At 33.7% G+C, this 57,671-nt stretch carries 52 protein-coding genes and 1 tRNA gene; 38 read left to right on the top strand and 15 right to left on the bottom strand.

Annotated elements, in window-relative coordinates:
• Positions 1-182: 182 nt before the first annotated feature.
• The 3 genes from AB8B52_RS02705 to AB8B52_RS02695 form a co-directional block, all read right to left on the bottom strand.
• Positions 183-253 (bottom strand) — tRNA-Cys (locus AB8B52_RS02705).
• A 95-nt stretch (positions 254-348) separates the two neighbouring features.
• Complete coding sequence (gene folB, locus AB8B52_RS02700; RefSeq protein ID WP_406024985.1) at positions 349-711, bottom strand: dihydroneopterin aldolase; 363 nt, start codon at positions 709-711, stop codon at positions 349-351.
• A 148-nt stretch (positions 712-859) separates the two neighbouring features.
• Positions 860-1,060, bottom strand: coding sequence for a zinc ribbon domain-containing protein (locus tag AB8B52_RS02695; RefSeq protein WP_406024983.1), 201 nt, complete (start codon positions 1,058-1,060; stop codon positions 860-862).
• Positions 1,061-1,224: 164 nt separating this feature from the next.
• Between AB8B52_RS02695 and AB8B52_RS02690 the strand changes: the two genes are divergently transcribed.
• The 3 genes from AB8B52_RS02690 (at position 1,225) to AB8B52_RS02680 (ending at position 5,382) form a co-directional block, all read left to right on the top strand.
• The gene (locus AB8B52_RS02690) at positions 1,225-3,237 is read left to right on the top strand and encodes a glutamine--tRNA ligase/YqeY domain fusion protein (RefSeq protein ID WP_406024981.1); all 2,013 of its coding nucleotides are present in this window, start codon (positions 1,225-1,227) and stop codon (positions 3,235-3,237) included.
• A gap of 80 nt (positions 3,238-3,317) precedes the next feature.
• Complete coding sequence (locus AB8B52_RS02685) at positions 3,318-4,778, top strand: carboxypeptidase-like regulatory domain-containing protein (protein ID WP_406024979.1); 1,461 nt, start codon at positions 3,318-3,320, stop codon at positions 4,776-4,778.
• Positions 4,779-4,893: 115 nt separating this feature from the next.
• Positions 4,894-5,382 carry a DUF1761 domain-containing protein gene (locus AB8B52_RS02680; protein ID WP_406024978.1) on the top strand — a complete coding sequence of 163 codons (489 nt, stop codon included), beginning with the start codon at positions 4,894-4,896 and terminating at the stop codon, positions 5,380-5,382.
• A 141-nt stretch (positions 5,383-5,523) separates the two neighbouring features.
• Here AB8B52_RS02680 and AB8B52_RS02675 read toward each other — a convergent pair whose 3' ends face one another.
• The 5 genes from AB8B52_RS02675 to AB8B52_RS02655 all read right to left on the bottom strand — a co-directional run bounded on the left by AB8B52_RS02675 (position 5,524) and on the right by AB8B52_RS02655 (position 10,160).
• A complete protein-coding gene (locus AB8B52_RS02675; RefSeq protein ID WP_406024976.1) occupies positions 5,524-6,045 on the bottom strand; it encodes a hypothetical protein in 522 nt (173 codons plus the stop codon).
• On the bottom strand, positions 6,038-6,970 hold the full coding sequence (locus tag AB8B52_RS02670; protein WP_406024974.1) for an SPFH domain-containing protein: 933 nt from the start codon (positions 6,968-6,970) through the stop codon (positions 6,038-6,040). The genes AB8B52_RS02675 and AB8B52_RS02670 overlap by 8 nt, the downstream gene beginning before the upstream one ends.
• Before the next feature lie 343 nt (positions 6,971-7,313).
• Complete coding sequence (gltX, locus tag AB8B52_RS02665; RefSeq protein ID WP_406024972.1) at positions 7,314-8,849, bottom strand: glutamate--tRNA ligase; 1,536 nt, start codon at positions 8,847-8,849, stop codon at positions 7,314-7,316.
• A 277-nt stretch (positions 8,850-9,126) separates the two neighbouring features.
• Positions 9,127-10,023, bottom strand: a complete 897-nt coding sequence (locus AB8B52_RS02660; protein ID WP_406024970.1) for an alkane 1-monooxygenase — start codon at positions 10,021-10,023, stop codon at positions 9,127-9,129.
• Positions 10,024-10,037: 14 nt separating this feature from the next.
• A complete protein-coding gene (locus AB8B52_RS02655) occupies positions 10,038-10,160 on the bottom strand; it encodes a hypothetical protein (RefSeq protein WP_406024968.1) in 123 nt (40 codons plus the stop codon).
• A gap of 250 nt (positions 10,161-10,410) precedes the next feature.
• Here AB8B52_RS02655 and AB8B52_RS02650 point away from each other — a divergent pair, with 250 nt between their 5' ends.
• The 8 genes from AB8B52_RS02650 (at position 10,411) to AB8B52_RS02615 (ending at position 20,611) form a co-directional block, all read left to right on the top strand.
• Positions 10,411-10,611, top strand: coding sequence for a DUF4177 domain-containing protein (locus tag AB8B52_RS02650; protein ID WP_406024966.1), 201 nt, complete (start codon positions 10,411-10,413; stop codon positions 10,609-10,611).
• A gap of 6 nt (positions 10,612-10,617) precedes the next feature.
• The gene (locus AB8B52_RS02645) at positions 10,618-14,259 is read left to right on the top strand and encodes a hypothetical protein (RefSeq protein ID WP_406024965.1); all 3,642 of its coding nucleotides are present in this window, start codon (positions 10,618-10,620) and stop codon (positions 14,257-14,259) included.
• Positions 14,252-14,662, top strand: coding sequence for an rRNA maturation RNase YbeY (gene ybeY, locus AB8B52_RS02640; protein WP_406024963.1), 411 nt, complete (start codon positions 14,252-14,254; stop codon positions 14,660-14,662). Before AB8B52_RS02645 ends, ybeY begins: the two co-directional genes overlap by 8 nt.
• 82 nt (positions 14,663-14,744) lie before the next feature.
• Positions 14,745-16,616 (top strand): tRNA uridine-5-carboxymethylaminomethyl(34) synthesis enzyme MnmG, encoded by a 1,872-nt coding sequence (mnmG, locus tag AB8B52_RS02635; protein ID WP_406025201.1) that lies wholly within the window; start codon positions 14,745-14,747, stop codon positions 16,614-16,616.
• A gap of 469 nt (positions 16,617-17,085) precedes the next feature.
• Positions 17,086-17,607, top strand: coding sequence for a 3'-5' exoribonuclease domain-containing protein (locus tag AB8B52_RS02630; protein ID WP_406024961.1), 522 nt, complete (start codon positions 17,086-17,088; stop codon positions 17,605-17,607).
• Positions 17,608-17,609: 2 nt separating this feature from the next.
• Positions 17,610-18,470, top strand: a complete 861-nt coding sequence (locus AB8B52_RS02625; RefSeq protein WP_406024959.1) for a class I SAM-dependent methyltransferase — start codon at positions 17,610-17,612, stop codon at positions 18,468-18,470.
• A gap of 212 nt (positions 18,471-18,682) precedes the next feature.
• Entirely contained in the window at positions 18,683-19,255 is a 573-nt protein-coding gene (locus tag AB8B52_RS02620; protein ID WP_406024957.1) for an OmpH family outer membrane protein, read from the top strand.
• Positions 19,256-19,468: 213 nt separating this feature from the next.
• Positions 19,469-20,611 (top strand): MFS transporter, encoded by a 1,143-nt coding sequence (locus AB8B52_RS02615; RefSeq protein WP_406024955.1) that lies wholly within the window; start codon positions 19,469-19,471, stop codon positions 20,609-20,611.
• A gap of 1 nt (position 20,612) precedes the next feature.
• Here the strand turns inward: AB8B52_RS02615 and AB8B52_RS02610 are convergent, their stop codons facing one another.
• Complete coding sequence (locus tag AB8B52_RS02610; protein WP_406024953.1) at positions 20,613-21,767, bottom strand: ATP-binding protein; 1,155 nt, start codon at positions 21,765-21,767, stop codon at positions 20,613-20,615.
• A gap of 87 nt (positions 21,768-21,854) precedes the next feature.
• Here AB8B52_RS02610 and AB8B52_RS02605 point away from each other — a divergent pair, with 87 nt between their 5' ends.
• From AB8B52_RS02605 to AB8B52_RS02595, 3 genes are all read left to right on the top strand, one after another.
• The gene (locus AB8B52_RS02605; protein ID WP_406024951.1) at positions 21,855-23,042 is read left to right on the top strand and encodes a phosphoglycerate kinase; all 1,188 of its coding nucleotides are present in this window, start codon (positions 21,855-21,857) and stop codon (positions 23,040-23,042) included.
• Between the two features lie 235 nt (positions 23,043-23,277).
• Positions 23,278-24,837, top strand: a complete 1,560-nt coding sequence (locus tag AB8B52_RS02600; RefSeq protein ID WP_406024949.1) for a LysM peptidoglycan-binding domain-containing protein — start codon at positions 23,278-23,280, stop codon at positions 24,835-24,837.
• A 22-nt stretch (positions 24,838-24,859) separates the two neighbouring features.
• Positions 24,860-25,840 (top strand): DUF4837 family protein, encoded by a 981-nt coding sequence (locus tag AB8B52_RS02595; RefSeq protein ID WP_406024948.1) that lies wholly within the window; start codon positions 24,860-24,862, stop codon positions 25,838-25,840.
• 105 nt (positions 25,841-25,945) lie between these two features.
• Here the strand turns inward: AB8B52_RS02595 and tatA are convergent, their stop codons facing one another.
• Complete coding sequence (gene tatA, locus AB8B52_RS02590) at positions 25,946-26,128, bottom strand: twin-arginine translocase TatA/TatE family subunit (RefSeq protein ID WP_406024946.1); 183 nt, start codon at positions 26,126-26,128, stop codon at positions 25,946-25,948.
• 113 nt (positions 26,129-26,241) lie between these two features.
• Between tatA and AB8B52_RS02585 the strand changes: the two genes are divergently transcribed.
• The 20 genes from AB8B52_RS02585 (at position 26,242) to AB8B52_RS02490 (ending at position 49,419) form a co-directional block, all read left to right on the top strand.
• Positions 26,242-27,111 (top strand): M23 family metallopeptidase, encoded by an 870-nt coding sequence (locus AB8B52_RS02585; RefSeq protein ID WP_406024944.1) that lies wholly within the window; start codon positions 26,242-26,244, stop codon positions 27,109-27,111.
• Positions 27,111-28,613, top strand: a complete 1,503-nt coding sequence (locus tag AB8B52_RS02580; protein WP_406024942.1) for a GH3 auxin-responsive promoter family protein — start codon at positions 27,111-27,113, stop codon at positions 28,611-28,613. The genes AB8B52_RS02585 and AB8B52_RS02580 overlap by 1 nt, the downstream gene beginning before the upstream one ends.
• Positions 28,614-28,640: 27 nt before the next feature.
• On the top strand, positions 28,641-30,332 hold the full coding sequence (locus AB8B52_RS02575; protein ID WP_406024940.1) for a DUF6909 family protein: 1,692 nt from the start codon (positions 28,641-28,643) through the stop codon (positions 30,330-30,332).
• A 3-nt stretch (positions 30,333-30,335) separates the two neighbouring features.
• The gene (locus AB8B52_RS02570) at positions 30,336-31,385 is read left to right on the top strand and encodes a hypothetical protein (protein WP_406024938.1); all 1,050 of its coding nucleotides are present in this window, start codon (positions 30,336-30,338) and stop codon (positions 31,383-31,385) included.
• Positions 31,386-31,449: 64 nt separating this feature from the next.
• Positions 31,450-31,995, top strand: coding sequence for a dTDP-4-dehydrorhamnose 3,5-epimerase (gene rfbC / locus AB8B52_RS02565; RefSeq protein WP_406024936.1), 546 nt, complete (start codon positions 31,450-31,452; stop codon positions 31,993-31,995).
• Entirely contained in the window at positions 31,992-32,840 is an 849-nt protein-coding gene (gene rfbD, locus AB8B52_RS02560; RefSeq protein WP_406024934.1) for a dTDP-4-dehydrorhamnose reductase, read from the top strand. The genes rfbC and rfbD overlap by 4 nt, the downstream gene beginning before the upstream one ends.
• Positions 32,841-32,938: 98 nt before the next feature.
• Entirely contained in the window at positions 32,939-34,054 is a 1,116-nt protein-coding gene (gene gmd, locus AB8B52_RS02555) for a GDP-mannose 4,6-dehydratase (protein WP_406024932.1), read from the top strand.
• A 3-nt stretch (positions 34,055-34,057) separates the two neighbouring features.
• Positions 34,058-35,113 (top strand): GDP-L-fucose synthase family protein, encoded by a 1,056-nt coding sequence (locus AB8B52_RS02550; protein ID WP_406024930.1) that lies wholly within the window; start codon positions 34,058-34,060, stop codon positions 35,111-35,113.
• Positions 35,114-35,279: 166 nt separating this feature from the next.
• The gene (aepX, locus tag AB8B52_RS02545) at positions 35,280-36,578 is read left to right on the top strand and encodes a phosphoenolpyruvate mutase (protein ID WP_406024928.1); all 1,299 of its coding nucleotides are present in this window, start codon (positions 35,280-35,282) and stop codon (positions 36,576-36,578) included.
• An 8-nt stretch (positions 36,579-36,586) separates the two neighbouring features.
• Positions 36,587-37,711, top strand: coding sequence for a phosphonopyruvate decarboxylase (gene aepY, locus AB8B52_RS02540; protein WP_406024926.1), 1,125 nt, complete (start codon positions 36,587-36,589; stop codon positions 37,709-37,711).
• A complete protein-coding gene (locus AB8B52_RS02535) occupies positions 37,708-38,850 on the top strand; it encodes a phosphonoacetaldehyde reductase (RefSeq protein ID WP_406024924.1) in 1,143 nt (380 codons plus the stop codon). The genes aepY and AB8B52_RS02535 overlap by 4 nt, the downstream gene beginning before the upstream one ends.
• Before the next feature lie 37 nt (positions 38,851-38,887).
• The gene (locus AB8B52_RS02530) at positions 38,888-40,057 is read left to right on the top strand and encodes a CDP-glycerol glycerophosphotransferase family protein (RefSeq protein WP_406024922.1); all 1,170 of its coding nucleotides are present in this window, start codon (positions 38,888-38,890) and stop codon (positions 40,055-40,057) included.
• Entirely contained in the window at positions 40,054-41,310 is a 1,257-nt protein-coding gene (locus tag AB8B52_RS02525) for an oligosaccharide flippase family protein (RefSeq protein ID WP_406024920.1), read from the top strand. The genes AB8B52_RS02530 and AB8B52_RS02525 overlap by 4 nt, the downstream gene beginning before the upstream one ends.
• Positions 41,310-42,740, top strand: coding sequence for a hypothetical protein (locus AB8B52_RS02520; RefSeq protein ID WP_406024918.1), 1,431 nt, complete (start codon positions 41,310-41,312; stop codon positions 42,738-42,740). Before AB8B52_RS02525 ends, AB8B52_RS02520 begins: the two co-directional genes overlap by 1 nt.
• A 322-nt stretch (positions 42,741-43,062) precedes the next feature.
• Entirely contained in the window at positions 43,063-43,968 is a 906-nt protein-coding gene (locus AB8B52_RS02515; RefSeq protein WP_406024916.1) for an O-antigen ligase family protein, read from the top strand.
• A 26-nt stretch (positions 43,969-43,994) separates the two neighbouring features.
• Entirely contained in the window at positions 43,995-45,077 is a 1,083-nt protein-coding gene (locus tag AB8B52_RS02510; protein WP_406024914.1) for a glycosyltransferase, read from the top strand.
• 98 nt (positions 45,078-45,175) lie between these two features.
• Positions 45,176-46,138, top strand: a complete 963-nt coding sequence (locus tag AB8B52_RS02505) for an NAD-dependent epimerase/dehydratase family protein (protein WP_406024912.1) — start codon at positions 45,176-45,178, stop codon at positions 46,136-46,138.
• Positions 46,138-46,689 carry a WcaF family extracellular polysaccharide biosynthesis acetyltransferase gene (locus AB8B52_RS02500; protein ID WP_406024910.1) on the top strand — a complete coding sequence of 184 codons (552 nt, stop codon included), beginning with the start codon at positions 46,138-46,140 and terminating at the stop codon, positions 46,687-46,689. The genes AB8B52_RS02505 and AB8B52_RS02500 overlap by 1 nt, the downstream gene beginning before the upstream one ends.
• Positions 46,679-47,881, top strand: coding sequence for a WcaI family glycosyltransferase (locus tag AB8B52_RS02495; protein WP_406024908.1), 1,203 nt, complete (start codon positions 46,679-46,681; stop codon positions 47,879-47,881). Before AB8B52_RS02500 ends, AB8B52_RS02495 begins: the two co-directional genes overlap by 11 nt.
• Positions 47,882-48,063: 182 nt before the next feature.
• A complete protein-coding gene (locus tag AB8B52_RS02490) occupies positions 48,064-49,419 on the top strand; it encodes an exopolysaccharide biosynthesis polyprenyl glycosylphosphotransferase (RefSeq protein ID WP_406024906.1) in 1,356 nt (451 codons plus the stop codon).
• Here AB8B52_RS02490 and AB8B52_RS02485 read toward each other — a convergent pair.
• A complete protein-coding gene (locus tag AB8B52_RS02485; RefSeq protein ID WP_406024904.1) occupies positions 49,416-50,576 on the bottom strand; it encodes a glycosyltransferase family 4 protein in 1,161 nt (386 codons plus the stop codon). The two genes, AB8B52_RS02490 and AB8B52_RS02485, sit on opposite strands and share 4 nt — an antisense overlap.
• A 7-nt stretch (positions 50,577-50,583) precedes the next feature.
• Positions 50,584-51,894: a phenylacetate--CoA ligase family protein gene (locus tag AB8B52_RS02480; RefSeq protein ID WP_406024902.1), complete on the bottom strand. Its 1,311-nt coding sequence runs from the start codon at positions 51,892-51,894 to the stop codon at positions 50,584-50,586.
• Positions 51,895-51,977: 83 nt separating this feature from the next.
• Here AB8B52_RS02480 and purD point away from each other — a divergent pair, with 83 nt between their 5' ends.
• Positions 51,978-53,249, top strand: coding sequence for a phosphoribosylamine--glycine ligase (gene purD / locus AB8B52_RS02475; protein WP_406024900.1), 1,272 nt, complete (start codon positions 51,978-51,980; stop codon positions 53,247-53,249).
• A gap of 13 nt (positions 53,250-53,262) precedes the next feature.
• Here the strand turns inward: purD and AB8B52_RS02470 are convergent, their stop codons facing one another.
• Positions 53,263-53,490 (bottom strand): DUF6341 family protein, encoded by a 228-nt coding sequence (locus tag AB8B52_RS02470; RefSeq protein ID WP_406024898.1) that lies wholly within the window; start codon positions 53,488-53,490, stop codon positions 53,263-53,265.
• Between the two features lie 124 nt (positions 53,491-53,614).
• On the opposite strand from AB8B52_RS02470, the gene AB8B52_RS02465 reads away from it, so the two are divergent.
• A complete protein-coding gene (locus tag AB8B52_RS02465) occupies positions 53,615-54,532 on the top strand; it encodes a DUF6427 family protein (protein WP_406024896.1) in 918 nt (305 codons plus the stop codon).
• Here AB8B52_RS02465 and upp read toward each other — a convergent pair.
• Positions 54,521-55,180 (bottom strand): uracil phosphoribosyltransferase, encoded by a 660-nt coding sequence (gene upp / locus AB8B52_RS02460; RefSeq protein ID WP_406024894.1) that lies wholly within the window; start codon positions 55,178-55,180, stop codon positions 54,521-54,523. The two genes, AB8B52_RS02465 and upp, sit on opposite strands and share 12 nt — an antisense overlap.
• A 72-nt stretch (positions 55,181-55,252) precedes the next feature.
• On the opposite strand from upp, the gene AB8B52_RS02455 reads away from it, so the two are divergent.
• Together AB8B52_RS02455 and AB8B52_RS02450 are read left to right on the top strand one after the other, a co-directional pair.
• Positions 55,253-55,861 (top strand): DUF4254 domain-containing protein, encoded by a 609-nt coding sequence (locus AB8B52_RS02455; protein WP_406024892.1) that lies wholly within the window; start codon positions 55,253-55,255, stop codon positions 55,859-55,861.
• Between the two features lie 88 nt (positions 55,862-55,949).
• Entirely contained in the window at positions 55,950-56,984 is a 1,035-nt protein-coding gene (locus AB8B52_RS02450) for a glycosyltransferase family 9 protein (protein WP_406024890.1), read from the top strand.
• Positions 56,985-57,239: 255 nt separating this feature from the next.
• On the opposite strand, the gene AB8B52_RS02445 is transcribed toward AB8B52_RS02450, so the two are convergent.
• Positions 57,240-57,671, bottom strand: a 432-nt coding sequence (locus AB8B52_RS02445) for a flavin reductase family protein (protein WP_406024888.1), incomplete at its 5' end; no start/stop codon positions are given.

The following is a 57,671-nucleotide window of genomic DNA, read 5'->3' as shown; positions in this document are numbered from 1 at the left end:
AAACGCTCTAGATGTTGCTGGTTAGCCTTAATCAATTTCTCATTTTTTTTTAAATAAAAAACCCTCAACATAAGTTGAAGGTTTCTTGAGGTTTCGAGCGGATTCGAATGGCGTATACTTTAATCTAAATTTTTCTAAAATTTAAAATAAAAAAAGCGCTACTAAAAAGTAACGCTTTATTGAGGTGTCGAGCGGATTCGAACCGCTGTAGCAGCTTTTGCAGAGCTGAGCCTAGCCACTCGGCCACGACACCCTAACTTCCTGCGAACGCAGAAATCTTATAAATTTAAACATAAATTAACAAGAGCGCAAATATAAAAATTATATGCGTTCTATGCTTAAATAGCCTTACTTTTTTCTCTTTTGGGTGATTTTTATAGTTACCATCTCCACATCACCACCAATAGGTGGATTTATCTTACTAACCGCAATAGTCGCTTTTTGTACCAAGTCATCTTCACTAAAAATACGATCTAAAATCCGTTTAGCCACTGTTTCTAAGAGCTTAGAAGGCATTGCCATTTCTTCTCTTACCACTTTATTTAAAAAAACATAGTCGACAGTATCAGCTAATTCATCAGATATGGATGAGGTTTTTAAATTAACTTTAACTTCTAAATCTACTCTGTAATCGCTACCAATGGCAGTTTCCTCTTTTAAACAGCCGTGATGAGCGAATACTCTAATATTTTCAACTTTTATTATTCCCATATCACAAAAATAAATATTTATGTCTGGTCGAGCGCAGTTGAGACCTATTGATTATTAAATAAGTTGAGTAGAGATAATAGATAAAACCAGATTTAATAATACCAGTGTTAGCATCTGTAAAGGCACAAGCGGTCTTTAATCTTTTTTATTAATTCGTAAACAAATCAAAAACATTACTAAGTGCGCTCGTTTTGGCTTTATAGAATTCTGTGTAGGTACATTTTTTACAAGTTACTGAAGTAAATTTTTTATTCTGAATGTCAAATATTTTAGAGAATGTACCTCCTGTAGCTCGCATTTCATCGACTTGATAAGTCGTATTATTACATTTTGGACATTTATAGTTCATTTCATTTTACATTTTTGGTTCACTCTATACGTAGCGAATGGTTCATAAATGTTACAATTTGTGTAATTTTGTCCTTATCCTATGACGCTTTAGCTAAGTAGGCCTATTTTCATTTCAATAAAACAACCTAATACCTATTTCCTAATACCACATACCTAAATAGAATGTCAGAAGAAACAAAAGCACTCAATTTTATTGAGCATATTATAGAAGAGGATTTAGCAAATGGCTTACCTAAAGAGAAGTTGCGATTTCGTTTTCCACCAGAGCCTAATGGGTATTTACACATAGGTCATACCAAAGCTATTGGTATTAGTTTTGGGTTGGGTGAAACCTATAACGCTCCTGTAAATTTAAGATTCGATGATACCAATCCTTCAAAAGAAGAGCAAGAATATGTAGATGCTATTAAAAAAGACATCGCTTGGTTAGGTTACACGTGGGCTAACGAATTGTATTCTTCAGACTATTTTCAAATCTTGTACGATTGGGCCATTTTGATGATAAAAGACGGCAAAGCTTATGTAGATAGCCAAACGTCAGAAGAAATTGCCAAACAAAAAGGGACTCCAACACAAGTAGGAACAAACAGTCCGTATAGAGATCGTAGTGTAAAAGAAAATTTAGAGTTATTCGAAGGTATGAAAGCTGGAAAATTTCCTGCTGGCACACATATTTTGCGTGCAAAAATAGATATGGAAGATTCAAACATGCTGATGCGAGATCCTATGATGTATCGCATCATGTATTCTAAACATCACAGAACTGGTGATGATTGGTGCATTTATCCTATGTACGATTGGACGCATGGTGAAAGCGATTATATAGAACAAATTTCACATTCTTTATGTTCGTTAGAATTTAAACCACATAGAAAACTTTACGATTGGTTTAAAGATCATGTATATGAATACGCAAAGGATAAATTGCCTTTACCACCAAAACAACGCGAATTTGCACGTTTAAATCTTAGTTACACCATAATGAGCAAACGTAAATTATTGCGTTTGGTAGAAGATGGAGTGGTTTCTGGTTGGGACGATCCACGTATGCCAACTATTTCTGGTTTGCGTCGTCGTGGTTACACACCAAATTCAATTCGAAAGTTTATTGAAAAAGTAGGAGTGGCTAAGCGCGAAAACGTCATTGATGTATCACTTTTAGAGTTTTGTATTCGCGAAGATTTAAATAAAACGGCAAATCGTGTGATGGCGGTTTTGGATCCTGTAAAAGTGGTTATCACCAATTATCCTGAAGCTAAAGAGGAATGGTTAGAAGCTGAAAATAATCAAGAAGATGACACTGCTGGTTTTAGAAAAGTGCCTTTTTCTAGAGAAATCTATATCGAAAAAGACGATTTTAAGGAAGAAGCGAGTAATAAATATTTCCGATTAAAATTGGGTGGTGAAGTCCGCTTGAAAAATGCTTACATCATAAAAGCAAATGCTGTTGTTAAGGATGAGAATGGAAATGTAACAGAAATTCATTGCACTTACGATACGGATACCTCTAAAAAAGTAAAAGGCACCTTACATTGGGTATCCATAAAACATGCCATTACAGCAGAAATTAGGGAATACGATCGCTTGTTTAGTGATGAATCTCCAGATAGTGACAAGGATAAAGATTTTATGGAATTTCTAAACCCGAATTCGTTAACTATAAAAACAGGCTATTTAGAACCGAGTTTAGCAGAGGTTAAAGCTGGAGATCAGTTTCAATTTCAAAGGCTAGGGTATTTTAATGTTGATGATGACACCACTTCAGAAAAGCTGGTGTTTAATAAAACGGTCGGACTGAGAGATAGTTGGGCAAAGCAAGCTCCAAAACCGCAAAATAATGTAGTCACTGAGCCTAATCGACGTGCAGAACAGAAGCGTCCTGCCATAAACGTTATTCAGCAGTTTGGTAAAAAGTACACTAATTTACCAGAAGAAAAACAACAAAAAGCTAAAGCTGAAATTCAAACACTGGCTAAGGAGGTGACTTATGATGAATTAGAGCCTTTATTTGGCACTGCAATAAAAAAAGCAGGCACACGTGCTGTAACTTTAATTGCGTTGAAAGTATTGCTTAAAAATGGTTTAGAACGAAACGAAGCGATAAACGATTTTATAGAAAAAGCAAAAGACGATAAAAACGACGTATTAGCTGCAGAAGCTTCAGAGATCTTATAGATGATTATTTAAAGTGAAATGGTAATGTGTTACATTATTTATAGTATTTTTAATAACTCTAACTTTTTTAGCTTTAATGTATGAAATATCTCCTTTTTATTGCCACGCTGGTAATTAGCCACTGTCTTTTCTCTCAAACCATTACAGGAAAAATAGTAGATTCAGAAAATAATCCAATTCCTTACGTTACGCTTCAAATCGGAGCTAATTATGGTGTTATTACCAATGATGAAGGCGTGTTTAATCTCGAAGTTGATAATTTTTCAGAGACAGATATCGTTTCCATTTCATGTTTAGGGTATAAATCTGTAGACTATAAGTTATCCGATTTTAATAAAGAAATTTATAGACTAGAAGCCTCTATAAGTGAGCTTTCAGAAGTTTTCGTCACCAACAAACAACTTTCTGTTGCAGAAATTCTAGAAAAGGTAAGAGCTAATAGTTCTGAAAATTATGCTAAAGAAGGAGCACAACGCGTTTTTTCGCGGAGTACAAGTAATTTTGAACTTCGTGATTTTGATTTCGATCTTGTAAAGTCTTCAAACTTAAAGAAGTCTAAAATTAAAACGTTTAATAAAGAATTTGAAGACTTAAAGGGAAATGTGGTGAGCAAGAAGTCAAGATATTATGAAGATGTGTTAGTCGATTTACTAAAAACGTCAGATAGTTTACAAATGGCTGTAATTAAAGCGACCAAATTAATAAATGAAGACAAGGATTTATCTACAAATTCAATGAATTCTAAAGCTATTGAGAATGCTTTTGCACTGTTAGATTCTTCAGCGACTTATAAATTAAAGTCAGGGTTTTTTAAACTCGAAGATTCTTTAAAAATAGGAGATATGATTCAAGATAGTACCAAATCTAACAAAGGCGATACTAAAGGATTAAAATCTCAAATAGCCAGGATTATTAGAAATAATACAGTAAGCGAAGATTCAAAACTCGAGTTCATTTTTGAAGAAGATGATTATGAGCACACCATTGAAGGTATTACCAATATCGATGACGAGACAGCCTATATTATCAGTTTTAAACCCGATAAATTTTCCGCTACCTACTCAGGTAAAATGTACGTAAATACATCTGATTTTGCCGTTGTAAAATTAGAGTATCAATATGCTGAAAATAAAATAGGACAAAGAGTGAGTCTAAAATTTTTAATGGGCATTAAATATGAAGAAAACGCCTATCGTGCCACTGTGATTTTTAAGAAAAATAACAACGAAAAGTACAGCCCTTATTTTATAAGTCAAGAAAGTGGTAATTATGTGTTTTTAGACAGATCGCTTAAGTTTACTCGGAACAACACTTCAGAACAAAGAGGTAAGCAAGTCTTAAAGTTAAAACTTATGGTAGAACAAGATTTTAATTCTAAAACGGAGCTCTATTTTATTAATAATCTAGATTCAGAAAACTTGGTTTTAGAGTATAAAAAAGAATATCCAATAGTCTCTTTAAAACAATACGATGCTTCAATCTGGAAGGATTATAATGTATTAACTCCGGTTCAAGCTATTATAGATTACGATAAAGAGTAAATTACTAAATCGAGAATGTAACGATGTAAAAATCGATTAATAAAAACCTCATAACCAATGGTTGTGAGGTTTTTTTGTACATTTAAAATATCTAACTAAAAAATCAAAAGAGATTATGGAATTACCAATTAACCCAATTGCCATACCAATTGCAGCAGTAGCTGCATTATTTGTAGGAGCCTTATGGTACCATCCTAAATTAGGATTCGGAATTGCTTGGATGCGAGCTGCAGAAATGACAGAGGAGCGTCTTAAAAGCGGCAACATTGCCATTATATTCGGTTTTGCATTACTCTTTGCAGCTTTATTAGGCGTATTGTTAATGCAATTTACCAACCATCAATGGGGAGCTATGGGCATGATTGGTGCCAAACCAGAACTCGCAGAACCATCTTTTGAAGCCTTTATGGCAGATTACGGAACTGCTTACAGAACTTTTAAACACGGAGCCTTACATGGAGCTATGTTTGGTGTTTTAGGTGCGCTACCAATACTAGGCATCAACGCCCTTTTTGAACGCAAAAGTGTAAAATATATACTGATACATGCTGGCTATTGGATGTTGACTTTAACCATCATGGGAAGTTTGCTTTGTGGTTTGTAACAGCCTTTTGTACAAGATTTATGGAGATTAAAAACAGGCATGTTCCTAATGGTTTATTTTAAGTAGCTACTGACAAAAAGAATTAAAAAACCCTCGACATATTTTCTCGAGGGTTTTCAATATAAAATAATAGGATACTATCTAATCTTTAATCGCTTCGGCAGTGACTTCATCTTCCGGAATGTCTAGTGCAGTTTCAAAGTCTGGTAGAATTTTATTGACTAGGGTTTCATTCTTTAATTGCTTCGTTTCTACAAACCACCAAAACTTTTCGGTTTCGTTATAAATCCCTAAGAGATAGCTTTTAGATGAAATGCGTTGTTCAGACATTTTCATTTGGTTAAAACCTTCAACGATACAACGGAATTGCCCTTGTTCTTTTACAATTTCAGACACCCCTTTAATATCTGCTTTTTCAAACACAAAACCTTGCAGTTTCATGCCCTCTAGAGTGGTTTTTAAAAGAGTGAGTGCTGCATCTTTTCCTCCCATCATGTCTATAACTGAAGGAAGCGTGTGTTTTAAAAGCGTATCAAAATCCATATCTAATGTGGCTTTAGATGTGGCTTTGGCGTCTCTTAAAGCATCGGTTTTGTTTTGTGCAAAAACGTTGAAACTAGTTACGATGAGCACCAACACGAGTATTTTATGTAATTTATTCATCTGTTTTCTTTTTGTTTTTAGAATTTTTCATGGCTTCACCAATTTGGTTACTTGCTGTAAAACTTGCTACCATGTCGTTAAGCATTTGGCTTCCGGCTTGTGGCGAGTTTGGTAATAATATTAAGTTACTATTGGTTTCTTGACCTATAGCTTGTAAAGTGTCATAATGTTGCGTAACTACAATAAGGGCTGAAGCTTCTTGAGAGTTGATACCAACGCGATTTAATACATCAACAGATTCTTCTAATCCACGAGCAATTTCACGACGTTGGTCTGCAATACCTTGGCCTTGTAAACGTTTGCTTTCTGCTTCTGCTTTTGCTTTTTCAACAATAAGAATACGAGCAGCATCACCTTCAAACTGAGCGGCTGTTTTTTCTCTATCTGCAGCATTAATTCGGTTCATCGCTGCTTTTACTTGGGCATCTGGATCAATATCAGTAACTAAGGTTTTAATAATATCAAAACCATAGTCTAACATCGCATCATTTAATTCTGCTTTTACTGCTAAGGCAATATCATCTTTTTTTACAAAAACATCATCTAATTTCATTTTAGGAACTTCGGCACGCACCACGTCAAATACATACGAGGTAATTTGTTCGTGCGGATAATCTAATTGGTAAAAAGCGTCATAAACCTTTTCTCTAATAACACGGTATTGCACAGATACTTTTAAGCGTACAAAGACATCATCGAGTGTTTTGGTTTCAATAATAACATCTAATTGTTGAATTTTTAAACTCAACTTACCAGCAATTTTATCTACAAAAGGAATTTTCATTTGAAAACCAGATTGTCTAATTTTATGAAACTTACCAAACCGCTCTATAATGGCAGCTGTTTTTTGCTTCACTATAAAAATTGAAGCAAATAAAATGAGAACGGTTAAAAATAAAATCGGAACTAAAATAAATTGACCCATAATATGTTTTTTAAAGGTTAGTTAATACGAAAGACTAAAAGTAAGTTATTTTAATTATTTTACTTAGGGTTGTCTTATTGAGCTTTTAAAAATAGCACGAAAAACACACAATCTTCTTTATTAGTAGGCATTTGTATTCTGTTTGTTACATTTAGTTATGCACAGCGGAAAAATTATAAAATCAAAAATGGTATTGGGCTTCAAGGTGGCGTCACGCAGTTTGATATACAAACCAACATTTTAGGTGCCTTAAATGACCAAGATCTCGACATAGGAAATAGTGGAAAGTTTAAAGGCAATCAGTCGCTGATAGCATTAACAGCGATGATTACCTTTTAAAAAATTAAATGGTTTTTATTAGTGCTTCAATACGTTTTACGGTTTCTGCTTTACCAATCATATAAACAATATCAAAAACGTCAGGGCCTTGCAAAGCACCAACTAATGCTAATCGTAAAGGCATCATCACTTTTCCAAAACCAATATCGTTAGTTGTAATCCAACCTTTTATTTTAGTTTGAAGGTTTTCAACTGTAAAATCATCAGTTGTATTTATTAAATCAATAACTGTAGTCATTACAGAAGCGGTATCGTCCTTTATCGCTTTTTTAGAAGCTTTTTCATCGTAACTTGTTGGAGCCGTAAAAAAGAAATGACTCAAATCCCAAAAATCACCAACAAAAGTCGCACGCTCTTTAACTAAGCCAATAACTAAAGCAATATAATTAGTATCAATAGCACTTAATTCTGGTTGCATTGTTTTAAACTGCTCAGCCAAATCTAAATCTAATTGCTGTTGCATGTATTGGTGATTAAACCATTTTGTTTTATCAGGATCGAAACGTGCACCAGCTTTATTAACTCTAGCTAAATCAAAATCATTAATGAGTTGTTCTAAACTAAAAATTTCTTGTTCTGTACCAGGATTCCAACCTAAAAACGCCAAGAAATTAACGACGGCTTCTGGGAAATAACCTTCTTCTTTATAACCTTTAGAGGTTTCATTCGTTTTCCGGTCTGTATAAGCCAAAGGAAACACCGGAAAGCCTAATTTATCACCATCACGCTTGCTTAATTTCCCTTTTCCAGTGGGTTTTAGTATTAACGGTAAATGTGCAAATTCGGGTTTTTCCCATCCAAAAGCATCATATAATTGATAATGTAAAGCAAGGGAGGGCAACCATTCTTCACCGCGAATCACATGCGAAATTTCCATTAAATGGTCATCTACAATATTTGCTAAATGGTAAGTTGGCATACCGTCACTTTTAAACAAAATTTTATCGTCTAAAACATTGGTGTCAATCGTTATTTTACCTCTAATAATATCGGTAAGATGTAAGGTTTCATCCTGAGGCGATTTAAAACGAATCACATAGTCGTCACCAGCTTCAATTTTTGCTTTAGTTTCAGCTTCAGTCAACACTAAAGAATTTACCAAACGTCCTTTTTCTCTGTTGTGCCAGTTGTAAATAAAGGTTTTGCCTTCGGCTTCATGTCCTTTTCTATGTGCATCTAATTGTTCAGACGTGTCAAAAGCGTAGTAGGCATTTCCATCTGCAATTAACTGATCTGCATATTGCTTGTATAAATGCTTTCGCTCGCTTTGTCTGTAAGGACCAAAACCACCATCTTTTGAGTCATTGAGCGAAGGCGAAATGCCTTCATCAAAAGGAATACCACACCAATTTAAAGCATCAACTATATAATCTTCAGCGCCTTCTACATAACGGTTTTGATCGGTATCTTCAATTCTGAGTACAAACGCACCACCATGTTTTTTAGCAAATAAATAGTTGAATAAAGCGGTTCTTACACCACCAATATGTAAAGGTCCTGTTGGACTTGGTGCAAAGCGCACACGTACGTTTTTAGACATAACTTGAGTTAAATTTATACTGAATGTCACGCTGAGCGCAGTCGAAGTGCTTTCGAAGCGATAAAGTTATTTCAGAATCTAGCGCAAAGATAAAATTATAGGTGTGAAGTTAGAAGAACGAAGCGTGAAGTTTTTCAAGTGGACTGAAAATGATACTCAAATGATAAAAGTTTGACACGAATTTCACAAATAACTATTGTCAGTATTCCCATTCGTTATAACTAGTGAAATTAGTGTATTAAAAACTTTATTGCACAACTAGCCTATTATCTGCATTCTAATCAATAATCATACTTTTCGGCACACGCGCATTCATAATCCCAAACCAAAGCGGAGGAATCATAGCCAAAACCATAGAAGTCGGATAGCCATAAGGCATTTGCGGACTCTCATCATGGCAGTCTAAAACCTGATATTTTTTAGACGATTTAAAATGATGATCGCTATGTCTAGTGAGTTCATACAATACAATTCTACCAATAACATGATTAGAATTCCAAGAGTGCATTTCTTTAACACGTTCGTAACGTCCAGATTTAGTTTTAGAACGCAATAGACCATAATGTTCAATATAATTTACTGTTTCAAGAAGAATAAAGCCAACAATTCCAGCAAAAATGGCAAACACCAAAGCCGAAGTTCCAAAAAGCAAGAAAACACCAATTAAATAACAAATTTGAAAGATTACATACCAAAACATGTCATTTTTTAACGAAAAGAATGATTTTTTGCTATTTTTCAACAACTTCGTTTGAATCTTCCAAGCACCAATATATTGCCGAATCGTTGAGGTGAACCAAAACGAATACACACTTTGGTTGTATCTCGCTGTGGCGGGATCTTCTGGTGTGGCAGCGTGTAAATGGTGTCCAAAATTATGTTCAATATAAAAATGCATGTAGAAAGAAGGCAAGAGCAAAGCTTTACCAAGAAAACGCTCGTTAGTGGTTTGTCTGTGGCCAAGCTCATGCGCCACATTAACACCTAACACAATACCAACGGAAATAATAATTCCCACAAATTCGTAAGTTTCTAAAGGACTATTCGAAACTATAAATAAGCCATAAATTACCAAACCGTAAACAATAGGTACATTTAAATAAAGCAGCCAATCAAAAAGTGTGCGTTTCAATTTACTATCTGCTTCGTCAGGCTTTAAATTTTCAGTATCCACAGGAAAAATAAGTTCTAAAATGGGAATAAAAAAAAAGCAAAAACAGGAGTAGCCCAAACCCAATACCCTTTTAAGGACAAGCTTAAAAAAGCAAATATCGGAATAGAAAACGCAGCTAAGTATTTAAGGTCTTTCATATTTTTGTCATTCCTGCAAAGGCAGTAATCTGCTTTTAAGTTAGTAATTGTTCAATTTGAACCCAATTTTATACCCTAAACCTCTAAATTAACAGAATCTTATCAAATTTAACCAAATTACAATTAAAATAAAATTGTAGTTTAGTCAGTTAAAGGTGAAAGCCTTTTTAGCTTTGCGTTTTGTGTGACAAAAGTATAGTTAGTAGTATTTCAATTTAGTGACAAGGTTAATCGTAAAAAGCATAAACAAATGAAAGAATACAAAGTAGAAACATTAATCTATTACAGTAAAGTGACTTTAGATTCTAAACACATCACAAAAAGTTCAAAAAAAGACATACAAGCAAAGTTAGACGAATATGCTAAAAAGGGCTACAGACTTGCTTCAACCGACGCATCAAATTTTGGTTTAGCAATGTACATTTATCTTTACTTTGAAAAAGACCTATAAATAACAGTGAGTAATTTTCAAAATATAAAACAAAAGTTAGAAGAGTTCATTAAACGGTATTATACCAACGAACTCTTAAAAGGCGTCATTTTATTTTTCGCCATAGGCTTGCTATATCTTATAGTGACCTTGTTTGTAGAATATGTGCTATGGCTAAACCCTACAGCAAGAAGGCTACTGTTTTGGACATTCATTATCGTAGAATTCGCACTTTTTGTTAAGTTTATTGCCATTCCTTTATCGCATTTATTCAAACTAAGAAAAGGCATCAATTTCGAAACCGCTTCAAAGTTAATCGGCAACCATTTTCCAGAAGTTAATGATAAGTTGCTCAACGTGCTACAATTGAATCAAAGCACACAACAATCCGATTTATTAATTGCCAGTATTGAGCAGAAGTCGCAAGAGTTACAACCCATTCCGTTTCAATTGGCTATTAATTTTAAGTCGAACACTAAATATTTAAAATATGCTGCCATTCCTGTCGCCATTCTATTATTATCCTTTTTAACAGGAAAAATAAATTGGTTTAGCGATAGCTACGAGCGTGTGGTCAACTATAAAACTGCTTACGAGCCACCAGCGCCATTTCAATTTTTTGTGTTGAATGAATCCTTACAAGCCATTGAAAACAAAGATTTTAAGCTGAATATTTCCACCGTAGGTAATGTCATTCCTGAAAACGCACAAATCAAATTTAATGGCCAGTCTTACTTTTTACAACAGTTGGGTGCTGGCGAATTTCAATACACTTTCAGCTTACCAAAGGAAGCTGTAGAATTTACACTATCGGCTAATGACGTCACTTCAAAACCATATAAATTGGAAGTGGTGAATACACCAAACTTGGTCAATTTCGAAATGGTTTTAGATTATCCATCACACACCAAAAAGCAAGATGAGGTTTTAAAAAGCACAGGTTCTGCAGTAGTGCCAGAAGGTACTAACGTTACGTGGAAAGCAAAGACCAAAGCGACCACAGGTGTGCAAATTTATGCAGAAGATACCTTGCGTTTTCAATCTAATGCTAGTAATAATTTTGAAGTCTCTAAACGACTCTATAAAAATTACAATTACAGCATCACAACCAGTAACGAAAGTTTAAAGGATTATGAGAATTTAGCCTACAATATCAATGTGGTTAAAGATATTTATCCGGAGTTGAATATTAAGGTTCAAAAAGACTCGATCGATGAACAAAGCCTTTATTTTTATGGTCAGGCAAGTGATGACTATGGTCTAACCAAACTTCAACTGGTGTATTATCCAACGGAAGATGAGTCTAAAAAGCAGGTAGAACCGATTAGCATTTCAAACTCTAATTTTTCTGAATTTGTTAGCGCATTTCCAAATCAATTTAATTTAGAAGAAGGGGTCAGTTACCAACTTTATTTCGAGGTGTTCGATAATGATGCTCTGCATAATTATAAGCGTACAAAAAGTTCAATATTCGGTTATAGAAAATTAACAAAAGACGAAGAAGAGCAAAAGCAGCTCAATGCCCAAAACGAGACGATTAAAGACATCAGTAAAACTTTTGATAAGCTTAAAGAACAAGACAAAAAGCTTGAAGAACTCTCTAAAACTCAAAAGGAAAAAGAAAGCTTGAATTTTAATGATAAAAAGAAATTTGAAGACTTTTTAAAACGTCAGAAAAACCAAGAACAGTTGATGAAAAATTTCAACAAAAAACTTCAAGAGAATATCGAGGAATTTCAAAAAGATGAAAAGAAAGAAAACGATCCTTTTAAAGAAGATTTAAAACAGCGTTTAAAGGAAAATGAAGAACAGCTTAAAAAGGATGAAAAATTGCTTGAAGAGCTCGAAGAATTAAAGGATAAAATCAACAAGGAAGAATTTACACAAAAACTTGAAGAATTAGCCAAGCAAAATAAGAACAAAAAACGCAGTATGAAACAGCTGTTGGAATTAACCAAGCGTTTCTATGTGATGAAAAAGGCTGAAAAGTTATCAAAGCAATTGGAAGACATTTCTGAAAAGCAGGAAAAACTGTCGGAAAAGAAAGAAGAAAATACCAAGGAAGCACAAGAAAAGTTAAACGAAGAATTCGAGGAGCTTCAAAAAGAACTAGAAGATTTAAAGCGCGATGATAGACAACTTCAAAAACCAACCAAAGTTCCACAGGATAAGTTTTTAGAAGACGAGATAAAATTCGACCAGAAAGAAGCCAAAGAAGCCTTAGAAAAGAAGGAAGAAAATGAGGCTAAGGAAAAGCCCGAAGAAGCAAAAGAACAACTAGAAAAAGCGAAAGAAAGGCAAAAGAAAGCTGCCAAGAAGATGAAGGAAATGAGCGATATGCTGAAAATGTCTGGAGGTGGCGGAGGCGGAGGTGGCGACCAAGCTGCTGAGGATATTGATGCGCTGCGACAAATTCTAGAAAACTTATTGAAATATTCGTTCGATCAAGAAGCCCTTATGGAAACGTTTGAGAGTATTGGCATCAATAACAACAAGTATGGTAAATACGTTATTGAGCAGAGCAATTTAAGAGCGCATTTTGAGCATATTGACGACAGTTTATTCGCCTTGTCGTTAAGACAGCCAAAGATTTCAGAAAAAGTAAATGCACAGATTACAGATGTTTATTTTAATATCGACAAAGCCTTAGATCATCTCACTGAAAATAGATTATATCAAGGTGTGGGTGCGCAGCAATATGCGGTAACCGCAACGAATGAGTTAGCTAGTTTTTTAAGTGACGTTCTAGATAATATGGAAGAACAAATGAATCCATCACCTGGGCCTGGTGAAGGGGATTCGCAGCTAGAGGATATTATTATGAGCCAAGAAGAGCTCAATAAGAAAATGGAGGAGGAAGTCAAGAAGGGTGAGGAAGTTAAAGAAGGCGAGGAAGGTAAGGAAGGCGATAAAGGAGAAGAAGGAAAGGAAGGTGAGGGTAAAAAGCCAGGTGAAAAAGGAAAGGAAGGCAAAGAAGGGGAAGGACAGAAACCTGATGAAGATGGAAAAGCTGGTAAAGAAGGTAAAAGTGGTGAAGGTGGTAAAAGTGGTGAGCAACAGGGCAAAGAAGGAAAAGGCGGAAAGTCGGGTGAAAATGGTGAAGAGAAGGGTGAAGGCAACCAAAATGGAAAAGAAGGTGAAAATGGAAAAGATGGAAAAGGCGGCAAAAATGGTAAGAACGGAAAAAACGGTAGTGACGGCATTGGTGAAGGTGAAGGCGAAAAGAATGATGGCTATGGTGAAGGTGGAAGCGAAGAGCAAAACGGTGAGTTATATAAAATTTACCAGCAGCAACAACAATTGCGTCAGGCATTAGAAGATCGTTTAAGTAAAGAAGGAAAAATAGAGTCGGCAGGACAACTCATTAGACAAATGGAGGATATTGAACTCGATTTATTGAATTCTGGTTTTACCAATCAAACGCTTCAAAAAATGATGGATTTACAGCACAATTTATTGAAACTTGAAAATGCAACCTTTATGCAAGGACAAGATTCTAAGCGTAAATCTGAAACTAACAAAGAAGAATTCAATCAAAATAATCCAAGTCAAATCCCAACGGCCAAACAATATTTCAACACGACCGAAATTTTAAACAGGCAAGCACTACCTTTGCAAAATCATTTTAAGAAGAAGATTCAAGAGTATTTTAAAAATTCAAATGATTAGTTTTAATTACGAAACCAAGTTTAGTTTAAATAACGAACTAGAAGTAGCAGATTGGATTGCTGAGACAATTGCACAGGAAGAAAGGAAGGAAGGAGAGATTAACTTTGTGTTTTGCTCAGACGACTATTTGCATAAATTGAATGTTGAATTTTTAAATCACGACACTTTAACGGACATCATAAGTTTCGATTACTCAGTAGGAAAAGAACTACATGGTGATATTTATATTTCCGTAGATCGGGTTAATGAAAACGCGTTAGAATTTGGTGTGTCGTTTGAAGATGAATTAGCTAGAGTTATGATTCATGGTGTCCTTCATTATTGTGGTTATAAAGATAAGACGGAAGATGAGAAAGCCTTGATGCGTTCTAAAGAAAATGACTACTTAGGCAGGCGTTCGTAATTGTCAGGATATCAATTTATATTTGCACTCTTAAAAATTACAAGTTTTGAATGTTCCACGTGGAACAAATAAGAAAGAAGATATGTTTAACGAAGTATATGATGTTATTGTAGTTGGTGCAGGTCACGCAGGAAGTGAAGCTGCAGCAGCGGCTGCAAACATGGGAAGTAAAACATTATTGATTACCATGAACCTTCAAAATATTGCACAGATGTCTTGTAATCCTGCAATGGGAGGCATAGCGAAAGGGCAAATTGTTAGAGAGATTGATGCGCTTGGTGGTTATAGTGGTATTGTATCAGACACATCTGCTATTCAATTCAAAATGTTGAATAAATCTAAAGGACCTGCCATGTGGAGTCCAAGAGTGCAAAGTGACCGAATGCGTTTTGCTGAAGATTGGAGATTGCTATTAGAAGGCACTCCAAATTTGGATTTCTATCAGGAAATGGTATCTGGTCTTATAGTAGAAAACCATAAAGTGGTTGGCGTAAAAACATCGTTAGGGATTGAAGTAAAAGCAAGAACAGTTGTCTTAACAAATGGTACATTTTTAAATGGACTCATTCATATTGGTGACAAAAACTTCGGTGGTGGACGTGCTGGCGAAAGAGCTGCAACAGGAATTACAGAACAGTTAAGAGAGTTTGGGTTTGAGTCTGGTAGGATGAAAACAGGAACACCTCCAAGAGTCGACGGACGGTCTTTGGACTATTCTAAAATGACCGAACAGCCAGGTGACGATATACCTCAAAAATTTTCATATTTAGACACAACGAAGGTTTTAGAACATCAGCGTTCTTGTCATATGACGCATACGAGTGAATTGGTTCACGATTTATTGCGTGAAGGTTTCGAACGTTCGCCAATGTTTAATGGTAGAATACAAAGTGTCGGACCTCGCTACTGCCCATCGATTGAAGATAAAATAAATCGGTTTGCAGATAAAAATAGTCATCAGTTGTTTGTAGAACCAGAAGGTTGGAATACTTGTGAGGTTTATGTAAACGGATTTTCCACGTCGTTGCCAGAAGATGTGCAGTTTAAAGCTTTACGTTCTGTGGTAGGTTTTGAGAATGTAAAATTCTTTAGACCTGGTTATGCTATTGAATATGATTATTTTCCACCAACACAATTGAAACATACTTTAGAAACGAAGTTGGTAGAAGGCTTATTTTTCGCAGGACAAATAAATGGAACAACGGGTTATGAAGAAGCGGCTTCTCAAGGGTTAATGGCTGGAATGAATGCCAGTTTAAAGGTGCAAGAGAAAGACGCCTTTACATTGCAACGTGATGAAGCGTATATAGGTGTTTTAATTGACGATTTAATTACAAAAGGAACGGAAGAACCGTATCGTATGTTTACGTCTCGAGCAGAATATAGAACATTGTTGAGACAAGATAATGCTGATTTTAGATTAACACCAAAAGGATATGAATTAGGTTTAGCATCGAAGAAGCGTTTAGAGCGTATGCAAGAAAAGCAATCTAAATCAGATGCATTTGTACAATTTTTTAAAGACACAAGTGTAACTCCAGACGAGGCAAATCCTGTATTAGAATCTAAGAATTCGGCTGCGGTTAAACAACAAGATAAGATGTTTAAGTTATACGCAAGGCCGAATATTACCATTGATGATGTGAGACAATTTGAGTCGGTTGAGAATTACATTCAATCTAATAGTTTAGATACAGAAGTGATTGAGCAAACCGAAATTCAAGTAAAGTATGCTGGCTATATTGAGAAAGAAAAGAACAATGCAGATAAGCTAAATAGACTCGAGAATTTGAAAATTCCGGTAGGTTTTGATTACTCAAAATTGAAATCTATGAGTATTGAGGCGAGGCAAAAGTTAAGTAAAATTGAACCTGTAACCATCTCTCAGGCATCAAGAATTAGTGGTGTTAATCCTAATGATATTTCGGTATTATTAGTTTATTTAGGGCGCTAAATTACTGCGAAAGCAGGAATCTCATGAATCAGTGTTCTAATGTTCCACGTGAAACATTGTTTGTTTTGTGAAGAGCCAACATCCTTAAAAGCCCGCTCAAGGGGACAATACGACAGCGTAACTTTAGCGTTTACTGGGATAATTCAGGTTTTATAATTAAAAAATATTTTCAAATTTATTGAAATGTTGAATCTATAGATTGTCCCCTTAAGGGGACTTTAGGGGTGTTAGAAAAAGGGTTTCAATAATACGATTTTAAAAAGAGGTTTCTAGAAGACAATTAGAGACAATAAATGTATCGTTTAGTGTTATAGTTAAGGTGTCAGAATTATAAAACAGCTTCAAGTCCAATGTAATAGTGAATCTATAAATGATTCCTTTTTAGTCGACTGTAGAGGTGTCATAACACTGTTCCACGTGAAACAATTTCACAATAGCTTTTTCTAAAACGTTTTAAAACAAAGCAATCATGAGTTATATAATGGTAGATATTGAATCTGATGGACCAATTCCGGGTGATTATTCTATGATTTGTTTTGGTGCTGTATTAGTAGATGAAAAATTAGACAGAACGTTTTATGGCAGAATCAAACCCGTCTCTGATAAGTTCAATCCTGAAGCATTGGCTATATCAGGTTTTTCTAGAGAAGAAACAGAAACCTTTGATAACCCAGTGACCGTGATGACCAACTTCAAAAATTGGATAATTGAAAACTCGAAAGGACGACCAATTTTTATAAGCGATAATAATGGTTTTGATTGGATGTTTATTTGCTGGTATTTCCATCACTTTATTAATGAAAACCCTTTCGGATATAGTTCAAGGAGACTATCGGATTTGTACTGCGGTATTGAAAAAGATACCTTTGCGAAATGGAAGCATTTACGTAAAACGAGTCACACGCACAACCCTGTTGATGACGCCATGGGAAATGCTGAAGTATTAAAGTTGATGAAAGCTGAAATGGGTTTAAAAATTAGTTTGAAATAAAAGTGGCAAAACAAAATTCAACATACCTCACTCTAAAAGACCATTCTGTTTCTGGCGACCAGTTCCAATTGTTACACAACAAAGAACTCGACATGCTAGAAACATTTCCAATACCAGAAGGAGAAGAATTAGCAGCGTATTACAAAAGTGAAGATTATATTTCGCACACAGATACCAGACGGAATCTGCTGGAATATGTTTATCACAAAGTGAGAGAAATTTCTTTAAAAAGAAAACTCAAATTGATTAATTCTTTTCAATCAGATTCTAAATTACTTTTAGATATTGGATGCGGTACAGGAGACTTTTTGCAAACCGCCTTAAAAGATAACTGGCAAATTACCGGAATAGAGCCAGACCAAAATGCCAGACAGATTTCAAATACAAAAACGAATAATGCTGTTTTTGAAACAGAGCATTTAGAACACTTAGAGTCTAATAGTTTTGACGTCATTACGCTTTGGCATGTCTTAGAACATTTACCAAATTTAGAAATGCACACGGCATTATTTAAACGCCTTTTAAAACCGAACGGTACTTTAGTGATTGCGGTGCCAAATTATAAAAGTTACGACGCTGCGTATTATAAAAATTTCTGGGCAGCTTTCGATGTACCGAGACACCTTTGGCATTTTTCAAAAAGCTCCATTTCAGAATTGTTTAAAAAAGAAAACATGACACTGGTAAAAACGCTACCTATGAAATTTGATGCGTATTATGTCTGCTTACTTTCAGAAAAATACAAATCGGGTTTTATGAATCCTGTGAAAGCATTTTGGATGGGATGGCAATCTAATCGTAAAGCGAAACGTTCAGAAGAGTATTCGTCTCACATTTATGTCTTGAAGCATGGCAATAATTAAAATAAGAGCAACTGTTTAATGAAGTGCGCAAGAATTAACCAACTACAACCGCAAAAACAGAAGGTGCCTTAAAACGGCTTTATTTCAATTCATTTTCAATAGGTATAACAAATGAATAACATAAATTTTAATAGAAATAATCAATACTAAAAAAATTTAAGAAATCACAGGTTAACTTTTATACATTTGCAAAAATCTAATTAAGAAACAAAATGAAGAAAATAATTTTAAGTGTTATGGCATTGGTGGTTTTAGCATCTTGTCAAGAACAACAAAAAATAGGATTTATTGATAACGGTAAAGTTATTAATGATTATCAAATGAAAATTGATATTGAAGAAGATTTCAAACTAAAAGATGAAGCTTTTAAAGCAAGAATGGATAGTATTGGAAAAGCGTTTCAATCAGAAGCACAAGGTTTTCAAGCTAAAGAAAAAACCATGTCTCCACAGGCACGTCAAGAAATGTACCAAGCCTTAACGCAAAAACAACAAGGTTTGCAACAGCAGTTTCAATATGAGCAACAACAAATGCAGCAACTATTTACGGTTGAAATGGACTCTGTAATTTCTAAAGTGAATACCTTTGTTACTGATTACGGTAAAAAGAACGGTTACACATTTATTTTAGGTAAAAATGAAGCTGGTAGCGTAATGTTTGGAAAAGAAGAAAACGATATTTCTGAAGCGGTGACCAAAGCACTTAACGATGCGTTTAGCGGGAAGGATGCGGAAGCAACTAAAGATGAAGCTACCGAAGCAACTGAAGAGACGACAGAAAAGTAAATTCTAATAGTATTAAATAATTCAAAAGTCGAGCTTATGCTTGGCTTTTGTTTTTTGTGGATATTCTGCAAGGTTTTATTTAACCTTGTAGGTATAGAATTTAGACTTTAACGATCCACAAGGTGTTTAAAACCTCGTAGGTCAAAAAGATGCCATTTAAAAGCAAATTTAGTAATAGTCTAACTCAGGTTAATAGCAATCTACAGGAGTTGTATGGAAATTCACAAACAAAATCGCATAGCACTAAGCACTTATTTCTTTTTGTCTGGACTATGTTTCGCAACTTGGGCATCTCGGATTCCAACCCTAAAATTCTTTTTTAACTTGAATGATGCGCAATTAGGAAGCGTGTTGTTAATAATGCCAATTGCAGCACTGATAGGCACTTTGGCTTCTGGCTGGCTAGTTTCAAAATTTAATACAAGAACCCCTTTATTTTATTCATTTTTAGTATTCGCCTTAGCTTTAGTAAGCATGAGCTTTGTAAAAACCATCTTTTTATTACTAGTCGTTTTAGCGGTTTTTTCTATGGCACTTCGTATTTTAAATATCGCTATGAATGCCCAATCTTTAACCTTGCAAAGCTCTTTTAAAAACAAAATAATTGGTGGTTTGCATGGTATTTGGAGTTTAGGAGGAGTTTGTGGTGTTTTGTTTTCTACGCTTATGATTAAGAATGCCGTAAACATGCAAAATCATTTTATAAGTATCGCACTAGTCACCATAATAGCATCGGTATGTGCTTATAGATATTCATTAAAAACAGATAAGTCTACAACGGGAAACAAGCTTATCCTTGGAAAACCCGATCCATTTATTTTATACTTAGGCTTACTGATTTTCTTCGCTTCCATTTGCGAAGGAGGTATGTACGATTGGAGTGGTGTTTATTTTAGAGATGTTGTAAAAGAAGAGGTCTTTACTTATGGTTATTTACTGTTTATGATGTGTATGGCTATGTCGCGGTTTTTTTTAGACCACATAGTAGATAAAATAGGCATGCCTAGAATGTATATGATGAGTAGTATTTTGATGTCGTCAGGTATTTTAACGGCAATTTTATTCCCTACATTTTGGACAGCTTTAATAGGCTTTTGTTTAGTAGGTATGGGTGTTTCTGCCATTTTCCCTATGACGTATATTTTAGCAGGTCAATCTAAAAAATATTCGCCAGGCATGGCGATTTCAATTATTGGTACGTATGCAATTGTTGGGACGTTTATAGGACCACCTTTAATTGGTTATTTGTCGCATGCGTTTGGTTTACAAAACGCCTTTTTTATTCTCGTATTTTGTGGATTAATGTTTATTCCGCTATCTCAATTATTGTTTAGAAACATGGAAAAAAGGGTGTAATCTAAGCAGATTTCTTATGAAGCAAGCGCGTCAACTTTATAGATAAATCCGTAAGAATAATCTTAGAATTACCATTGCGCTCAATATGATACATGGCAGTTTGAAGCTCTTCTGAAATTTCCATAATATTAGAATCATGAACAAAAGGCGCAAATTTTTCAAGTTTAAAATCGTCAGATTTTGGTTCTAGATAAACCAATTCATTTGCTTTATAATTTAGTAGAAGTGCTTGTCTAAAATAATTCAAACAAAAGCTGAGGAATTTCTTTTGTGTTTCACGTCCTGTTTTAGCAATTTCTTCAGACCATGAAATTAAATCGTGAATAGCCGCTTTGTTGCCTTTGGCTTTAAAGGCGGAACGTATCCAGATGACAAACCATTTTTCAAACTGAATATCCTCACTGTCTTGATATATTAAATCGCAAGCCTTATTGTAATTTCCATTAGCTTGATGTGCAATTTTAGTAGCAATAGACGCTTCAATATGATAGTTTTTTACCAAAGCTTCAGCAATGGCTTCTTCAGCCAAAGGTGGAAAATGTAAGATTTGACAACGCGACCGAATCGTGTTAATGATTTGCTCTTCGTCTTCTGCTATTAAGATAAAAACCGTTTTTTCTGGTGGTTCTTCAATGAGTTTTAAAAGCTTATTAGCACTGGCTGTGTTTAGTTTTTCAGCCATCCAAATTAGCATCACTTTATGGCCACCTTCATAAGATTTCAGTGCTAGAGATTTTACAATTTGTAAGGCTTCATCTACACCAATTTGACCTTGTTTGTTATCCACACCTAAAAGTTTATACCAATCAAACAGGTTGCCATAAGGTTGCTGGTCTAAAAGTTGTCGCCATTCTTCCAAATAAAAACTAGAAACAGGTTTACTTTTTACCTTATCGCTAGTGGTCACCGGAAAAGCAAAATGTAAATCTGGATGCGAAACATTTTTAAATTTCAGATTACAAGAATCGTTACCACCTGTATTTTCGCCATTGGTATTACCACACAAAATATATTGTGCATACGCCAAAGCCATTGGTAAAGTACCAGAACCTTCCGGACCTACAAATAATTGTGCATGTGCAATTCTACCTGCATCAACACTTGTGGTGAGGTGATTTTTGATATGTTTTTGACCTAAAACGTCTGAAAATTGCATAAAGCAAAACTATATAAAATAATTCTGTTTCTAATCTTTATATTTGTTGACAATAACAAAAAATAGGTTTCACCAGATATTAAACACATGAAGACACTAAACGATTTCAATTTCGAAAATAAAAAAGCACTAATAAGAGTAGATTTTAATGTGCCGTTAAACGATAATTTTCAGGTTACTGACGCAACACGTATTGTATCTGCAAAACCAACGATTATCAAAATTTTAGAAGATGGAGGAAGTTGTGTATTAATGTCGCATTTAGGGCGTCCAAAAGGAGCACAAGATGAATTTTCGTTAAAACATATCATTCCTAAAATTGAAGACGTATTAGGAGTAGAAGTGAAATTCGCGTCGAATTGCGTTGGTGCAGAAGCAGAAGAAAAAGCAAACGCATTACAACCAGGTGAAATTTTATTACTCGAAAATTTACGTTTCCATGAGGAGGAAACAAAAGGTGATAGAACTTTTGCAGAGCAATTATCTAAGCTAGGCGATATTTATGTAAATGATGCTTTTGGTACAGCACACAGAGCACATGCATCGACGACTATTGTTGCTGAATTTTTTCCAGATTCGAAATGTTTTGGAAACTTATTAGCACAAGAAATTGAGAGCATTAAAAAGGTTATGGAAGATGGTGAAAAACCAGTTTTAGCTGTTCTTGGTGGTGCAAAAGTCTCTTCAAAAATTACAGTGATCGAAAATATTTTAGATAAGGTTGACCATTTAATTATTGGAGGCGGAATGACATTTACCTTCATAAAAGCGCAAGGTGGAAGCATTGGAGATTCCATTTGTGAAGATGATAAAATGGAAATGGCTTTAGATATTTTAAAGCAAGCCGAAGCAAAAGGCGTTAAAATTCATATTCCGGTTGATGTGGTTGCAGCAGATGCATTTAGTAATGATGCGAATACACAGGTGGTAGACGTGAAACATATTCCTGACGGTTGGCAAGGTTTAGATGCTGGTCCAAAATCCATCGCAATTTTTGATGCGGTTGTAAACCAATGTAAAACTATTCTTTGGAACGGTCCTTTAGGTGTTTTTGAATTGGAAAGCTTTTCTAATGGTACGATTGAGCTTGGAAATTCCATCGCAAACGCGACTAAAAACGGAGCTTTTTCTTTAGTTGGTGGAGGTGATTCTGTTGCTGCAGTAAAACAATTTGGTTTTGAAGATAAAGTCAGTTATGTCAGTACAGGTGGAGGAGCGATGCTCGAAAGTTTAGAGGGTAAAACCTTACCAGGAATTGCAGCGATATTAGCATAGTAACCATCTTTATTTTGTAATTGTAATAAAATAAAACGATGATTTTTTTCTTTATGTGATATAGAAAAATAAAGCATAGCCTTAGTTACGGTTTCTTTTTATATTGAAACAGAAAGGAAAAAAGGGCGATTTATTATTATTTCAAAGTAAAGATGGTATAATAAAAAAATACTATTTTTAGCGGTTTCAGCGTTTATAAAATGCGGAAACTTACAAATCAATCCCTCTGTAAATCATGACATTAAAATCATTTTTATTGGCTGTTCTGTGCGTGTCTTTTTATAATGGATATTCACAAACTAAAACCGATAGTATTCCTAAAAAACCAGCACAGGTCGTTTCTACTAAAGATTCGGTTATTGATGGGAAGCTTTTTAAAACGGAAAAAAATATTCAGGCCGAAGTCGATACTACAGCTATTAAACATCTCAAAGATTTACCAGAAGCTGCAGAACTCGATAAAAAATGGTTAGACGAACTCTACAGCAATTCACTTTTTGATACTATTTATAAATCTGTTACAGAGTTAGATTATGAGCCTGTAGATTATCCAGAACTTTCCACAGATACTATAAAAGCACGATTAGAGCGTCTTAATGCCAGAACACCTTTCAATATCGAGTATAATTCCTCATTAGAAAGTGTGATTAAAAGTTACCTTAAACACAGACGAGGTTCTTTAGAACGCTTAATGGGTTTGAGTCACTTTTACTTTCCTATGTTCGAGCAAGAATTTGATCAACATGATATTCCATTAGAAATGAAGTATCTCGCGATTGTAGAGTCGGCCTTAAAACCAAGAGCACGCTCGAGAGTTGGAGCCACTGGAATTTGGCAGTTTATGTATGGTACAGGAAAAGAGCACGATTTACAAGTCAGCAGTTATGTGGACGATCGTAGTGACCCAATAAAATCTACAAAAGCCGCAGCAGAATATTTAGGGAGAATGTATCGTATTTTTAAAGATTGGGATTTGGCACTCGCGGCTTATAATTCTGGTCCAGGAAATGTAAATAAAGCGATTAGACGCTCAGGTGGTTCTAAAAACTATTGGAATATTCGTACCAATTTACCAAGAGAAACTGCAGGATATGTGCCAGCTTTTCAGGCGACGATGTATATTTTTGAATACGCAAAAGAGCATGGTTTTAAGCCAGAACGACCACCTTTTCAACTCGTTCAAACGGATACTGTTCATGTAAAACAAATGATTTCTTTGGGTCATGTGTCGAAAGTAACAGGTATCGAGATTGAAGCATTACAGTTTCTGAATCCGGCTTATAAATTAGATGTTATTCCTAAGGTTGAAGGTAAAACGTACACTTTAAGACTACCTCGTGAAGCTGTTGGTAAATTTGTAACGAATGAAGATCAGATTTATGCCTTTGCAAATGCCGAATTTAATAATCGTGAAAAGCCACTACCTCAAGTGGTTAATAACGACACCAAAGTCAGGTATCGTGTAAGAAATGGAGACTATCTTGGTAAAATTGCACGGAAATATGGAGTCAGAGTTAGTCAATTAAAACAATGGAATGGACTTAGAGGCAATAACCTTAAAATAGGACAACGCTTAACCATTTATCCTAGAGAGCGTGTTGCTTCGTCTCAACCAAAAACACCTAAGAAGGTTATAAATACAGCAGGAAAACAAACCTATAAGGTAAGGTCTGGAGATTCACTTTGGACGATTGCTCAAAAATTTTCTGGAGTTTCTGTTCAGAATATCAAAGATTGGAACGATATTAGTGGTAATAAACTCAAAATAGGAATGACACTAGTGGTGTCTCAATAGAACCAACAAAAAATTAAAACTTATGAGAGCTTTCTACACGGTATTATTTTGTGCACTGCTATTGGCGTGCGGAGAAAAAAAGAAAGGTGATAACCAAATATATTTACCTGCATCTAACGGTAATTTAAACAATATTTCTGTTGTAGTTGATAACATACTATGGGAAGATAATGTTGGCGAATCTATTAGAAACATTTTTGCAGCTCCTTTAAATGGCTTACCAACAAACGAACCTATGTTTGGGATGCGACAAATTCCAACTCAGGTTTTTGATGGTTTTGCAACACGAAGCCGATTGGTTTTAAAAATTGAAAAAGGCAATATTGAAGCCACTACAAAAATTGTAAATAACGCGTTTGCAAAGCCTCAAACTGTTGCGGTTATTGGCGGAAAAACAAATAGCCAGATTGTTGCTCAATTAAAAGAAAATAAAGATAAAATCATTGACGCTTTCATTAAAGAAGAAGTGAAAGAGAAGCAACGACGTATTAAATTATCGTTGTTAGATGTAAAAGCTATAGAAACCAATCTCGGTTTTTCAATCGAAATTCCATCTGCATATAGAATAAGTAAGGCTGAGGACGATTTTTTCTGGGTTCGTAAAAACCTGAGTAATTCTAAAACTATGGAAATTATGTTTTACGAATTACCAATGGAAAGTATTTCTAAAGGCGATAGTACAATTGTAGATATTGTAAAGCTACGTAACCAAATTACCAAAACTAAGATACCAGGAGAGGATGATATTTATATGGCTGTTGAAGATGCGTACGCACCATCTATGTTCAAAACTATTATAGATAACAAACCAACCTACGAAGTAAGAGGCATGTGGGAAATGAAAGGTTTTACTATGGCAGGTCCTTTTATTACGTATGCTATTGAAGATAAAATTAATAACCGTTATTTGGTCGCAGATGGTTATGTATATGCACCATCTTTAGAAAAGCGCGATTATATTTTTGAGTTAGAAGCTATTATAAAGTCGATTATTATAAAATAAAGCGAATCAAAAATTAGAAGTCTTTTAACCAAAAAGAGGTCATCTAAAACATAATGTTCAGATAACCTCTTTTTATTTTAATGGAATTTAATCCATTACGTAGACTTATTCTTTTTCTTCAATCTCTTTGGATTCGTCTTTACTAGCGTTTTTAAATTCTTTAATTCCGCTACCTAATCCTTTCATTAATTCAGGGATTTTTTTACCACCAAACAATAAAAGAATACCGAGTCCAATGATAACCCATTGCCATGGACCAATCATTAATGGGACGATGTATAAACTCATAACTTCTTATTTAGGTTGCAAAGTTAGTAATTATAGTTTAATAATAGCTTTGTTATAGCAACTTTAAGACTTTATGGTAGTGCCATTTCAGTATTTTAACTAATTTTGTTTCAATGGCAAAAAAGAAAAAAAAAGAAAAGAAATTTACTAAAAAGTTACTTCATAAGTACCGTTTGGTTATTCTGAATGAAGATACTTTTGAAGAGCGTTTTGCTATAAAACTCACTAGGCTAAACGTTTTTATTCTTACGTCACTTTCTGCTATTTCACTCGTATTCTTTACCGTTTTGCTTATCGCATTTACACCCTTAAGAGAATACATTCCAGGTTATTCGTCTGCAAAGTTGAAAAAAAGAGCCACGATCTTAAATTACAAAACAGATTCATTGGTTCAAGAATTAGAACTGAATAAACGTTACTACGCCTCAATTAGAAAGGTACTAACAGGTGATGTCGCTACTTTAAATTTTAATAGAGATTCTATATTAGCAGCTTCTAAAGATGATCTCGACATTTTGCAGGTACCAACAAACAAGCAAGATTCCTTGTTAAGAGAAAAAGTAGCTAAGGAAGATAAATACAATTTGTTTGAAGCCGCTGGAGATCAATCTAATTATGTGTTATTCCCACCAGTAAATGGCACTATTTCTGAAGGTTATAATTTAGAAGAAAAACATTTTGCCGTAGATGTGGTTGTCCCAGAAAACACACCAGTAAAAGCCACAGCAGATGGTACTGTAATATTTGCAGAATGGACGGTAGAAACAGGTTATGTGGTAATTATAGAACACAATCAAGAATTAATTTCAGTTTATAAGCATAATTCGGCAATTACAAAAGCACAAGGCGATTTAGTAAAAGCTGGAGAAGTTATCGCTATGTCTGGTAATGCAGGCGAATTAACCACAGGACCACACCTTCATTTCGAACTTTGGAGCAAAGGGTATTCTGTAGATCCAACTAATTTTATAGACTTTCAATAATGCCTTCATTTAAAGCTGCACTGTCAAAACCTTTTGCCAAATACGTGGCAAAGCGCATTCAAAAATGGGCATCTCAACCTGCCAAAACACAACAAGACGTTTTCGATAGTTTAATTTCAGAAGCTAAGCATACTGCCTTTGGTAAAGACCATAATTTTAGTGAGATTTCTTCGTATCAAGAGTTTCAAAAGCAGGTGCCTATAAGAGATTACGAAGAATTAAAGCCCTATGTAGAACGTGTTGTGGCTGGCGAAGAAGATGTACTTTGGAAGGGAAAGCCCGTTTATTTTGCAAAAACCTCTGGAACCACTTCAGGAGCTAAATATATTCCGATTACAAAAGAAAGTATGCCAACACATGTTGAAGCGGCTAGAAATGCCATTCTAATGTATATCCACGAAACAGGCCATTCAAAATTTGTGGATGGTAAAATGATTTTTCTTCAAGGTAGTCCTATTTTAGAAGAAAAGCATGGTATAAAATTAGGACGACTTTCAGGAATCGTGGCACATTATGTCCCTAAATACCTTCAAAAAAACAGATTACCAAGTTTAGAAACCAATTGTATTGATGATTGGGAAACGAAAGTGGAAGCCATTGTAGATGAAACTATAAATGAAGATATGAGCATCATTTCTGGGATTCCTTCTTGGGTGCAGATGTATTTTGAAAAACTCATTGAAAAGTCAGGTAAACCTGTTGGTGATTTGTTTAAAAACTTCAATCTTTTCATTTTTGGAGGAGTCAATTACGAACCGTATCGCGCTAAATTCGAAAATTTAATAGGACGAAAAGTAGATAGCATAGAACTCTATCCTGCAAGTGAAGGTTTTTTCGCTTTTCAAGATAAACAGAATGAAAAAGGCATGTTGCTGCAATTAAATTCGGGAATTTTCTACGAGTTTGTAGAAGCAGATCAGTTTTTTGAAGACAACCCAAAACGGATCACTATTACAGATGTAAAATTAGGAGTCAATTATGTAATGATTATTTCGACGACTGCAGGCCTTTGGGCTTATAATATTGGAGATACTGTGGAGTTTACGTCATTGCAACCTTACAGAGTGATTGTTAGTGGCCGAATAAAACATTTTATTTCTGCTTTTGGCGAACATGTCATTGGAAAAGAAGTAGAGCAAGCGCTAAAAGAAGCAACTGAAAAGACCGCTATTTCTGTTAATGAATTTACAGTGGCACCACAAATAAATCCCGAAGAAGGCTTACCTTATCACGAATGGCTAATTGAGTTTGAAAACGAACCAGAAAACGAAGCTGCTTTTATAGACGCTTTAGAGCAATCTTTAAAACAACAAAACAGCTATTATTTAGACCTTATTGTTGGCAAGGTTTTGCAACCTTTAAAAATTACAAAAATTACAACTAATGGTTTTCAGACTTACATGAAATCCATTGGAAAACTAGGCGGACAAAATAAAATTCCGAGACTCTCTAACGATAGAAAAATAGCAGATGCCTTACACCAACTTCAGTTAACGAAATAAACTTATATTTGTGGGTTAAATTAGTGTATGAGTACAATGAAGAAAAAACACGAAAGAACCAGAGCGCAAGAAAGTTCTAGCGCTATAGAACGCATGTACATAACCATGCGTCACCTTTTTAATCGCGGATTTTATAAACCCATGGGAGTTTCGGGAGAAACACTGCGTGAGGCACTTTTACTTTTGCGTCCAGAAATCTATGGGTCCATTGGAGATGAAAAAGCTGAGCTCGAAGGTTTACTTTATGTTATAGACCGATTACCACTAGGTATTGAAGAGTGTACATTTATAAATCTTACAAGTGATGAAGGTTATGCCAATTCGCATTTTAAAGCCATAATTCCACCCAAAAGACGACGTAATTGCTATCGTATAGACGATGAGCAAATGAATATTGAAATTACCAGAGGCCGTTCTGAAATTTATGATATTCTAACACACTTAACGTTTCTATTTGTAGAATCTCACAAAATAAGCAAACGTGTTATTATTGATGAAGAAGGCACAACGGTTAGAGATTGGCAGAAGTTAGAAAACGCAGTTACTTCTAAAAAGAAATTAACGCAGAAAGAGCGTGAAATAGCCATTACACATACGGCCAATATTTTAGGCAGAACGTTTAATGAGCTTACAGAAGCCTATCCAAAATTTGCAACTGAAAGTCATCCAGAACGTTTATTACATATTGTTTACTGGCTAGGTAAATTAGCGATTGAAGAAACCATTAATAACAACAAGCGTACTATAACGTTTAGTCCTGTTTTAAGAGAACGTTTAGGGCATCATATTCACGGAGAAATTTGGGCAGATACAATTAAATCTACCTTACACAAAAACGGATTGTTAGAACGACCAATTCATATCATTAGTGCCAATATGCATAGTGTTATGAATTCGTTATTTGCAAAAGGAACACTTAAAGGAGCTGATGCAAAAAAAGATATTTTTGAAACTTATGAAGCGCTGAGTGATTCAAAAAATTCGGCCTTACGCAATAAGGTAGAAAAATCTGCGTTGCAAAATGGAATGATTTATATTCCTGATACATCTGGGACGAATATTGATGTTCAAATTTTTGATACCGATAAAATTGATTTTTCTAAATCAGGATTTAAGTATTTAGAAGACGTCAAAGACAATAAAGCCGTGATATTTGTAATGGATTATGCTTTTGGTGAGCAAGCCTATGAAACTTTAGACGAGTTTTTAAAACCGATTAAAGTAGACGGAAAGGATGTGCATTTAGATGTGAAATCTATTTCCATAATGGGAAAAGCTGGCATTTTAGAAGGAGGCAAAGGTGATGTAATGATACCGAATGCGCATATTTTTGAAGGTACAGCAGATAATTATCCATTTCATAACGAGTTGAGTAAAGATGATTTATTGGATTGTGGAGTATCCGTTTTTGAAGGCACTATGGTTACGGTTTTAGGAACCTCACTTCAGAATAAGGAAATTTTAAAGTTCTTTAAAAAATCAACATGGAATGTTATTGGTTTAGAGATGGAAGGAGCACATTACCAAAAAGCAATACAAGCAGCATCTCGCGTAAGAGGCAGTATTAACGAAGATGTAAAAGTGAGATATGCGTATTATGCAAGTGATAATCCTCTTGAAACAGGAAGTACTTTAGCATCAGGAGGCTTAGGAACGTCGGGTGTAAAACCAACATACGTCATTACAAAAAAGATATTAGAACAAATATTTAATTCATAACCAATGAGTGAAAAATTACCAGAACCATCTCAAAATGAAGAAGTTGATTTAGGGCAGTTGTTTAATGCAATAGGAAATTTATTTCAAAGGCTTTTCAATTTCATTGGAAGTATTTTTAAAGGTATTTTCTCGGCAATTATCTATGCCATAAAACCACTTGTAGATTATTTTAAATGGGTTGGGCCAATTGTCGTCATAGCTGCTGTGTTAGGTTATATTTATGACAATTCCAAGGAGCCCATTTACTATTCAGATATGGTAGTGAAGCCATATTTTGATTCTAAATACCAACTCTCTAACAATGTTGATTATTTTAATACACTTATAAGTGCTAAGAACGTTACAGAATTAGCATCTATATTCGAATTAGACACTGTACAAGCAAAAAACTTAGTGAGTTTTGAATTGGAGGCTGGCCCTGAAACTCAAAATGACTTATTTGTTGAATATGATCTTTATATAGAAGCTATAGATACTTCAATAGTGGATGAATTGACGTATCCAGAATATGTAAAAAATAGAGATTTCTTTTCAGGAACTATATTTACAATTAATGCCAAGGCAAAAAAGAATGATATTTTTACTAAACTTCAAGAAGGTTTTAGAAAAACCTTTGAGAATGATTTATCAAGGTACAAAAAACACATAAGAGATACTGTTGCGCACATAGAACGTTTATCTTTAACCAATGAGTTGCTGCGTTTAGATACCATACAGAATACGTATTTGCAAGTTCTTAAAAACCAATCTCAAAAGGGAGAGCTATCATTGGCCTTAGGTAATTTACCACTTCAAGAAGAAAAAGCCGTAACTAGAGAATTTGAGTTATTTATAAGAGGGCAAGAAATAATGAAGAATCTAAATGAGCTCAATCAAACAGTTGCTGAAAAAAACACATACTTCGAAGTTTTGGCACCTTTTGATAGATTAGGGAGCGAAGATAGAAGTATTCTGCAGCGCTCTCTTATTGTATTTCCTATTTTAATTATAATTCTTTTTATGTCATTTTTCGTAGTAATTAAAGTCTTTAAATTTATAAAGAACTATAAGTAAATGAAATTTGCAACTATTTTAATATAAATAACTAAAATAGTCACTCCATTTTTATTAAAATACAATGACCGTAAAAGAAACAAAATTAAAAGGCTGTTTTATAATAGAACCGCAAGTGTTTAAAGACAAGCGAGGTTATTTTGTAGAAAGTTATAATCAAGTCGCTTTTAATAAGGCCTTAGGCTTGGATATTAATTTTGTACAAGACAATGAGTCGCAATCTTCAAAAGGAGTGCTTAGAGGCTTACACTATCAGTTAGGCGAGCATGCTCAGGCCAAGTTAGTAAGGGTTCTAAAAGGCAAGGTTTTAGATGTGGTTGTAGATGTTAGACCAAAGTCTGTAACATTTGGAGAACACTTTTGCGTAGAACTTTCTGAGGCCAATAAAAAACAACTTTTTGTACCAAAAGGTTTTGCCCATGGCTTTCTAGTGCTTCAGGACCATACCATTTTTAGTTATAAATGTGATAATTTTTATAACAAAGCGTCTGAAGCTGGTATTATTTATAATGATAAAGATTTAGATATCGATTGGCAGTTTGCAAAAGAACAACTCATAATTTCGGATAAGGATTTACTGCTTCCTAGTTTTAAGAATGCTGAGTTATGAAAAAAGTTATCGTAATTGGTGCTAATGGACAGTTAGGTAGGAGCGTCAGAGATGTTTTTGATGATGGTATTACCTTTTCTTTTTATTCTAGAGAAGAACTTGATATAATTGACAAAGAGAATCTAAAACAAATTTTTAAAAGCGAAACATTTGATTATTGCGTTAATTGTGCAGCTTACACGAATGTAGAAGGTGCTGAAACAAATTTAGAACAGGCTTTTTTAATTAATGCAGAAGGAGCTAAAAATATTGCTGAGGTCTGTCAGTTGAATGCTGTAAAGCTTATTCATATATCTACAGATTATGTGTTTAATGGCGAAAACAGAGTGCCTTATGATGCCAATGATAGTACAAACCCTATTAATGTCTATGGAGAATCTAAGTTACAAGGCGAACGTTATATACAAGATCAGCTAAATGAGCATTATATTATAAGAACGTCATGGCTATATTCATTACATGGTAAAAACTTCTTAAAAACGATTATTAGTAAACTTGAAGATAATATTTCATTAAATATTACTACCGAAGAAGAGGGTACACCAACGAGTTGTACGGACTTGGCTGCGTTTATTGTACACATTATTAAAACTGACAAGACACCTTTTGGCACCTATCATTTTTCAGCAAATGGCAGTACCACTTGGTATGGTTTTGCTCAAGAAATTGCGAAACATTTAAATTTAGAAACCACCGCTAAAATTAAACCGACTGATGGTTTTAAAACCTTGGCTAAACGCCCAAAATACAGTGTTTTAGATTTAAAGAAAACAGAAGATGTTTATAAAAAACTTAGTTCGTGGGAAACAAGTGTTAGGTTTATGGTGGAGGCCTATAAAGGCTGAGCAAGTTAAACGTCAATATTAGAAAAAAAGCTTTTAAAAGAATTATCTTTATGTTCTATAATTGCATTAGAAAAGTATTGTATTTACAAGATTAAAGAATGAAAAAAACAGCTATAATCACAGGCGTTACAGGGCAAGACGGAGCCTATTTAAGTGAATTTTTGCTTAAAAAAGGTTATATAGTACATGGCCTTAAGCGTAGATCCTCACTTTTTAATACGGCCAGAATAGATCATTTATATCAAGATCCACACGAGGAAGATGTTAATTTTATTTTACACTATTGTGATTTAACAGATAGTACAAATCTCATAAGAATAATTCAAGAAGTTCAGCCAGATGAAATTTATAATTTGGCTGCCATGAGCCATGTTCATGTTTCTTTTGAAATTCCTGAATATACAGCAAATGCGGATGGAATAGGCACGTTAAGAATTCTTGAGGCAGTTAGAATTTTAGGGCTCGAGAAGAAAACAAAAATATACCAAGCGTCTACTTCAGAGTTATATGGAAAAGTACAAGAAGTTCCACAGACCGAAACGACACCATTTTACCCTAGAAGTCCTTATGCAGTGGCTAAAATGTACGCCTATTGGATTACAGTAAATTACCGAGAAGCTTATGGAATATATGCGTGTAATGGTATTTTATTTAACCACGAGTCACCAATAAGAGGTGAAACTTTTGTGACAAGAAAAATAACAAGAGCAACCTCTAAAATTGCTCTTGGTCTACAGGATAAAATTTACTTAGGAAACTTAGATGCTCGGCGAGATTGGGGACACGCCAAAGATTATATAAGAATGATGTGGATGATTCTTCAAGCGGATGAGCCAGAAGATTGGGTTATTGCAACAGGAAAAACAACAACTGTAAGAGATTTTGTAAAAATGTCTTTTGCACATGTTGGAATTGAATTAGAATTTGAAGGTGAAGGCTCTAGCGAAAAAGGTTTCGTAAAAGCATGCAATAATCCTGAATTTGAAATTGAAATAGGCAAAGAAGTGGTTGCCGTAGATGAAAAGTATTTTAGACCAACAGAAGTTGACCTTTTAATTGGAGATGCTACAAAAGCCAGAGAGAAATTAGGATGGATACCAGAATACGATTTACCAGCTTTAGTAGAAGATATGATGACTAGTGATATAGAATTGATGCAAAAGCAACAGTATTTAAAGGATGGCGGTTATAGAATTAAGAATTATTTTGAGTAAGAGATGAATAAAAACTCTAAGATATATATTGCAGGACATAGAGGTTTGGTTGGTAGTGCTATATTAGAGAATCTTGAACTTAAAGGTTACTCTAATATTATTACAAGAACACATAAACAATTAGATTTAAGCAATCAGATTGAAGTTGCAAGTTTCTTTAATCTAGAAAAACCCGAATTTGTCATATTAGCTGCAGCAAAAGTGGGAGGCATTATAGCCAATAATATTTATAGAGCAGATTTTATTTATGAAAATATGATGATTCAGAATAACGTGATTCATCAGAGTTATTTAAGTGGAGTTAAAAAACTTCTGTTTTTAGGAAGCACCTGTATTTATCCAAAAAATTGTCCGCAACCTATGAAAGAGGATTATTTGCTAACCGATACTTTAGAATATACTAATGAGCCTTATGCTATTGCTAAAATTGCGGGAATAAAAATGTGCGAGAGCTATAATCTACAATATGGCACCAACTTTATTTCAGTGATGCCAACTAATTTGTATGGTCCAAACGATAATTTCGATTTAGAGAAATCACACGTTTTACCTGCACTAATTAGAAAAATTCATTTAGCTCAGCTTCTTAATGAAGAAAATTATGAAGCAGTTCTAAAAGATACTGGTTTTAATACCATTGAAGAGGCTAAAACTTATTTGTTGTCTTTTGGAGTATCCTATAAAAGTGTAGAAATTTGGGGAACAGGGAAACCGAAACGCGAATTTTTATGGTCTAAAGACATGGCAGATGCCTGCGTGTTTTTAATGGAAAACAGAGATTTTAAAGACACCTTTACAAAAGACCAAAAAGAAGTAAGAAATACACATATTAACATAGGAACAGGAAAGGATATTTCCATAGCAGAACTTGCTGAAACTATAAAAACCATTATTGGTTTTAAAGGAGACCTCGTTTTTAATAGTGACAAACCAGACGGTACCATGCGAAAACTGACCGATGTATCTAAATTGACTGGTTTAGGTTGGAAGTATAAAGTAGAGCTAGAGGAAGGGATAAGTAAAATATATGATTGGTATTTAACAACCAATAAAGTTTAAAACACCTTTTGTAAAGGTGGCTAAATAAACCCAATTTCTACAAAGTTTAATCAACCACAAAGTATAGTTTGTAATATTGTGCCTATTTTTGTCAAAATTTTGAATAAAAAGTCTATCAGGCTAAATATAAAATTTAGAATAAGACAAATAATTTAAAGAATAGATAATGAGTAAAGTTTATGTAGGAATGAGTGCGGATTTAATACATCCTGGACATTTAAATATTCTAAATGAAGCTGCTAAATTAGGAGAGGTTACTGTTGGCCTTTTAACAGATAAAGCAATAGCAAGTTATAAGAGACTTCCTTATTTAGAATATGATCAAAGAAAGATTGTATTAGAAAACTTAAAGGCCGTTCATAAAGTTATTCCTCAAGAAACCTTGGACTATCGTCCTAATCTTAATCAAGAAAAACCGGATTTCGTTGTTCATGGCGATGATTGGAAAGAAGGAGTACAAAAACAAACAAGACAACAAGTTATAGATACTTTAGAAACTTGGGGAGGAAAATTAGTAGAAGTTCCGTACACAAAAGGAATATCTAGTACACAACTTAATAATGCCTTAAAAGAGATTGGAACAACTCCAGATATTAGAAGAGCAAGATTAAGACGTTTAATAGAGTCTAAAGAAATCGTTAGAATCATTGAAGCACATAATGGTTTAACAGGATTAATTGCTGAGCAGATTACTGTAGATATAAATGGTCAAAAAAGAGAATTCGATGGCATGTGGGCAAGTAGCTTAACAGATTCAACTTCTATGGGGAAACCAGATATTGAAGCTGTTGACATTACTTCTAGAACTAATAATATTAATAATTTAGTTGAGGTCACCACAAAACCCATCATTTTTGATGGTGATACAGGAGGAAAAATAGAACATTTTGTGTTCACGGTAAGAACATTGGAAAGACTAGGTGTATCTGCCGTTATTATTGAAGATAAAATAGGATTAAAGAAGAACTCGCTTTTTGGCACAGACGTACAACAATATCAAGATACCATAGAAAATTTCTCAAAGAAAATTCAGGCAGGGAGAAATGCAAGAGTAACCAAAGATTTTATGGTTATTGCACGTGTGGAAAGTCTTATTCTCAAAGCAGGAATGGAAGATGCTTTAGCTAGGGCAAAGGCTTATATTGAAGCTGGTGCAGATGGTATTATGATTCATTCTAAAGAAACATCTCCTGATGAAATATTAGAGTTTTGTTCAAAATATAATGAATTTTCTAAAAAAGCACCTTTAATTGCGGTGCCTTCAAGTTACAATACCATAACAGAGGATGAGTTGGCTACAGCAGGAGTAAACGTTGTTATTTATGCAAATCAGCTATTAAGAAGCGCATATCCAGCGATGGTAGAAACAGCGAAGTCTATTCTTACACATAAACGGTCTTATGAATCTAGAGATAATTGTATTTCTATTAAAGAAATACTTGAATTAATTCCTGGAACTAAATAAGAAACATAATGATTAATACAGCATCATTTTATAACGCTCTTACTTCTAGAGGAATCGATTTTTTTACAGGCGTTCCAGATTCCTTATTAAAAGATATTTGTGCTTATATTTCTGATAATGCTCCAGAAGACAGACACATTATTGCGGCAAATGAAGGAGCTTCTGTAGGCTTGGCTGTAGGTAATTATTTAGCAAGTGGAAGACCTGCTTTGGTTTACATGCAAAACTCAGGATTTGGCAATACGGTTAATCCACTTTTGTCCATAGCTGATGATGATGTATATAGCGTTCCAATGTTATTGTTAATTGGCTGGAGAGGTGAACCAGGGAAAAAAGACGAACCGCAGCACGTTAAGCAAGGAAGGGTTAGTGAAGATTTATTAAAAACTATGGAAATTCCATATTTGGTTTTAGATGAAAGTACTAATATCGAAGCGACTCTAGATGAAGCATTAAAAGTAGCCATTTCAGAGAAAAAGCCGTTTGCATTATTAGTTAGAAAAAATGCATTCGAAAAATATAAACTTTTAAAAGATACCACATCATCTTTCGCATTAGATAGAGAAGGAGCCGTTAAGTTAATTATAGATCAATTACAAGATGACGATATTGTTGTTTCTACAACAGGAAAAACATCTCGAGAAGTTTTTGAATACCGTGAAGAACTTGGTCAAACCCATGAAAAAGATTTTTTAACTGTAGGTGCCATGGGACACACCTCATCAATCGCTTTAGGAATTGCTATTGAAAAAAAAGACAGGAATGTGTTTTGTTTTGATGGTGACGGATCTGTTATTATGCATATGGGAAGTCTAGCGATTAATGGAATGATGAAAGATGTTAATAATTTTAAACATATCATTATTAACAATGGTGCTCATGACTCTGTGGGAGGACAGCCAACAGTAGGTTTTGATATTGATTTTTCAAAAATAGCAGAAGGCTGTGGTTACACTTTAGTGGCTTCTGCATCCGAAATTGATGATATTAAAGAAAAGATAGCTAGTATGGCTGCTCATAAAGGTAGAGCCTTATTAGAAATTAAAGTCAATAAAGGAGCTAGAGAAAACCTAGGAAGGCCAACAACAACGCCTAAAGAAAATAAAACAGCTTTTAAAACATTTCTAAAATGAGTCAGAAGGTTTTAGAACAAATATCTAGTGATGATTTAAAAAATCTTTTTAGTGAACATTCAACTAAAAAGATTTTTCTAGTTACAGGAAAAGGGTCTTATGTGAAATCAGGAGCTCAAAATTATATCGAATCTTCTTTAGAAGGATATGAATATGTTAGATTTTCGGATTTTGAACAAAACCCAAAACTCGAAGATGCATTAAGGGGTTTAGAGCTAATTAAAGCATCTCAATGCGATATGGTTTTGGCTATTGGTGGAGGAAGTGTCATCGATATGGCTAAGCTTATTAATATTTTTTTAGCAAACGAACATATTGACGGTTTAGAGATTGTACAGAACTCAAAGCTCATAACAAAAAAAGGATATTATTTTATTGCTATACCAACTACTGCAGGCACTGGAAGTGAAGCCACACATTTTGCTGTAGTTTACCATAATAATAAAAAATATTCTGTTGCCCACCCATTTGTGTTACCAGATGTTGTAGGTTTAAATTCTGAATTTACGTTTTCACAATCACCATATTTAACGGCATGTTCGGGTTTAGATGCTTTATCTCAAGCCATAGAGTCTTATTGGAGTACAGGAGCTAACGAAGAATCGAAGGGTTACGCCAAGCAAGCAATAACATTACTATTAGAACATTTAGAACCATGTGTTTTATCTCCTTCTTCAGCTCATAGAACTGCCGTAATGCAAGGAGCTTATTTGGCAGGAAAAGCAATTAATATATCAAAAACAACAGTAGCCCACGCGATGTCATATGCTTTTACAACCTATTTTTCTATTCCACATGGACATGCTGTGTTTTTAACTTTACCACAATTTTTAATTGAAAATTATAAGGTTTCAGATGCGAAGATTAATGACATCAGAGGTAACATGTATGTAAAAAACACCATGCTTGAACTCTATAAAATACTAAATGTTAATTCGCCTTTAGAAGCTTTTCATTTATTATTAAATTTAACACATACTATCCGTATAGAAACATCGTTTAAAACATTAGGTATAGGGATTTCAGACTTAGATATCATTTTAGATAGTGTAAATTTGGAACGATTAAAAAACAACCCTATAGATTTTAGTAAAGCCGAACTTAAGAGTATACTTCTTAACTGTTTTAATCAAGAATAGTTTTAAAAAGTGAACCTCAAGTTTTGCTTGTAAATAGATGAAAACTTATATTATAAATCTACTCATTAAATTCATACATTTCTGCTGTCCTAAAAAAGGCACTAGAATTGTATATTCTAGTTTTCCTGATGTTGCAGATAACAGTTTTGCTTTATTTGTTTATGTTTTAAATCAACACCCTAAGTATGAAAATATATGGCTAGTAAGCAGTCTGAAAGATGAATTAAAATTACGCGCTTTAATCAACACATACAGCAATTCAACTAACTATAAGTTAGTTAAAAAAATGTCTATTACAGGTTTTTATTATTACTTCACTTCTAAATTTGTTTTTTACACACACGGACTTTTTAATGCGTTTCCATTGTCGTCTAAACAAACAGTGGTTAATCTTTGGCATGGCATGCCATTAAAAGTGATAGGATTGTTAGACGGAAAAAGCACGTTTCTAAAATCAGATTATGTGATTGCTACTTCAACGTTATTTCAAAATATTATGTCGAGAGCGTGCGGTGTAAAAACAGAAAATGTGCTTGTTACTGGCCAGCCAAGAAATGAGTTTCTTTTAAATCCAAAAACAACTTTAAATACATTATTTGCACATAAAGATGCGCAAAATAGGCAAACCGTTTTATGGATGCCAACCTATAGGAAATCTGATTTTGGTGAGGTTAGGGAGGATGGAGATTCTTTTAATGATGACTTAATGTCTGAGCAGCGTTTAGATCTGTTAAATACCTTCTTAGTGAAAGCTGAAGCTAATTGCTTTATAAAGCTTCATCCTATGGATATTAATAAGAAAGACAGCTTTAAAATTTACTCAAATTTAGTTTTTTTAGATAATGATTCATTTAATGAGTCTAATATTAACATGTATTCTTGTTTTGCTTGTGTTGATGTGCTGCTAACGGACTATTCTTCTATTTATATGGATTTATTAATTTTGAATAAACCTGTAGGTTTTGTGATTTCAGATTTTAAATCTTACCAAGAAACACGCGGTTTTACCTTAGAAAATCCTTTAGATTATATGCCAGGAGAGATTATTTATACACACAAGGATTTATTAAGTTTTCTGAATAAATCTTTAGTGCTTAAAAAGGACGATTTTTCAGAGGCGCGTTTAAAAACGAATAAAGAATTTAACGAAGTTTATAAAAATTCTTCCGAACGTATTTTTAATAAGGTTATTTTTGGTGATACATGAATTTCTTAAAAAATAAAGATTACCGAATAATCGCAGAGAACTTTTCTTACTTAAGTGTATTAAAAGTTTTTAATATCGGTTTTAAATTTATTCTGGTGGCTTACTTGGTTAGAGTTTTGGGTACAGAGCTTTATGGTCTTCTCACTTGGTCAGATTCGATTATTCAGTTTTTTTTAATGTTCATTAATTTTGGTTTTAATGTATATGCCGCAAAGTATATCGTAGACCATAGAGATGATAAAACGATTATCAATGAGGTCGTATCCTCTATTTATATTATTAAATTTTTACTTTTTATAGCCTCATTTTTAATTCTCCTAATTACAGCAGTTTTAGATCCGATTGCTGAAAATCTAGGATTATTATATCTTATGCTTATTATGGGAATTGGAGAAGTGTTATTTCCTATATGGTTCTTTCAAGGTATAGAAAAACTAAAATTAGCCACCATAATTGTTTTCATTTCGAGATTGTTTATTGTAATAACTACGTTTTTGTTTGTAAACGAACCAGATGATATTTTTCTCTATGTTGGTTTAATCGTTATCTCTAATCTTATTATGGGTCTTTTGGGCATTTATACTATAAAAAGATATTATGATATTAGTTTTTATTTGGTAAAGTTTAAAACACTTTTAGTATATTTTAATGCAGCATTAATGTTCTTTTTTGGGCGTTTTTTGTCGTTAGTTTTTAATTATGGTACTATTTTTTTAATTGGAATATACGCCACTTTAGAAGATGTTACTGGTTTTGATATTGCGGCTAAAATTGTGTTGTTGGCCGTCATTCCTTTTGAGATGCTACAACAGGCGGTTTTCCCCACAATTTCAAGAACTTTAGATAAAAAATTATTAACTAAGTTAGTGTTTTTTAGTCTCGGAGTTGGTTTGCTTTTCATGGTTGTTATTCAGTTGTTTTCGTCAGAATTATTGCTTCTGTTTGGTGGAGAGGAATTACTTCAATATGCAGATACTTTAATGTTTTTGAGTTTATTAACGCCTCTGATCTCTGTGACATTTATACTTGGCAGTTGTGGTTTAGTAGCGTTTGGATTTTTTAAAGAGTATAATTTTTCATTACTATTTTCGTCTATTGTTTATCTTATAGCTGTATTATTTCTATATTTATTCGAAGAAATTACGTTTTGGAACTTAATTTATTTGAGGGTGTTTTCAGACTTTGTGCTCGTATCTGTAAGGGCATTTTACACGATTAAACGAAAAGTTTTATTTCAACAAAATATTGTATAATGAGAGGCAGAGCTTTATTCTTACTAGTTTATTTTCCTGTTTTCTTACCTCTCCTTATTTTTACACAAGTACCATTGGTACTTAAAATATTATTTACGCTTAATTTTGCCGTCTTATTTATAATGAGTGCGGTATATCTTTTTAAAGACAAAAGATACGCTCCTATTTTAGCAGCTTTTATAGTTTTTAATTTTCTGTTTTTTATAATGGCACCAATGCTTCAGATTCATGATGTTTTTGCATCGGACAATCTAAAAATGATTACAAAGCTGGTTTACAAAGAGCATTTAATGGTTAAAACCAATATTTTTATATTGATTTTTAACGTTGTCTTTTTTGTGGCATATCAATATTTTCTTTCTAAAAAAATCACTTTCAAAGCATATCAACCAGATAAATATTTGCCTGTACACATCTTTATTTTATTTGGCGTTTGCATTTTAATCCTAGTTTTGAATCTGGAATATCTTCAAACAGAATATTTTGAGCATAACTATGTGGTTAGCGATCTGTCTAAATCAGCGTTGTTAGTTAAAGAAAAAATTATCTTAATGATACCGTTTCCGGTTTTATTGTTGAGCATTTACTATTTAAAAAATTGTAAAAAGAAAAGCTATAATTATTACATTATTATCGTCTTGTCGGTATTACTTGTAATAGTACTGTTAGCTATTAAGAACCCATTAACCGAAAAACGAAATGCTTTGGGCCCTATTTATTTAACCATTATGTTTTTCATTGTTCCTAAATTGCTCAATACAAATTTCAAGGTCTTGATGTTTTTGTTTTTTTCAATGATTTTGATATTTCCAACAATATCATTAATAACACATTCAGGATATTCATTAGAGAGGCTAGCAAAAAAACCAGAGCTACTGTTAGACCAATTAAAAAACCACGGTATCGTAAATACCTTCACAACATTGAATTATGATGCCTTTATAAATTTTGCTGCTACAATTGAATATGCTGAAGGAGATGGTCTAACTTACGGCGAGCAGTTGTCTGGCGGAGTGTTTTTCTTCGTTCCTAGAAAAATATGGACAAACAAACCTATTTCCTCAGGTGAATTTGTAGGTGAATATCTTAAGCGCGAATATGGTAACTCAAAAAGCTTTACAAATCTTTCTAATCCATATGTATCAGAAGGTTATATTAATTTTGGCCTTTTTGGGGTTATTATTTTTGCTATTCTTTTAGCATATGGGTTTCACTTAATGGTGGTATGGATTAATGGATTTAACCCACTAAAAATAGCTGCTGCATTCTATGCATCTATGCACATGATATTTTTTTTAAGAGGAGACTTTACTAATGGTTTTGCATTTTTAATGGCAACATTTTTAGTACTTCTTGTGTTCCCTAATTTATACTTTAAATTTTTTAAGGCTTCATTAAAAAAAACGAAACCAGATGCCAAGTCAATCTAAAATTGCAAGGGGATTATTAAATTTTTTCTTAGTTCTTAATAGCGCTATCATTTTAGTGCCAGATAAGCTAAAAGGAGCTATGGTGATTGGTCTTTTGGTGAGCTGTATTTTTTATTATCTCATTAAAAAATCTAATAAAAAATTTGAGTTTAGACTGTTCTTATTAAGTATCAGTTTTTTTCTAATTCTACTATTAAGCATTTCATATTCGGAAGACACGAGTTATGCCTTTAGAAAGCTGGAGTATAGTCTTTCGCTCTTCGCTTATCCGCTTGCTTTTGTACTAATCTATAATTGCCATCAAGGCATTGACAAACAATTGATGAATGTCTTAAAATGGGTGTTTGTCATTTCATTGTCTTTCTTTTTACTTACCACTTTCACATATTTTTTCCTAACTGAGCCATTTTACACCTTCAAAAGCACAATTGTTCACTACCATACTTTAATAGATTTAAGGATTAAAGGCTACGAAATACATTCCATTTACCTATCCATGTATATTGGTGTTGGCATCATATTTTTACTTGATATTATCGCTAAAACTAATCGTTCTAAAAGAGTTTATGGTTTAATTTTAATCGTTTTACTTTTTATATTTTTTGCGGTTTTAAACAAAAGAGGGCCAGTAATATCATTAGGAATGATTGGTGTAGTCTTTATTATAAAAAGCAAGTTTAAAGGTAAGTTAGCGTGGTCTATAGTCGCTCTTTCCATTATGTTTGTTATAACGTTAATAAGTATACCTAAGTTTAATAACGTAAATCGATTCAAAGAGTTAATAGATATCCAAGGTTTAAAAGCTAACCCTAACTCTTCTACTGCCTTAAGGTTAACTATTTACGATTGTGCTTTACAGCAAGCCGCTAAAGCACCAATTTTTGGTTATGGTTGGGGAGATGTAAAAGGAATTTTAATTGAATGCTACAGAGAAGAAAATCAAAACCTATTATTAAAAAACTATAATTCGCACAATCAATTTTTAAGTATGCTTTTAGCCACAGGAGTAATTGGGTTGCTGATATTCCTTTTATACTTTTATTATATTCTTAAATTTTCTAATAAAAACAAAAATCAAGTATTGTTTTTTCTATTATTGTATTTTGCCTTTAATATGCTGTCAGAAAATATTCTTGAACGCGAAGACGGAGTGATATTCTTTTCTTTTTTTGTTAATTTATTTCTTTTTAATTCTGAAGTTAAATTAAACGATATACAAGAAAAGTAAAACAATTATAAAGTAGCCTCTTAATAATGAATATAGTACATGTATTAGAAGACTTTTCCTTTCAAAGTGGAGGCATAAGAACTGTTGTGTTAGATCTTCATACGAGACTACTTAATGCTGATATTAACTCTAAAATACTTACTACAAGAACGGAAGCAAATGATGACGTTATAAAGGTTGAAGGGGATGAAACACCTTGGCGTTTTTCAAAAAATATAAAGCGTACATTAAAAGAGCTACATTCAAAAAATGAAATTGATGTCGTTCATATTCATGGTGTGTGGATGTTTCCACAATACGCTGCTGCTAAGTTTGCAAAACAACAGAACATTCCATTTTTAATCACTTGCCATGGCATGTATGAGCCTTGGTTGTGGTCGCAAGGCACTCTGAAGAAAAAACTCTATTTTAATCTTATTGTAAAAAATGCATTTTCTAAAGCTAATTATTTACATGTCATTACGTCTAACGAAGCAAATAAAATAAATGAGATATTTCCTCAAACACCCATTATAGAAATACCTAATTTAATAGATTCTAGATTAGCAATAAGTGAAATATATAGCAGTAAAGAGAAATACATTCTTTATGTTGGTAGGTTAGACCCTAAAAAAGGAATAGATCTTTTAATAAAGGCTTTCGCAGAAATAAGCCCTAAAGACTTTAAGCTTAAAATAGCTGGAAATTTCAATGCCTATAAAGGAGAATTAGAGACCTTAGTTAAATCACTTAAACTCGAAGAAAAAGTTCAATTTTTAGGTTTAATTACGGGTCCAGAGAAAATAGAACTCTTCAAAAATGCCTTTGTTTTTGTAGCGCCTTCTCATTCTGAAGTTGTGGGAATGGTTAATTTAGAAGCTGCCATATATAAAACGCCTGTTATAACAACATTTCAAACAGGCTTAAATGAAGCTTGGTCTAGTAATGGCGGAATTCTAGTTGATCCAAATGTAACAGATCTTAAACTTGCATTAAAAAAGGCGATTAGTTGGACGATTGATGAGAGAAACGAATATGGAACCAAACTGTTTAACTTTGTAATAAAAGAGTATTCATGGCAAAACCGATTTAAAGATTGGTTAAAACTCTATCAAAGCCTGAAAAAATAGAGGGTTCTAAACCTCTTTCATAAATAGCTTTACAGTTTTTTAGTTTTGCTATTAAATAAACAAAGTATAGTTTTATCTTTAGCCATTATTTTGAGCTAATGAAGAGAAGAATATTAGTTACTGGTGGTTCAGGTTTTATAGGCACTAACCTTATTGAGTATTACAATGACCAGTATGAGGTCTTAAACCTTGATATAGCAAAACCAAGAAACCTATCTCACAGCATTTATTGGAAAAATGCAGATATTTTAGATGAACAAAAAATTATTAAGATATTTAGTGACTTTAAGCCTCATTATGTCTTTCACATGGCTGCCAGAACCGATTTAGACGGTAAAACACTTCAAGATTATGAGGCTAATACTAAAGGTGTAGAACACATTATAGCAGCTGTAAATAGTACAAAGTCAATTGAAAAAGTCATTTTTGCATCGAGTAGGTTAGTTTGCGAGATAGGATATAATCCAAAAGACGAATTTGATTATAAACCTTCAACCATTTATGGAGAAAGTAAAATAATAGGTGAGAAAATTGTTAGAGATTCAAAAGAGTTAAATAATAATTGGATTTTGGTAAGACCAACGTCACTTTGGGGACCTTGGTTTGATGTGCCTTACAAGAACTTTTTCGACACTATAAAGCGCAAAGTTTATGTTCACCCTAAAGGAAAAAATATTTACAAAAAATTTGGGTTTGTCGGTAACTGTGTTCATATTTTAGATAAGTTACTTTTAGATACGAAACTAAATACTCAAACTGTTTATCTTTCAGACTTTAAAACATTGGAAGTAAAACAGTGGGCAGATTTAATTTCAAATAAGTTTCATGGGCAAAGTGTTAAATCCGTACCTTTATTTGTTTTAAATATATTGGCATTATCTGGAGATTTACTCAAATTAGTAGGTTATAAATCACCTCCAATTACGTCATTTAGGTTAGATAATATTATGACTAATATGGATTATGATACGACCAAAGTAGAAGAAGTTGTTGGAGAGTTACCATACACTTTAGAGGAGGGAACTGCAATAACTTACAATTGGTATAAAGCGCATAATTAATGTATCAAAATTTAAAAGAATTTACAGTTCCTTCGGATTTTCGCGGCAGATCTAAAGTTGTTGTTCAATTGTGGTGGATTGTTGAAAAAACGATATTTGCATGGTCTCCACAGTTTTTTTATGGCTGGAGACGATTTCTGTTGAGATCATTTGGTGCTAAAATAGGAAAGAAAGTACTGATAAGGCCTTCAGCAAAATTTACGTATCCTTGGAAAATTTCAATTGGTGATTATACTTGGATTGGTGAAGATTGTACGCTATACAGTCTCGGAAATATAACTATCGGGAAACACGTTGCGGTTGCACATGGTGTCTATTTTAATACTGGTTTGCACGATTATACTAAAGCGAGTTTTGATATTGACAATAAAGCTATAATAATTAAAGATGAGGCTTGGATAACCAATGATGTTTACATTGCGCCTGGTGTGGAGATCGGCAAAGGCTGTGTTATTGGAGCAAGAAGTAATGTCTTTAAAAACATGCCAGAAGGATTTATTTGTTACGGAAATCCTGCAAATGCTATAAAAAAGCGACAGATTGAAGACTAACATCACCTTCATCAGCCTCAACTACGCGCCAGAAGACTCTGCTATTGGTCTGTATTCCACGCAATGGGTAGCCTTCTTAAGAGAAGCTGGTTACAATGTTACTGTCGTTACAGCATTTCCATACTATCCAAAATGGGAAATCTCTAAAGATTACCAACAAAAAACGACATTTTTAAAGGAAGAGTTAAACGGAACCACAGTTTTAAGATACAAGCAGTATGTTCCTAAAAAACCTTCATTTTTAAAACGAATTATTCATCTTTCAGATTTTACATTAGGGTCGTTTTTCAACCTCTTCAAAATAAAGGAATGTGATTTGGTGATTTCTGTAGTGCCTTTTACAACCTCTGTTTTTTTAGGATACATTCAAAAAAAACGTTTTAAAGCAAAATTGTGGATGCACATCCAAGATTTTGAGTTTGATGCTGCGTTGCAAACAGGTGTAGGCAAAAATAAGAACATTATTTTCGCTATACTTTTCAAATTAGAAAAGTGGTTGTTCTCTAAAGCGGATCTTTCAAGCACTATTAGTCATAGCATGTTGAATAGACTTTCAGAGAAAACAGAATCTCAACAGTTTTTTTTACCAAACTGGATAGATAATGAGAAAATCAATCCAGAAACTTCTAAAACACATCATTATCTACAATCCAAAAAAATTAAAATTTTGTATTCTGGTAATATTGGAGACAAACAAGACTGGGAGGCTTTTATTCAGTTTTGTAAAGATCTAAATCAAAATAAATATGAAATTGTTATTGTTGGTGATGGTTCTAAGAAAGAATGGATTAGTAATGAAATTAAATCTTTTGATAACGTTAATTATTATCCACCAGTTCCTTTTGAAGAGTTATCAGATTTATTATGTAGTGCCGATGTTCATATTTTGTTTCAAAAACCAGAAGTTATAGACACGGTAATGCCATCTAAGGTTTTAGGCATGATGGCAAGCGGTAAACCCTCTATAATTATTGGCAATGAAAAATCTGAAGTTAAATCTATTTTTGATGCTTCTGGTGCAGGGTTATATTTCACAAAATACAGCACAGCAGTAGTTAACAGTTTAAAAACTATTACAAAAGACGAGCAAGAACTGAAATTACAAGGCGCACAAGCGAGGAACTATATTATTGAAAACTTTTCTAAAGATAAAATTCTATCTCAAATGTTAAGTCAGTTGAAAAAGCTTTAAAAGCTTAAAAATGGCAGATTCTTAAAAGTACATCTTCTGTTGTTACTCTTTTTTTCGGTAAAATTTTAAATAACATTGTATATATTAAGTTTTTATTCTAACTTTCAATTAGTAAAATCATTCACTTATAAAACCAATAAACTCAGGAAAAAAGCTACTTTTGTTAACTATTTTTAATCGATTTGAGTTTATTTAAACACGGAAGGTATTCAGGGTATTTAAGGCCTATCTCATACATTATTGATTTAACAATCATTAATGGTGTAGCTATATTCTATTTGCTTAACGGAAAAGATCTTATCGTTTTTTCTGCTATAATATCCATAAGTTGGATTTTATTATCTGTTTACTCACAGTTCTACGAAGTTTACAGATATACAAGACCTATCAACATTCTATCGCTTATTGTAAAGCAATTTATTTTATTTTTATTATTAGTTTTCGCGTTTTCAGGTTTGTATCATGAGCTTGATATTTACCCGAAACCAACTTTAAAATATGCTTTATTATGCTTTCTGTTTATCACAATTTTTAAATTCACTATTTATTATTTACTGCAGAAGTATAGAACTTCCTTTGGAGGTAATTTTAGATCTACCGTTATTTTAGGCTTAAATAAGAAAACGATAGCACTAGACAGTTTTTTTAACAAAAACCCAGAATACGGCTATTCTCATAAAAAAACCTTCAACTTTAAAACAAAAGAACACACACTAGAGGATTGCTTCAAGTATGTGCTAGATGAAGGTATTGACGAGATTTACTGTTCTATTTCAGAGTTGAGCAACTCACAAATTGCAAATATTGTAGACTTTGCAGATAACAACCTAAAGATTTTAAAGTTTATACCAGATAGTAAAGAGATTTATGCCAAAAAACTACGTTACGAGTATTACGATTACATTCCTGTTCTAACTCTACGAAATATTCCGTTAGAGGATTCCGTAAATACCTTTATAAAGCGCGGTTTTGATATTTTATTTTCTAGTATGGTGATTGTCTTTATATTGTCGTGGTTAACACCGATCTTGGCTATTTTAATTAAATTAGAATCGAGGGGCACGGTATTTTTTAAACAGTCGCGCAACGGTTTTAATTATAAGGAGTTCGATTGTTATAAGTTTCGGTCAATGATGCCAAATGAAGATGCACATCTATACCAAGCTACACGCGGAGACGAGCGTGTCACCAAAGTCGGTAAATTTATTAGAAAGACCAGTATCGACGAATTACCGCAATTTTTCAATGTCCTTTTTGGAGATATGTCTGTCGTAGGTCCAAGACCACATATGGTGAGTCACACTACGATGTACGCAAAAAAAATAGACAAATTTATGGTGAGGCATTTTGTAAAACCAGGTATTACAGGTTTAGCTCAAACCAGTGGATTTAGAGGTGAAGTGGAATCTGATAAAGATATTATTGGTCGTGTGAAATTAGATATATTTTATATTGAAAACTGGTCGTTACTTTTAGATATAAAAATTATCATACAAACCTTTATCAATGCTGTAAAAGGAGATGATAAGGCTTATTAGAGTACTTTTTTAAGCGTTTCCAACTGTTTCTTAAAATCAAACTCATGTTTTGCTGTGTTTTGAATGGCGGCTTTTAACGTGACATTTAAATCACTTAGTTTAATACCAGCCAAAACTTCATTTAAGTGCTTGTAATCGCTTTCTTTCGCAATCCAGCCTAGGTTATGGTCTTTAATAACGTGCTCACCTTCACCACCTCCAAAATAGAGCATAGGCAAGCCTAATTTTGCATATTCAAATATTTTTGAAGGCACCGAGCCATAAATTCTATTTAATAATGGAATAATAGTGATATCATATTTTAAAAGTACTTGGTGTAGTTCAGCCCTATCGAGCCTACCATGAAAATAAAGTGGTAAGTCTTTTTGAGATTCAATTAAGGTTTTAATCACTTCTTCTTCTGCACCAGAACCATAAATATGAAATTCAATAGTGTCATAATTTAGTTCATTACAGAGTCTATAAATGCCTTGTGCGACGCCTAAAAGTCCAGCATAAACTAGTTTTATTTTACCCTTGTCTGAATTGGTTGTGGTGAACTTCGGAATTTCAATCTCCGGAAAATTTCTATAAAGAAAAAGCTGAGGTTGTGCAGTAATCGTTGTAATATGTGTAAGAATCTCGTTGCTTTGTCCTAAAATGAGATCAGCTTTTTTATAGTTAAAAGCTTCTAGTTTTTTAAGAAGATTATAGGCAAAACCTTCTCTTAAAGCACCTAATTCTAATCCTGCACTTGGCCACAAATCACTGACGTTAAGTATTAATTTTCTTTTTTTAGATCTTAAAAAGAGCATACAAGTAAAGGACACTAAAAGTGGTGGAGATTGCACAATCACTTTATCCGGAATTTTATGCCACATAAAAAACCAAATCAAACTAAAACTATAAGACAGCATGGCAAATAAGCGTAAAAACTTGTTTTTAGAAATAGAGGCATAAATCCATAAACGATGAATAGTAATACCATGGTCTTCGGTGTTAGAGCTAAATTTCCTTTTGTAGGCCTCAAAAATTTTACCAGTTGGGTAATTAGGAAGCGGAGTAACTACACTAACATCATAGTCGTTTTTTAAACCTTCGGCCAAATGATAAATACGATTAGAAGCTGCACCAATCTCTGGCGGAAAATAACTCGTTATAATTAGTAATGGCTTCACTAAATTTTTAATTTATATAGGATGTAAATTGTTTTAACTTACCAGAGACTGAGCGTTTAAGTTGCTCTAAGCGTTCAAAGTTAATGGTAATATCAGGTTCTAAATAACGGATCACTTCATTTTTAATCGTTTCTTTTTCTGTTTCAGACAGTACTTTTTTACTTACGTAGCTAATTTTAAAGGTGTCTAAACGCATTTGTTCCACAACAAATTCAGAGACATTACCATCATTTTCAATCACACTTTTAGTGATGTAATAAAATGCGAGTCCAGCTGCTTTTTTACCGCTAGGCAATACAACAATATCGTTTGTTCTACCAGTCAGTTTTTTAAGAATGGGAGTCTTCGTTGTGCTGGTTTTAGATAAAACACCAATATCACCAATGTCGTAGCGTATAAAAGGATGGGCTTTATTATACAAGGATGTAATCACAATTCGTCCTTCTTCACCATAGGGTAAAACACGATTATCATCATCTAAAATTTCAACATAAAGCGTTTCACTATTCACTTGCCAATCACCTGTGGTATTCTCAAATGCAATAAGGTCGAGTTCCGATGCACCATATTCGTTAATAACAGGAAGTCCAAATTGGCTTTCAAGCAATAATTTGTCGTCATCGAATAACATTTCAGAAGTGACGATACAAGCCTTCAGACTTGGGCAAACCGATTTTAATACCACATTTTTACGCTTCAAAAATTTAGCAAATTGTACAATGGAACTCGTGTAACCATTTATATAATCAAAACGTGTTGTTTTAAATTTAGCTAGCGTGTTTTCAAACGCAGCATCACTCAAATCAAATACCGAAAACCGAAATCGGTTACTAAAATAGTCTTTTAAACGTTCTTTGTAATACCCTTTTTTGTCCAAAGGAATACCATAAAACCGTGCTTGTTTAGAGTGGTTAAAGTCAATACCATACCACCCAAAACGATTCATTATTTCGGCCCAAGTTAGGGCATGGCATTCTTTATCTTTTGCAAAAATAAAGGGATCACCAGAGCTGCCAGAGGTTTTATTAACATAGACATCTTTAGTCGTAAATTCGTCGCTTAAGCGCTGCGCTAAAGGTTGTTGTAAATGACGCTTAGTCATAATCGGTAGCGCATCCCAAGGATTGGTGTCTGCTGATATTCCGAAACTTTTATAAAAAGGATTGTGCGTTAAGTGGTAAGCGACAATAGCGTTTCGTTGTTGGGTAACGTAGGCTTCAAATTTAGCATCTGTTTTATCTTGAATTTTAGCCAATGCAATTTTAGCTTTGTCTATATCAAAGCCATTTATTTTTAATGAAAAATCAAATAATCGCAAGCCGTTTTTACCTTTAAGGTTTCTGTAAAATAATTGCTTTTTAAGTTGAAAACCAATTATTTTTGTTCAAAGAAATTTTAAACATGAATATTTTAGTACTTGGCTCAGGAGGAAGAGAACACACATTTGCATGGAAACTAGCGCAAAGTAGCCGTTGTATGGCACTTTTTGTAGCGCCAGGAAATTCGGGAACTCAAGCCATTGCCACTAATTTAAATATTGGAGTCACAGATTTTAAAGCGATTAAATCGGCTGTTTTAGAACATCATATCGATTTAGTTGTTGTTGGGCCAGAAGATCCTTTGGTACAAGGTATTCACGATTTCTTTTTAGAAGATGATTCTTTAAAAAATGTGTCAGTTATTGGACCTCAAAAAGCAGCTGCAGAACTTGAGGGTAGTAAGGAATTTGCAAAAGAATTTATGATGCGTCATAACATTCCCACAGCGGCTTACCAGAGTTTCACAAAAGCGAATGTAGAAGATGGCTATAATTTTTTAGAAACTTTAAAACCACCATATGTTTTAAAAGCCGACGGTTTAGCCGCAGGTAAAGGGGTTTTAATTCTTAATGATTTAAAAGAAGCGAAAGCCGAATTAAAAAGTATGCTTGTAGATGCTAAATTTGGTGAAGCAAGTACCAAAGTTGTAATCGAAGAATTTTTAGACGGTATCGAGTTGAGTTGTTTTGTGTTAACTGATGGAAAAGATTATAAAATTCTACCAACGGCAAAAGATTATAAGCGCATTGGAGAAGGTGACACGGGTTTAAATACAGGAGGAATGGGAGCTATTTCACCAGTACCTTTTGCAACCCAAGCATTTTTAGATAAAATTGAAAATGAAGTAGTAAAGCCTACGGTTGAAGGTTTACAAAAAGACAACCTACCTTATGTTGGCTTTATTTTCATTGGTTTAATTAAAGTCGGTGATGACCCTAAAGTGATTGAGTATAACGTAAGAATGGGAGATCCTGAAACCGAAGTTGTTTTACCAAGATTAAAAACGGATTTAGTGACAGTTTTTGAAGCCATGGCAAATCAAACCTTAGCGCAAGTTGAGATTGAAATTGACGAACGTGCAGCAACAACGGTAATGTTAGTGTCTGGTGGTTATCCTGAAGCTTATGAAAAAGGAAAAGAAATTTTTGGTTTAGAAACCATTGCGGATTCAATAGTGTTTCATGCTGGAGCCATTGAAAAAGAAGGTAAAGTGGTGACGTCTGGTGGTCGTGTTATGGCGATTACTTCGTTTGGAGATACGTATCAAGAGGCCATAAAAAAATCTTACCAAAGCATAAATAAATTATGTTTTGATAAGATGAATTATCGTAAGGATATTGGTTTCGATTTATAAACCAAAAACGAAATTATAGATAAGAGTGTGAAGAAATACTCTTGTCTTCTTCGCCATTATCATTGTACTTTTTCAGTTGTAGCATCCAATACACAAACGCTACAAAGCCAATAGTCATAAAAAACCATGACATTATGTTTGCAGAAAACCAGTTTTCTAACTCCATTGCTCTAAGCGCATCAAAAGGTGCAAATAACACATCTACAAATAAATCTCGAATTCCGTTGAAGAAATCTTTCATAACTTTATAAATTTACACCAATTCTAATTTCGAATTGGGATTGAAAAGCAAAAATACAAAAAGAGTTTTAAACTGTCAGAAAAGTACAGTTTAAAATTTAAGAGATGTTTTAAGCAATCGTTATATGATTACAAGTATTTTTAGTAAATCTAAGCCTATAAACTTTGTAATTATAGCAGTTTATATTACCCTACTTTTTCTAATCACAAATTACACTGCTCTTTTTTCTAATTTTAGTAGTGCTTTAGTAACCATTCCCAAATGGCTAATTACGGTCTTTTTGGTTTTTTTACTCGATTTTATTGTTTCAAAAAACAACCTTACACAAAGAAACAGTTATGCTATTATGACCTTCGGTTTGCTTTTTGGTATGTTTCCAGAAGCAATGACGCACTTCGATTTATTATGCGCTAATTTGTTTGTAATATTAGCATTAAGACGTTTAATAAGCCTTCATTCTAAACTTAGTGTTAAAAAGAAATTGTTTGATGCTGCTTTTTGGATTGCTGTAGCCACGCTATTTTATTTTTGGGCAATTCTCTTCTTCGCGCTAGTTATAGTGGCTTTAATATATCATGCTCAAAATGATTTTAAAAATATTATTGTTCCGTTTGCTGGTATTATAACGGTATTTATTTTTCTATTGATATATAACGTTATTGTACATGATGTATTTTTGAGATCGTCTGATTTTAGTCGGTATTCAAGTTTAGATTATACAGCTTATAATACTAAAGAAAGTATCCTGAAATTCACAGTATTATTCACCGCATTGATTTGGAGCCTAATTTACTATTTTAGAACCTTACCAGACAAGAACAAAAAGTTGAAACCGTCCTATTTTATTATAGCTTGGGCTTCAATTATTGCTGTTTTGGTCGCTATTATTGCACCCTTAAAAAATGGAAGTGAATACCTCTTTTTGTTTGCTCCGTTTTCAATAATCATGGGACGCTATATTGAAGTGATTACAGAACGTTGGTTTAAAGAAGTATTTATTGCGCTTTTAATTGTGACACCTATGGTGAGCTTACTGCTGTAACTTATTACCAAAAGCTAAATCTCCAGCATCTCCTAAACCAGGAATAATATAACCTTTGTCATTAAGATTGGCATCCACAGCAGCAATCCAGAGGTGTACATCAGTACCAAATTCTTTAGAAATGTAATCGATACCAGGCTGCGCGCCAATAATACTAACCAAATGAATGTCTTTTGGTGTGCCAAAGGGTTTTAAAGCTTCAAAAGTAGCCACCATAGATTGTCCTGTGGCCAGCATAGGATCTGCTAAAATCAAGGTTTTGCCTTCCAAACTCGGACATGCTAAATATTCTACTACAATTTCAAAGGTTTCAGGATTATGTTTGTGTTGTCTGTAGGCTGATATAAAGGCATTTTCAGCAGCATCAAAGTAATTGAGTAAACCATTATGAAGTGGCACTCCTGCTCTTAAAATAGAACATAACACAATATCATTTTTATGCAAAACGGTTTCAGAATGGCCTAAAGGAGTTTCAATAGTATGAGCATCAAATTGAAGTGACTTACTCAACTCATAACCCATGATTTCACCAATACGTTCTACGTTTCTACGAAAGCGCATACTATCTTTTTGAACCGTTTTATCGCGTAATTCGGCCATAAACGAATTTAAAATTGAAGGAGTCTTTGAGAGGTTGTGAATTTGCATATAATGGAAATTAGTTCGGTCGTTAAAGTTAATAATTCCTGCTATATTTGTAACTACTAAATTTGTATCATTATGTTTTCACAAAAGGCAAACGCTATTTTTCAAGAGGTTATTAAGACGTATAAAGTTTTAAACACCGTAGATCAACCATTTACAAACAAGTACGATAAAAACGATGATCTCATAGCACATTTGTTATACAGAAAATCTTGGATCGATACGGTACAATGGGCTTACGAAGATATTATTAGAGATCCAAACATAGATCCTGTGGCGGCTTTAAAGTTGAAACGAATGATTGATGCATCTAACCAAGATAGAACAGATACGGTTGAATATATTGATAGCTATTTCTTAGATAAATATAAAGACGTCACTGTAAAATCGGATGCTAAAATTAATTCTGAAAGTCCGGCTTGGGCAATCGATCGTTTATCAATTTTAGCATTGAAAATTTACCACATGCATTTAGAAACTGTTAGAGAAGATGCTAGTGATGCACATAAAGCGGCTTGCCTAAAGAAATTAGATGTTTTATTAGAACAACGTGTAGATTTAAGCACTGCCATAGACGATATGCTTACTGATATCGCGAACGGAGATAAGTACATGAAAGTGTACAAGCAAATGAAAATGTATAATGATGATGAATTAAACCCTGTTTTGCGAGGGCAGAAGTAACATTCCTGCGCAGGCAGGAATCTCATTTTAGTTTATTTTGAGTAACAAGGACCGAGCAGGTTTCTAAAACCTGGCAGGTCTATTACAAATGCCAAAACCCAACCACATACTAGTCATCAGATTTTCTGCCATGGGAGACGTGGCGATGACGGTTCCTGTTTTAAGAGCACTCACAACACAACATCCCGAATTACAAATTACAGTCGTTACCAGAGCCTTTTTTAAACCTTTTTTTCAAGATTTAGAAAATGTACAAGTTTATGAAGCCGATCTAAAAGGCAAACACAAAGGCGTTTTAGGACTTTATAAATTAGCTAGACAACTAAAAGGACTTCGCTTTGATACTGTTGCAGATTTACACAATGTATTACGAAGTAACATTCTAAAATTTTTCTTCCTAGGGAAAAAGGTGGTGCAACTAGATAAAGGCAGAGCCGAAAAGAAGGCACTAACTTCAGGTCAATCTTTTCACCAATTAAAAACAACACACCAACGTTATGCAGATGTGTTTGAAGCTTTGGGTTATGCGATAGATTTATCCAATTCGATATTCTCAAAACCAAAACCGTTAACTGAACTTCTTGACGAGTTCATTTCAAATCAACACTTCAAAACCATAGGCATTGCACCTTTTGCAGCACACCAAAGTAAAATGTATCCATTAGACCAAATGGAAGAGGTCATCTCAAGACTTTCAAAAGATTATAACGTAGTTTTATTTGGTGGAGGCACTAAGGAAATACCTGTTTTAAATCAGTTTGAAGCTAAATACAAAAACGTTAAATCCGTAGCAGGAAAATTAAATTTAGAAGATGAATTGGTGCTCATTTCAAACTTAGATCTCATGTTGTCTATGGATTCTGGAAATGCGCATATTGCAGCGATGTTAGGCAAAAAAGTAATCACTATTTGGGGAGTGACGCATCCTTTTGCTGGTTTTGCGCCTTTCAATCAACCTAAAGATTATGCACTTGTTGCAGATAAAGATAAATTTCCACTAATTCCGACTTCGGTTTATGGAAATAAATTTCCTGAAGGTTATGAGAATGCTGCTGGAAGTATATCTATCGAAGAAGTTATTCAAAAAGTCAATTCGGTTATACCTGCAAGTGCAGGAATCTAAAACGCCTTCCAAAACTCTAAATTTTTAATGTGTAATAGTTTTAAATTTATGGTTAGCATATATTAAAGTTGCATCATTACTTAAAGCAACTAGTTTTCTTATTTTTTTGATTAAATGTCGACATACTCATAATCTTGTAGATAAGATATTTTTCTGACCATCAACCAATATAAATAATCTTTAGTTCTGACATTTTAACTATTAGAAGATGCGAATTTTATTCCCTTCCTTCTGGGAAGGGTTAGGGATGGGCTATTAAACATCATCATAATCAACCACCACTGTTTCAGAAACAGGATGCGCTTGGCAAGTCAGAATCAAACCTTCGGCAACTTCACCATCGGTTAAAATATTGTTTTGTCGCATTGTGGCTTCACCTTCGGTAACTTTGGCAATACAGCTACTACAAATACCACCTTGACAAGAATATGGTGCATCAACATCTTGTTTTAGTGCTGCATCCAAAATAGAAACGTCTTGAGACATTTCAAACTCAAATTCTTCATCATCAACAATAACTTTAAGTTGTGATTTTCCATCACCAACTTCGCTTGACGAATCAGTCGTTTCTGTTGGCGCTGTAAATAATTCGAAGAAAATTTTCTTCTCTTTAATATTGTTTTCAATCAGTACATCTTTAACAGTGTGTATCATTTGTTCTGGACCGCAAATGTAAAAGCTATCGAT

This window comes from Winogradskyella sp., from assembly GCF_045105575.1.
GTDB lineage: Bacteria > Bacteroidota > Bacteroidia > Flavobacteriales > Flavobacteriaceae > Winogradskyella.
The sequence above is the reverse complement of the archived record's forward strand: the minus strand, read 5'-3'. Positions and strand labels throughout refer to the sequence as shown.

What these genes read in the sequence shown, in the direction of transcription:
- folB (WP_406024985.1), bottom strand. Translation starts at nt 711, where the DNA reads ATGGGAATAATAAAAGTTGAAAATATTAGAGTATTCGCTCATCACGGC.
- AB8B52_RS02695 (WP_406024983.1), bottom strand. Translation starts at nt 1,060, where the DNA reads ATGAACTATAAATGTCCAAAATGTAATAATACGACTTATCAAGTCGAT.
- AB8B52_RS02690 (WP_406024981.1), top strand. Translation starts at nt 1,225, where the DNA reads ATGTCAGAAGAAACAAAAGCACTCAATTTTATTGAGCATATTATAGAA.
- AB8B52_RS02685 (WP_406024979.1), top strand. Translation starts at nt 3,318, where the DNA reads ATGAAATATCTCCTTTTTATTGCCACGCTGGTAATTAGCCACTGTCTT.
- AB8B52_RS02680 (WP_406024978.1), top strand. Translation starts at nt 4,894, where the DNA reads ATGGAATTACCAATTAACCCAATTGCCATACCAATTGCAGCAGTAGCT.
- AB8B52_RS02675 (WP_406024976.1), bottom strand. Translation starts at nt 6,045, where the DNA reads ATGAATAAATTACATAAAATACTCGTGTTGGTGCTCATCGTAACTAGT.
- AB8B52_RS02670 (WP_406024974.1), bottom strand. Translation starts at nt 6,970, where the DNA reads ATGGGTCAATTTATTTTAGTTCCGATTTTATTTTTAACCGTTCTCATT.
- gltX (WP_406024972.1), bottom strand. Translation starts at nt 8,849, where the DNA reads ATGTCTAAAAACGTACGTGTGCGCTTTGCACCAAGTCCAACAGGACCT.
- AB8B52_RS02655 (WP_406024968.1), bottom strand. Translation starts at nt 10,160, where the DNA reads ATGAAAGACCTTAAATACTTAGCTGCGTTTTCTATTCCGATATTTGCT.
- AB8B52_RS02650 (WP_406024966.1), top strand. Translation starts at nt 10,411, where the DNA reads ATGAAAGAATACAAAGTAGAAACATTAATCTATTACAGTAAAGTGACT.
- ybeY (WP_406024963.1), top strand. Translation starts at nt 14,252, where the DNA reads ATGATTAGTTTTAATTACGAAACCAAGTTTAGTTTAAATAACGAACTA.
- mnmG (WP_406025201.1), top strand. Translation starts at nt 14,745, where the DNA reads ATGTTTAACGAAGTATATGATGTTATTGTAGTTGGTGCAGGTCACGCA.
- AB8B52_RS02630 (WP_406024961.1), top strand. Translation starts at nt 17,086, where the DNA reads ATGAGTTATATAATGGTAGATATTGAATCTGATGGACCAATTCCGGGT.
- AB8B52_RS02620 (WP_406024957.1), top strand. Translation starts at nt 18,683, where the DNA reads ATGAAGAAAATAATTTTAAGTGTTATGGCATTGGTGGTTTTAGCATCT.
- AB8B52_RS02615 (WP_406024955.1), top strand. Translation starts at nt 19,469, where the DNA reads ATGGAAATTCACAAACAAAATCGCATAGCACTAAGCACTTATTTCTTT.
- AB8B52_RS02610 (WP_406024953.1), bottom strand. Translation starts at nt 21,767, where the DNA reads ATGCAATTTTCAGACGTTTTAGGTCAAAAACATATCAAAAATCACCTC.
- AB8B52_RS02605 (WP_406024951.1), top strand. Translation starts at nt 21,855, where the DNA reads ATGAAGACACTAAACGATTTCAATTTCGAAAATAAAAAAGCACTAATA.
- AB8B52_RS02600 (WP_406024949.1), top strand. Translation starts at nt 23,278, where the DNA reads ATGACATTAAAATCATTTTTATTGGCTGTTCTGTGCGTGTCTTTTTAT.
- AB8B52_RS02595 (WP_406024948.1), top strand. Translation starts at nt 24,860, where the DNA reads ATGAGAGCTTTCTACACGGTATTATTTTGTGCACTGCTATTGGCGTGC.
- tatA (WP_406024946.1), bottom strand. Translation starts at nt 26,128, where the DNA reads ATGAGTTTATACATCGTCCCATTAATGATTGGTCCATGGCAATGGGTT.
- AB8B52_RS02585 (WP_406024944.1), top strand. Translation starts at nt 26,242, where the DNA reads ATGGCAAAAAAGAAAAAAAAAGAAAAGAAATTTACTAAAAAGTTACTT.
- AB8B52_RS02580 (WP_406024942.1), top strand. Translation starts at nt 27,111, where the DNA reads ATGCCTTCATTTAAAGCTGCACTGTCAAAACCTTTTGCCAAATACGTG.
- AB8B52_RS02575 (WP_406024940.1), top strand. Translation starts at nt 28,641, where the DNA reads ATGAGTACAATGAAGAAAAAACACGAAAGAACCAGAGCGCAAGAAAGT.
- AB8B52_RS02570 (WP_406024938.1), top strand. Translation starts at nt 30,336, where the DNA reads ATGAGTGAAAAATTACCAGAACCATCTCAAAATGAAGAAGTTGATTTA.
- rfbC (WP_406024936.1), top strand. Translation starts at nt 31,450, where the DNA reads ATGACCGTAAAAGAAACAAAATTAAAAGGCTGTTTTATAATAGAACCG.
- rfbD (WP_406024934.1), top strand. Translation starts at nt 31,992, where the DNA reads ATGAAAAAAGTTATCGTAATTGGTGCTAATGGACAGTTAGGTAGGAGC.
- gmd (WP_406024932.1), top strand. Translation starts at nt 32,939, where the DNA reads ATGAAAAAAACAGCTATAATCACAGGCGTTACAGGGCAAGACGGAGCC.
- AB8B52_RS02550 (WP_406024930.1), top strand. Translation starts at nt 34,058, where the DNA reads ATGAATAAAAACTCTAAGATATATATTGCAGGACATAGAGGTTTGGTT.
- aepX (WP_406024928.1), top strand. Translation starts at nt 35,280, where the DNA reads ATGAGTAAAGTTTATGTAGGAATGAGTGCGGATTTAATACATCCTGGA.
- aepY (WP_406024926.1), top strand. Translation starts at nt 36,587, where the DNA reads ATGATTAATACAGCATCATTTTATAACGCTCTTACTTCTAGAGGAATC.
- AB8B52_RS02535 (WP_406024924.1), top strand. Translation starts at nt 37,708, where the DNA reads ATGAGTCAGAAGGTTTTAGAACAAATATCTAGTGATGATTTAAAAAAT.
- AB8B52_RS02530 (WP_406024922.1), top strand. Translation starts at nt 38,888, where the DNA reads ATGAAAACTTATATTATAAATCTACTCATTAAATTCATACATTTCTGC.
- AB8B52_RS02525 (WP_406024920.1), top strand. Translation starts at nt 40,054, where the DNA reads ATGAATTTCTTAAAAAATAAAGATTACCGAATAATCGCAGAGAACTTT.
- AB8B52_RS02520 (WP_406024918.1), top strand. Translation starts at nt 41,310, where the DNA reads ATGAGAGGCAGAGCTTTATTCTTACTAGTTTATTTTCCTGTTTTCTTA.
- AB8B52_RS02515 (WP_406024916.1), top strand. Translation starts at nt 43,063, where the DNA reads ATGAATGTCTTAAAATGGGTGTTTGTCATTTCATTGTCTTTCTTTTTA.
- AB8B52_RS02510 (WP_406024914.1), top strand. Translation starts at nt 43,995, where the DNA reads ATGAATATAGTACATGTATTAGAAGACTTTTCCTTTCAAAGTGGAGGC.
- AB8B52_RS02505 (WP_406024912.1), top strand. Translation starts at nt 45,176, where the DNA reads ATGAAGAGAAGAATATTAGTTACTGGTGGTTCAGGTTTTATAGGCACT.
- AB8B52_RS02500 (WP_406024910.1), top strand. Translation starts at nt 46,138, where the DNA reads ATGTATCAAAATTTAAAAGAATTTACAGTTCCTTCGGATTTTCGCGGC.
- purD (WP_406024900.1), top strand. Translation starts at nt 51,978, where the DNA reads ATGAATATTTTAGTACTTGGCTCAGGAGGAAGAGAACACACATTTGCA.
- AB8B52_RS02470 (WP_406024898.1), bottom strand. Translation starts at nt 53,490, where the DNA reads ATGAAAGATTTCTTCAACGGAATTCGAGATTTATTTGTAGATGTGTTA.
- AB8B52_RS02465 (WP_406024896.1), top strand. Translation starts at nt 53,615, where the DNA reads ATGATTACAAGTATTTTTAGTAAATCTAAGCCTATAAACTTTGTAATT.
- upp (WP_406024894.1), bottom strand. Translation starts at nt 55,180, where the DNA reads ATGCAAATTCACAACCTCTCAAAGACTCCTTCAATTTTAAATTCGTTT.
- AB8B52_RS02455 (WP_406024892.1), top strand. Translation starts at nt 55,253, where the DNA reads ATGTTTTCACAAAAGGCAAACGCTATTTTTCAAGAGGTTATTAAGACG.
- AB8B52_RS02450 (WP_406024890.1), top strand. Translation starts at nt 55,950, where the DNA reads ATGCCAAAACCCAACCACATACTAGTCATCAGATTTTCTGCCATGGGA.